Genomic DNA, 57671 nt, shown 5'->3' with positions numbered 1-57671 from the left:
CCTGCTTATATGGAGTCGCTTAAAATACCGGCAGGCACAGCCAACTCCGGCATGATGCGCGACTCGCTGGAGCAGCACCTGAACAAGACTTTCGGCAAAGGCCGTTGGGTAGAACGCTACACGAACCAGCAGGTATACCTGGACCATAAAACGATTGAAGGCAAAAAGCTGAAGAGAGCAGATGTGCAGGAAGCGGTGGCCAACTATGTAACGCGTTTTGAAGGAGTGGCAAGAGCCATTCCGGCTGAGGCGGTACAGGTGGGTGCGTCCGGAGGTCTGATGGCGCGCATCGAAAGCGGCTACAATGCCCAGCGCTCCGGCGATGTGATTGTAGTGCTGCAGCCAGGCTGGTTTGAAGGTTACGGCAGCGGTCCACAGAAAGGAACCACGCATGGCTCGCACAGCAACTACGATACGCACGTGCCACTGGTATGGTATGGCTGGAAAGTGAAGCCGGGCGAAAGCTCCGTTGAAACCGCTATAGCAGATATTGCCCCTACCATTGCCTCCTGGCTATACATACAGGAGCCAAATGGAAGTGTGGGGCGCCCCTTGCAAGAATTAATGAAGTAACAATACCTGTCGGGACAATTGGTTACGACGGCTTTTAAGAAAGATTATATGATGGAGAATTTAGAAAAGAATAACCCGTGGCATAGCGTGAGCTACGGTGAGGAGGCCCCGGCAGTCGTTACTGCTATCATTGAAATTCCAAAGGGTTCGAAAGCAAAGTACGAGTTGGACAAAGAAAGCGGCATGCTGAAACTGGACCGTGTACTTTTCTCTTCGGTGAACTACCCTGCCAACTATGGCTTTATACCTAAAACTTACTGCGACGATAAAGATCCGCTTGATATCCTGGTAATCTGTTCGCTGGATGTAGTGCCTATGTGCCTGATCGATGCGAAAGTAATCGGGGTGATGCGCATGATCGACAACAACGAAGAAGACGATAAGATCATCGCCGTGGCGAACAACGACATGTCGGTGCGTCACATCAACGATATCTCTGAATTGCCTCCGCATACTTTGCTGGAGATGCGCCGCTTCTTTGAAGACTACAAGAAACTGGAACACAAAGAAGTAATCGTAGAGCAGTTCCTGGGCCGTGAGCCGGCTTACGAGATCATCAAGGAAAGCATCAGACTATATGACGCTACCTTTGGCGAAGTTGAGCCAAAAAGCACCATCTAAAACTTTACTTTTCCTGTAAAGCCTGATGTGGGGTAAAACCTGTGTCAGGCTTTTTTATTTACAGCCGGACGGGGTTTGAAAGCCGTACCTGAATTGCGAACTTGCAGAGAAGGATGCTAGAAAAAGAACACAGCGAGATAAGGCGCCAGCAACCACTGGCAGATTGGCTTCGAACAGGTATAGAGGCCCTGCTCTACAGCAGTGTGTTCATTTCACTGTGCGCATTTGGGTTAACGGTAGAAACCTACTTGCTAACAGGGAACAAGGTGTCGCTGCCAATGGCGTGCTTTGTGTTTCTGGCAACACTGTTCACCTACAACACCAGCAGTTTGCAGCGCATGTGGCGAGGCTGGCGAGCTAAAAAAGGTGGACAGTCCTGGAGTATTCGTCATCAAAAGGAGCTGGCCGTGTTGGCTTTGCTTAGCCTGGCGGGGGCTGTTGTACTGTACTTTCTATTTGAACTTCGAATCAACCTGTGGTTTGTGCTGACCCTGGCGCTGATTTCCGTAGGCTATACCGTGCCGCTGGCGCGCAATCGTCTTAAGCCTTTCCGGAGTGTGCCCTTGCTGAAGGTGTTTCTGATTGCCCTGGTCTGGTCTGCCGTAACGGTGTTGTTTCCGCTGATCGATGCTTCGGTTGCGTTAGATAGCCCTGTGATGCTGATCTGGCTGCGGCGCTTTCTGTTTATTCTGGCGCTGGCCCTGCTATTCGACATCCGCGACTATACCTACGACCGCCACACCCGCACCCTTACCTTCCCCGGGCTGCTAGGCGAAAACTATACCCGTTTCCTGTCGCTGGGGCTGCTGGTGCTATACTTGTTGCTGGTGCTGCTGACGGAAGAGGGCGAGGTTCTGATCGGCTTGCTGAGCGCTGCCTTAGTGGCTGGTCTGATCGTGTGGAACGCTTCGGAAGAGAAGCCTCGCATCTATTATGCACTGCTCGCGGATGGCGCCATGCTGGTGCATTTTGCTTTCGTATACCTGGCTGTTAGTTAAGAACGACGCAGGTGCAGAAAAGCCTTCGGCAAATGCTCTATTACATCCGAGGCGATCAGTGCAATTTCTCCCACCGTTCCCTTGGCCAGATCGCCGGCAAGTCCGTGCAGGTATACGCCCAATAGGCAAGCCTCTTTCAAGGTATAGCCCTGGGCTACCAAAGCCGTCAGGATGCCGGTCAGTACATCACCGGTTCCGCCCGTAGCCATACCTGCATTCCCGGTCGTGTTAAAAAAAATGTCTCCTTCGGGCGTGGCGATGGCCGAGTGACTTCCTTTGAGCACCATGTGACACTGGTATACCCGGCAGAACTCCCGCAATTCCTCCAGCCGTTCGTATTCATTATTGCTTTTGCAGACGAGCCGTTCAAACTCTTTGGGGTGCGGTGAGAAGATGACCTTCCCTTTCGGGAGCTGTGCCTTGAGCTTGTCGCTGCTGGCGATCAGGTTGATGGCGTCCGCGTCGATGACGAGAGGGAGATCCGTAGTGGCCAATAGCTGGCCAAGCATCGTCTTGGTCATTCGCTCGGTGCCAATGCCCGGGCCTATACCGATGGCGTTAAATTTCTCCATGGACTTTGGTAGAGAGGATAAATGCCTGCGGTTGTTGTCAGGTAGAAGCATGGCCTCCGGCACAGCCGTTTGCAGCACATCGTAGCCGATGGCAGGCGCCTGCACCGTGAGCAGGCCTACGCCGCTGCACAAACAAGCCCTGGCCGCAAGCACTGCTGCCCCGATTTTACCGTAGCCTCCGCAAAGCAGCAACGCGTGCCCGTAGGTGCCCTTGTGTGAGAATTTGGTGCGCGGCTTTATCAGTTGCTGAATTTCTTTTTGGGTCACGTAGTGAAAGTTCGACTTCACCTCCGAAAGGTATGCCTGGCTCAAACCGATGGAGACAGTGTGCCATTCGCCCACGTACTGCTCATGCTGCGGCAGAAAAAAAGCAAGTTTGGGCAGTTCAAAACTCACCGTATGATCCGCCTGCACAATGGCTCCTTCGGCGGGCGTTTGCTTGTCGGTGTACAAACCCGAGGGTATATCGATGGCGACAGTGCAGTTACTGTGCTCGTTTAGCCAATCGATCACCTCGGCATAGAGCCCGGTGACGGGTCTGGAGAGGCCGGTGCCGAACAAGGCGTCGATCACGCAGGCTTTTTCAGGTATAGCAGGCAGGCCGTTTTTGCTCGTGATATGGTGTGGAGGCACCTCGTGTGGCAGGCGCTTCAGGTTGATCTGAAAATCCGGAGAGGTCTCTTGGGCGTCATTCACTATATATAGCTGCACATCGAAGAGGCGCTGGTGCAGCAACCGGGCTACTACCAGGCCATCCCCGCCGTTGTTGCCGGGACCGCAGAAGATACAGACAGGTTGCTCAGGCGTGAACTTGTTTTCAAACCAACCGGTAAAGGCCCTTGCCGCCCGCTCCATCAATTCTTCTGAAGCAATGCCTTCCTCCCTGATGGTTTGCGCATCAGCTTCCCGGGTTTGTTGAGCGGATAGGATTTTCATACGTTGTTTTTATACTTCTTAAGCCGGAGATAGTTGTACGCATTTTGATAGGCGCATACCTGATGACTCAACCTTTAGGAGAGGTATGGTGGTTGAGGCCTTCAGGTATAGATCCAGGTAAATGTCTTCGTCTAAGAATATTTTACAATCAAAAAGCCAGGGTCGCCGTCAGCTTGAACTTGAGGTTATCTTTAGCCCGTGGCAGTGCATAGGGGCCATAGCGGTAAAAGGCGCCCACCCCGACACCCGAGAAGGCAGAGCTGATGACGTTGTTGAGCATCAATCCGGATTCAAAGAATCCTTTGCGCATGTTGGCATACTCCAAGGGCTGCAGCTCAGGTATAGACTGCCGTAGATCGCCGATGCCCATGTTCTGCACCAGCACCAGGTCGGGCTTGAAGAGTTTGGTGTTGAGCAGGCGCTTGCCCAGGTCCTGGCGGAGGAACAAAGCTGCGTATCGATCCGAGAAGAACTCATAGGGCCGCATTGTTTCAAAGCCTTCGCCGGCATACACTTTGTAATTCGAACTATAACTGCCATAACCATTGTAGAGGCTGACGAAAGGAGCCTCGCCCTGTACCCAACCACTTGCCAGCACAAAGCTGGTTTCGCCAAGGCTGCGCTGCCGGAACGTTCCTTCAGCACGCAGGTCGAATTTGTTGTAGGTATAGCCGTCACTTTCCAGGACATCGATGCCCTTTGTGTACTGGAACCAGAGCACCGGATAGCGGCTTGGCATGGGCAGCATGCGGTTAAACAGTTGCATGTATTGCTCGCCATAGGCAAAGCGCAAGCCCGCTGTCGCTTCAGCCAGGTTATATGCGGGCATGCCTATACCTGGCTCATACGTGAAGAGCGGCAGCGTAGGGCGGCGCTGTTCCTGCCGTATACCTGCTTGCCACTGCACGTAGCGCAGCATGCGTCCACTCAGGCCGGCGCTTCGCTGGGTGGTATAGTCCAGGTTGGGCAAGAGGGCGGGGCGCAGGTCACGGAGCAAGGCACGCTCCTGGAAAGGCAGGCGACGGCCGCCCGGCTCTGCTACATCTTCAGCATAAGCTGCCGAAAGCGTGAGTTCAGACGGTTTGTGCAGTTTAACGGTAGCATCAGCACCGTATTTATGTTCCTTGTCGCGGAGGCCGTAGCCCCAATAGCCACCAACAGTAAACCGTTCCGAAAGCAGGTTGTTGGTATGAGCGCCTATACCTAAACGCATCCCTTCAAAACGACTCACCTTGAACAGCCGGTTGAGGTCCAGGCTGATGGGGCCGATGGGCAGCTGCTTCGCCATGAGGTACTCCATGGTGCGGATGGTGCGGTCGAGCTTTTGGGCCTGTCCCACACTGTCGAGGCGCTGGTAGGTAGTCTGCTCTTTGAGCGACAGGGAATCAGGGCGATACTGCTGCCAGAGTTGCTCCGGTTGTCGCCAGGCATCCGGGCGCTGCTCCAGTGCGATCACTCCAAAATCGCTTCGTCGGAGCGGTGGGTTCAGGTTGACGTTGGTGATGTAGGTACGGATGTGTCCGTAAGGCTGGTGCCCCCTCATGTAGATCTGCTGTACGGTTATCTCCACATCCAGCTCCGAAGGGAACCACTGCCGGTTGTCGACTTTCACGAACTGCTGCTGCAGCTTCAGGCCGCGCTTGTCATCGGCGTGCGACTCGGCTACCACGTTCTGCACCGCCCAACCGTCGCTGTTGATGTAGAGCAGCCCTTTCAGACCGTTGAAATTCTTGCCAGGCTGCGGCGCATAGGAGATAATAAAAACGGTGTCGGCTCCCACCACCGCCGTTTCCTGGAGCACGAAGTCATAGCGCCTGATGCTGCCATTGCTCAGTGGACTCAGGTAGCGCTTGCCAAAGAACACCGGCATGTCGTCATACACCGAAAAAACCCGTGCCTCAGCGGCCACTACCCCAAAGCTGGGTTGCCGAAGTCCTGACACGCGGGTCGCCAGGATGGTTTCTTTTGAGAGGTTATTGCCCAACTGTGCATAATCAGTGATGCTCTCCATCAGGAAAAGGTGCTGCTTGGCCAGCAGGTTGTGCATACGCAAGGTCGATGAGTCTTCCTCAGAAAGGCGCAGGGTGTCGCTCAGGTTGAGGTCATCGGGGGCGTTGGCCGTCAGGATGAATTTGTTGTAGGTACGGTAGGTATAGGCCTGAATATTGTCGAGGCGGTGGCGGTCGCGGTTCTGGTTGGCCAGCCGGATGATGCGGTGCGCCGGGTTGATCCCGGAGCGAATCACGACTTCCTGTAGTTGGGCCGCCGAAGGGCGCAGGGTAATATCGAGTTGTGAAACTGAATCAACGGGAATGGTTTGCGGGGTATAGCCCACGTAGCTGAAACGCAGACTGGTGATCGGGCGGTTATGCCGGAGCTGGTAGCGCCCCTCCAGGTTGGAAGTCGTGCCTGTTTCACCGTCGTTTACCACGATGCTCACGAAGGGGAGTTTTTCACGTGTGGTGGCGTCACGCACTGTGCCCTGCACCTGGTATACCTGTGCCGTGGCAAGGCTCACCTGCAGGTATAGGTATAAGCATAAAAGCAGGCGGTGTATAGGCATGTGGTAAAGATATAAAAAGAATCGGCGCCGCCTCACAGAGCTGAAAGCGCCAGGCTATACCTTGCGTGAAATTATTGGGTATTAAAAGGTAAGAGACATTGCCATACCCATCTGCCCGTTAGGCAATACAATAGGGTACATGGCCGTGTTCAAACCACCTCCCTGGGTGAGTTTAGCCTGTACCCAGTAAACAGTGTTCACGGATATTATACCTACGCCAGCGCCAGCTAGCACATCAGAAAGCCAGTGCGCATCGTTCAGCACACGCAGCACACCAGTGCCGCCGGCTATACCATAACTCACTACGCTCACCCAGGGGCTCTTGTGCCGGAACTCCTTGTCCATGAAAGTGGCAATGGTGAACGCATAGGCCGTGTGGCCTGATGGGAAGGCATAAGGTTTGCCATTCGGACGATCTCTGTCTGTCAGTTTCTTGGTAGGCCAAACGATAGCCGATGCAAGTGCGCCGGAGGAAAGGAGCAGTACCGTCTGACGCCCGAGTTCGTGCCTGTTCTGCGACGATATGATGTTGAATCCATACAACCCCACCAGCGGTGCCAGCATGGCAAAGTCATCGGCATTGGTAGCAAACTTAGGGAAGACTTTGTGTCTGTAGTTAAAGACATCGTCGCTGCTCAAAATACCGCGTCCTCCTATCGTATAGATTCCGGCACCAATAAGCACAGCAGCAGGTATAACCGCCCGCTTGAGATAGCGTTTGTTGTCGCCCTCTAGTCGCTGCGATTCTGTAAAAGGCCTTTTCTGGCCGGGAAGTATCGTGTCGGCGGGAAGTGCGAAGAAATCAGCACCCACAGTCCGGAGTGTGTCCGCCTTCTGTTTCGGGTGCTTCTGTACCTGCGCCATGGCTGTGGCAGGCCCGAATAGTATGCTAAGCCACAGAAAATGTATCGTTAACAGCTGGTTCAATCTTATATGCATGCTACAGGAAATTCGTCTGACTCTCAAAGTGCAACAAAAGGCACTTCAGTCATTTTTAACGATTACAATTGCCATGAGTTTTAAGAGGAAGCTACAATGTATTCCATAGTATAGGCACCAGTCAGAAGTCGCAGGTGCTTTACCTGTCCACCTCACCCAGCACAATATCCACAGAGCCCACAATGGCAATAAGGTCGGCCACCATGCAGCCACGGCTGATTTCGGGCAGTACGGACAGGTTCACAAAACTTGGGGCGCGGCCGTGGCAGCGGAAAGGCACGTCGCTGCGGTCGGTGGTGCGGAAGAAGTAACCCAGCTCGCCACGAGGTGTTTCGCCCCGGAAGTAGAGCTCCTGCGTGCCGGTCATGCGCAGCTTCTTGGGGCAGGCCGCCTGCGGATCGAAATCGGGGGTGCGCTTGTGCTCACCCAGCAGCCTGTCGAGGCACTGGCTGATGATCTTGACAGACTCCCGGCACTCGAGCGCCCGCACATAGTTACGGTCCCAGCAGTCGCCGGTGGTGCCCATGATGCCTTCGCCGATGGGCACGTCAAACTCCAGTTCAGGGTACACACTATATCCATCGACGCGGCGCAGGTCGTGGCGCAGGCCGGAGCCACGAAGCATCGGGCCGGAGCAGCCGTAGTTGATAGCCACATCTAGCGGCAGTACCCCCACGTTGGCGGTGCGGTCGATGAAGATCTTGTTGGTGAGCAGGATGGTGTCGAGCTCGTCGAGCTTAGGCTTTAGGTAGTGAATGAATTCCCGGCAGCGCTCCTCAAAGCCGATGGGCAGGTCGTAGTACAATCCACCCACCCAGATATAGTTATACAGCATGCGGGCGCCGGAAGTCCACTCGAGCAGGCGCTGGATGTGCTCCCTATCGCGCAGCAGCCACAGGAAAGGGGTGAAAGCCCCGATGTCGATGGCATAAGTGCCAATGGCCAGGAAGTGCGAGGCCAGTCGGTTGAGCTCCGTTACCAGCACCCGGATGTACTCTACCCGCTTGGGAATCTGGTCTGTTATACCTAATAACTTCTCCACGCCCATGCACCACACGTGCTCCGAGTTCATGGCGGCCAGGTAGTCCATGCGGTCCACGTAGGGGATGGTCTGGTTGTAGGCCATGCTCTCGGCATGCTTCTCGAAACAGCGGTGCAGGTACCCGATGTGTGGCGCCACCTCCTGCACGATCTCCCCGTCTGTCACCACCTCCAGGCGCAGTACACCGTGCGTACTCGGGTGCTGGGGCCCCATGTTCACGATCATCTCGCCCGCCCGCAGGTGTTCCAGGCTGAACTTGTTCGGCTCCGACTGCAGCAGGTATTCTTTGTGCGTGGTAGACAAGGGGGAGATTTAGTTGAGAGTTAAAAGTTATGAGTTGAGCAAAGTTCGGAAAAATGGGGGAATTATGGAGGGGTTTTGTTTTGAGGGCAGATTTTAGGAGAAAAGCAGGTATAGTTAGGTCGCTATATAGTATATTCGGTAATCCAGTTACAGTTATCTGCCAAAAACGATAAATAACGGGATGTTTATTCTGTTTATACATGAGTTAGGCTATACTTTAAGAAAGAATAGAAGAGTGCAAAAGACCATTCTCCTAATGCTGATATTACTATTCACCATTGGTGAGGTCTTAAGCCAATCAGTTGTGCATGGAACTGTCATTTCCAAACTTGACAAACTGCCATTGCCAGGTGCAAGTATTCAAGAAAAGGGAAGAGAGAACGGTACAGCAACCGCATCAGATGGAAGATTCTCTCTTGAAGTCGGCGACCCAAATGCGATTTTAATAGTCTCTTTCATTGGGTATATTCAACAGGAAGTACGCTTAAAAGGACGAGACAGTATTCAGGTAGAACTAAAATCTAGTTGTTTTAAAGACTTCTTCGACCATCAATTGGTGGGCATTCATTTGATGACTGGAATTATAAATAATCCTTTTGGTGCAGGAATAGATTTATCCCTCCCAGCATTTTATCGGGATTTGACTCTGAAAGGAGGAGTAGAGATTCAGTCAAACTTTGATAAAAATAAGGTTAGCAATGCTCAAATTGAGCTGAAACACATATTAGTAACCTGTAACTTTGACTTAGACGCAAAGTGGCATCATAGAAGAGTTGAACTGAAACAGGGTTTTAGCTCGGATGCAAACTCTTGGGAGGCAAGCTTTAACTTTAGCAGACCATTCCTGAATATAGGCGAACTAAGGTTAATTGCTGGGTACGGCAGGCTCAACTTTAATAAAAATGATATGGATGGCAGCCAATCCTCATCAGGGCCTTTAGTTGGTTTGGGAACATCAATAGGTGAACTTTTAAGACTTTCTGTAACTGGCAAAGCAGCTATATACAGGGATAAGGTAGAGTACCAAGGGGAGCTTAGCAGGCAATTCAACAAAATAAATACCTTCGCCAGATTTTATAGCTTTGACTCATTTACAGAGTTTAGCTTGGGAGCAGGGGTAAACTTTGGCTACAGGCTTAAGAAGTAGAAACAGCAAAGCACAACAAAACTTATACGGCAGCTACACAGCCGTATAGCCCAACACGTTCAACTTCATAGCTCAACCTAGTTACTACAAAGATTAGCTGCATGCATCTACAAGAACACTATGATCAACTTTATGAGGATTCTATCCGCAGGATTAAATCAGATGCTTATCAAGTAGACGAGTTAATTGATTCTGCAAGTGACAACAGATTTGGGATAACCCTTTTGTTACGGCCAGATGATGCGGTAAAAGCAGAGATCCAAAAGTTGCTTTCGAAACTGAAGCTGCTTGAGCCACACCAGTATTTTTACCGGGATTCGGATCTACATGTGACAGTAATGTCGATCATTTCATGCTATGATGGATTTAAGCTCAGCCAGATCCGGATTGAGGATTACATAGAAACGATTAAGGAAAGCATCAACGGCGTGGGGCCATTTAAGATTGAATTCAGAGGACTGACGGCGTCTCCATCTTGCTTGATGGTGCAAGGTTTTTTAGAAGACAATACGCTCAGCCAGCTTCGGGATAACTTGAGGGATAACTTCCAAAACTCAGGCTTGGAACAGTCCATTGACAAAAGATACGCCATACAAACAGCCCACGCGACGATAGTCAGACTAAGGGAAAAGCTCAGGAATAAGGATGAATTTCTAAGCTTAGTAGGAGCGTACAGAAACCACTGTTTTGGCACCTTCAAAGTCAATGCGCTCGTGTTGGTGTACAATGACTGGTACCAACGGAAGGAGCATGTGCAGACATTACACAAATTTGAATTGAAGTAAAGCGCAGCCTTTCATGGCCTGAAGTAAACACCCACCAACTCATGCTATACCTGAAAAGAACCGATTCGGACGACCCTGACTTTGTGGCCTTAGTAAAACTGCTCGATGCAGATCTTGCTATTCGGGACGGAGAAGAGCATGCCTTTTATGCGCAGTACAATAAGATCGACAAGATAAAGCATGTGGTGCTGGCGTACGAGAACGGAAAAGCGCTCGGCTGTGGTGCGATCAAAGAATACGAGCCGGGCACAGTGGAAGTGAAGCGCATGTATGTGCAGCCAGCCGGAAGAGGCCAAGGTATAGCCAGCCAGGTACTGGCTGAACTAGAAGCATGGGCATGCGAACTCTCTTTTGAAAAATGTATCCTGGAAACCGGGTTGAAGCAGCCCGAAGCCATCGGGCTCTATAAAAAGAACGGCTATCAGCTAATCCCGAATTATGGACAGTATGCTGGTGTGGAGAATAGTGTGTGCTTTGAGAAGGAGCTTCACTAAATCTCTTACGATACCTCTGGCTTCTCTCGTTTATCCGTAAACGGATCTTCCTGTGAGATTAGCTTGATAGGCTCACCCCGGAAACCGCTGTTTTCGTTGTGCTGGTCGTAGGGTACCTTGATGCCGTGGTAATAGTCCTGTAGTTGGTAGTCTTTGCGGAGCGGGTGACCTTCCCAGTCGGCGGCGCAGAGGATGCGGCGCATGTCGGGGTGGTCTTTGAAGAGGATGCCCACCAGGTCGAAGATCTCGCGCTCCTGCCAGTCAGCGGTGCGCCAGATATGGCTCACGGTCGGCACGACAGGTATAGGAGTCTTGGGTGTATTGTTGCGCGATACGATCACTTTGAGCATCAGGTGGTGGTCGTAAGGGATAGAGTAGAGGTTATACACCACTTCCATGGTGCCGGTTTCGCGACCATTGTCTATACCTGTCACGCTGGAGAGAAAGTCGAAATAAGTCGCTTCGTTGTCATGCAGCTCGAGGCACACCTCCGCCAGGCGCTCTGTCTGAAGCACCAGGTAGGGCTGTAGGTTGTCGGTGTGCTCGGCGGCAATCACCTGAGCACCAAACTGCGTTGCTATCAAATCTCTTAGCTCTCCGAAGGTCATGTTAATTTTTGATTGAGTGATGGAGTGGATGAGTGATTAATAATGATTAATGACGAATGAATTTTTAATGACCAATTGTTTTAAGCGACTGGGTTTTGCTGATCATCCGGCTTTGATGGATTATGACTCATTCCTGATTCTTCACTATTCATTTTCACCTCTTCATTAGTCTTTTCTGCCTCCTCATTATTCATTCTTAATTCGTCATTCTTCTTGCCATGATTTGTTGCACGGCTCTTGGGTCGCGGATGGTCTCCTGGCGGATGATCTCCTGCAGACGCAGGAAGCCACCGATCAGTGCCTCCGGTCTTGGCGGACAGCCGGGCACGTACACGTCTACCGGTATAATGCGGTCCACGCCCTTCACCACATGGTAGCCGTGCTCCCAGTAAGGGCCGCCGCAGTTGGAGCAGCTGCCCATCGAGATCACGTAGCGCGGTTCCGGCATCTGTTCGTAGAGACGGCGCACACGGTCGGCCATCTTAAAGGTCACGGTACCGGCCACGATCATTACATCCGACTGACGAGGCGAGGCACGGGGTATAATGCCGAAGCGGTCGAGGTCGTAGCCGGAAGCGTAAGCCCCCATCATCTCGATGGCGCAGCAGGCCAGACCGAAACCCATCGGGAACAGCGAGGTCAGTCGCGCCCAATTGAGCAGATCGTCCAGTTTGGTGATGATCACACCGCCTTCTCCCGTCTTGTCCTGTGGAATGTTCAATGGGTAATAATTAATGGTTAATGACTAGTGAATAATGATCAATGCGTGGTGAATTAAGCCCTATCACACATTAAGAATCACTGACAACTATTTACTGCTTGTTGTTAAGTGTTCTTCGCTGTTCGTTTACGCGCTGGTATACCTCCTTAGGTATACGGGAGCGGCTTTGCGGCACCACGGGCTTGGGTCTGATCCAGTCGAGGTGGCCTTTTACCCAGGCATAGGCCAGGCCCAGCGCCAGCACACCGATAAAGATGAACATCTCGATCAGGGCAAACCAACCCCATACGCCGTCAGTCGCTTCGATCAGGTCGCGGCGGCCGAACACCGTGGCCCACGGAAACAGGAAGGCGAGCTCCACATCAAAAATGATGAAGATAAGTGCCACCACATAAAACCGCGGGTTGAACTGCACCCATGAGTTGCCGATCGGCTCTTCGCCCGACTCGTAGGTGGTTAGCTTCTCGGGGTTGGGTCGGCTGGGGCGGATAAGCCGGGCGGCAAACAGACCGATCACCACGAAGATGGCTCCCCCGATCAGGAAGAGCAGGATGGTTCCGAAGTCTGAAAGGTAGGTTTCCTCCATAGCGCCGCAGCAGTTTTACACAAATTTACGATAAAATAACTTCTTGGCATAAGCGCTGTTTTGGCTGCAGGCAAAGGCCACGCGCAGGTATAGCAGGGCGGCTACAGCGCACATACCCAAAAGCTCCCTGCCCGCGTTATACAAACAACCTTTCCCGATCTATACCTGTACGAGATAATCCATACTAAACGAAATCGAAAATGCTCACCGGACGCGTCAACGCACCAGAGATCAACACCCCGCACGGCTGGCTCAACACCGACCGGAGCTGGTCTATCAAAGACTTTAGAGGCAAGATCGTGTTGCTGGACTTCTGGACACTAGGCTGCATCAACTGTCAGCACATCGTGCCGGACCTGAACCGGCTCGAGGAAGAATTTGCCGATGTGCTGGTGGTACTCGGTATACACTCTGCTAAGTTCGACGCAGAGAAGCAGACCGAAACCATCCGGCAGGCTATTCAGAAATTTGGGATAGAACATCCGGTAGTAAATGATGCCGACTACGCCATCTGGAACCAGTATGGTATAAAGGCCTGGCCAACGACAGTGCTGATAGATCCGAATGGGAAAGTAGTAGGGCAGCATGCCGGAGAAGGCGTATACGACACGGTGCGACCTTACATCCAGCGAATGAAAGAGGAATTTATAGACGAGCTCAACCAAACGCCTATACCTGTGCAGCCGGAGGAGCTATCCGAGACTAATGTCCTGTCCTTCCCCTCCAAGCTGATCAGCGACTCAGAAGGCAATTTATACCTGTCCGACAGCGGGCACAACCGCATCCTGAAGCTGAACCAACAGGGGCAGGTGCTGGAGGTAATCGGAAGTGGGGAGCGTGGATTCGACAATGGCGGCTATGCCGATACTACCTTCAACGAGCCGCACGGATTGGCCTTGCACGGTGATGTACTCTATGTGGCCGACACAAAAAATAACGCCATCCGCAAAGTAGACCTGCAGCACCGGATGGTCAGTACAGCCGCCGGCACCGGCGAACTGGAGTACTACTTCCACGACGACAAGCGCAGCGAACCCGTGAACCCCAACAGTCCCTGGGACCTGCTCATACACGGCAAAAGCATGTTCATCGCCAATGCCGGCAACCACCAGATTCTGCGCATGGACCTGGAAACCGAGCAGGTATACCGTTTTGCCGGAAGCGGTCGCGAAGCCCTCACTGACGGCCTGTTGGACGAAGCTGCCTTCAATCAGCCCAGCGGACTTTCCCTCCGGGGCGAGGTGCTCTACGTAGCCGACGCCGAAGCCAGCGCCATTCGTACCGTCAACCTCAAAACAGGCATGGTGCTCACCCCCCTCGGCCGCGGACTTTTTGATTTTGGGGACGTGGATGGCCATGTAGACGATGCCCTGCTGCAGCACTGCGTCGGGCTGGAGGTGATCGACAGTGACGTATACATCGCCGACACCTACAACGGCAAGATCAAAGTGCTCGACATGGAGCGCCACCGCGTGCGCACCCTCACGGCTGGCCTGCACGAACCCAACGACCTGCTATACCTGAACGGCCGCCTCTGGGTCACCAGCACCAACAGCCACCAGCTCTTCCAGATCGATCTGCACACGGGAGAGAAAGAAGAAGTGAAAGTGGTCTAAGTTAGAAAGTTTGGGAGTTAGAAAATTAGTGCTTGTAGCGACGTTACACTGTAACGTTGTTTCCTATTGGAGCATTTGCAGGGACAGGTAGAAGCTGTCCGAGTCTTGCACAGACAATACATTAGGCTATACCTTTACCCTAACTTCAGCCTCGATCAGGTTATTCCGCATTCGCTGGAAGAAGCGGAGCGTGACCTGGAAGATCGGGCTCATGATGAAGGTATAGAAGAAAGTGGCGATGAAGATCGGGCCGCCTAGCAAATAGCCTATACCCAGGATCACGCACTCCACCACAATGCGGGTGCGACTCACAGACGCGTTCAACCGCTCTGACAAAGCCAACATAAAACCGTCGCGCGGACCAGCGCCCACACCGCCTGCTACATAGAGTCCACCAGCAATACCTGCAATAATGACCGAAGCGGCCAGGTTCAGGTAGTCGAGCGAGGTGTTGGTTGCCGAAGGCAGGATGTCGAGCCAAAGGAACATGTCCATGAATGGTCCGACAAGCATGGCATTGAGAAAAGTGCCTATGTTGATATATTTACGGTTAATAAACCAAGAGATAGCCACAAAAAACAGTCCCACCATCACGCTCCAGGTACCTATCGTAAAGCCCAGGTGTTGAAAAAGGGCCACATTCAGCACCTCCCAGGGGTGCAGACCCAGGTATTTCACCTTCACGGCAATAGCATTGGCAAAGCCGAACAAAAGCAATCCAAGAAAGAAAAAACTATAGCTAACTACTTTTTCACGCATGGTCAGTCAGCCCTTTTCAAACCGGGGGCCGGGTTAGAACAAAATCGGGCGCAAGAAAGTTAAAATCGGCCGTATTTTACGCTTACTGTCTAAAAAATCAGCCCATAAGAGATATTGCCCGACAAGGGGTGCAATATTACATAATTGATAAAAAATGATTATATTCACCCATAAAACGCGTGTGTCCATGAACCTGAGAACAACTTTAAAGCTTACCTTTTTGGCATTCTTTATAAGCACTGCGGCAGCATCAGCACAGGGGCTTATGTCTGACTTTATGGGTCGTCCGGTTTTTGAGAAGCGCTACACCGATATCAAAGGCACGCCCTACCTCTTCGAAGATTGGGTTGAAGGCTCTGTGAAGCTGAAAAGCGGCAAGGCGTTTGATGGCGTGAAGCTGAAATACGATCAGGTAGCGGACGAACTGATGTTTTTGGACCAGGCCGGAAAAGAGATGCTCTTTGTAGAGCCGGTAGTAGAGTTTACTATGGATAAAAAGACATTCCGCATAGGCTATCCTGCCACGGACGGCGCCTCGCCTGAGTCTTACTACGAAGTGCTGGTAGAGGGCAAAACCGAACTGCTGAAGCGCACGAGCAAAAAGGTGATCGAGGAAGCCGCCTACAACGCAGCGACCAAAGTAAAGACGATCCGCTCAAATGAGTCTTACTACGTTACAGCCTCTAACCTGAGTCTTACCAAGGTAAAGAAAGACAAAAAATCACTACTGGCTGCTTTACCTGACAAAAGCGCTGAGCTGGAAGCTTACGTGAAATCAAATCGCCTGGACCTGAGGCAGGAACAGGACATGGCCAAACTGATAGCCTACTATAACAGCCTGTGATCTTATTTTTAACTTAAAACAAACGCCCTATGAAAGCTCTCGTCTTACGATTCGGTTTAATGATGCTGGTCGGTTGCTGCTTTAGCCTGCAGGCGAGCGCGCAGTTCACGCATACCAACGACATGGAGGCCCGTCCGGTGCATGAGTACAACACCATCACGATGATAGGCTCGCCATACGTGTACAAAGACTGGGCGAAAGGCTCGCTGACGCTTAAAAACGGCACGGTATACCAAGGCATCGATCTGATGTATGACCAGGTGAAGGACGCCATCATCTTCAAGACCAAGAACGGAGACGTGAAGGAGCTGCTGGAGCCGGTGCAGGAGTTTAAGATCGGGTACATTGAAAACAACCAGCCGGTGGAACGCACCTTCCGCTCAGGGTATAGCGGCGACGGGGTGCCTGCCAAGGCTTTTATGGAAGTGCTGGCCGACGGACAAGTCGTGCTCCTGAAGCGTACCTCCAAAAAGATTTTCGACCGCAAGCACTACAGCTCGGCCACCATCGACAGAGAGGTGCAGGAAAGCGATGACTACTACATTGCCGTGGGCGACAAGGCGGTGAAAGTGAAGAAATCGAAGAGCTCCCTGCTGGCTGCCATACCGGATAAGAAAGACTACCTGGAGACCTATATCAAGTCCAATGCGCTGAACCTGCGCGACGACAGCGACATGGCCAAACTGGTGGCTTACTATAACTCGCTGTAAGCCTTCATAAAGCTTGTTGACAATATTTTAAGCAACTGCCTGGTTAACGGGTAGCTGCTTTTTTACATTTAGGGCCTGCTGCAGATGCCGCTCCTGGTGCAGTGCCACAAACTCCAGCGTTTCCCCGATGTACAGCTTCAGCAGCTTGAAGAACTCCACAGGTATAGCCTTTTTGTTCAGGTTGGCACCTTTGGCTTTGTCGAGGAGTTGCAGCAGTTCGGTCTGATGATCCAGAAACTCCTCTAGTGCCTGCCGGCCCAACTGGCTATTATTGGGGTTCATGTGCTTCACGGTTTTGCTCTTTTTGCCATTTCCCGGTCGCACCATGTCCAGCGACTTTTTGCCCAGCCAGCTATACCTGATCGTTTGCTCAAGTTCGCCACCGGAATTAGCCGCGATGGCCTTTGCCAGAACCGAGTTGTAGTAACGGCTATACCTGTTCAAGTGCTCCAGGCACTCCAATATGCTCCAGCTATCCGGAGCAGGTTTGTAGTTGAGAAGAGAGAGCTCCAGCGGCACAAAAGCGGATATAGCGGTGTGCTTCTGGTTTTCGACGGTGCGGGAGATTTGGTTTAAGGTATTCATAGCGTTCATCGTTTTATAGTGTACGCATCAAAGGTATAGCATGGCCTATCTCCAATCCTTGACGGGCATCAAGATTTACGAAGCGGCTATTTGATCCGGCTCAGCGTTTCGGGCGACATGCGCAGGTATGAGGCAATGTACTTTTTGGGAATGTGCTGGAACAGGTGCGGGCTCCGCTGCATGACGCGCTGCAGTCGTTGCTCCGGTTCGGACAACAGCAAATCCACTTCCCGCTCTATCTTACCAACCAGCGCCTTTTCGAGTTGCTCGTACCAAAAGTGTTTGATATTCGGCCGCTCTTCCATCAGACGTATAAAATCGGCTTTGCTTATACCTAGCAGTTCACTTTTCCTGAGGGCCTGTATGTAGTAGTCGGAAGGTTTGCCATCGACAAAAGACGGAAATGACACCAGCAAGGTATGCGGATAACCGAAGCCCACACAGATCTCTTCGTCAGGTAGCGGGTAGTAAATGCGCAGCGCCCCGCTCGTTACCAGGTATAGCCCCTGCTCCACCTGCCCCTGCCGTATCAGGAAATCATACCGGTTCAGCTGCACCTTCTTCTTCCACAGCGGCAGGAAAGCAGCTATGTCTTCGGGGGAGAGGTAGGGGATTTGATTGAGGAGTGAGAGGAGCATGAGAGCTAGCTGCAATTCAAAGATTCTATATTTCCCTTAACCTGCTAGCCAATAGGCTCTATATCCTCTATATTTTCTTTGCTTTCTTCAAGTTGCTTTTTTAACTCTTTTATCTCTTCAAGTACATCGGTAAGCTTCTTAGGCTTAGGTTCAACATAGGCAAATTCTTCACCAAAAATATTGTGAAATTTATCTTTAAAAATTTCAGTTTTCCTAAACTCTTTAAATAAAGGCCATTCCCTGTATGAAGATTTTGTAATGTGGTCATTAGAAGGACCTATATTTAGCATTAGATTTCCAGCACGCTCATAATCCTCTTTTAATACTACTGTGGCTAACTTATATTTATCACTAGTAGCTGACCAATCATGTTTATCTATTACTTTTATAGCTTCAGCCTTTTTGCCAGATAAGTAAAATGCTAGTGATTTGTTAATTTGATAAATACATGTTGTTTCTTGGTCATGATGCTTTTTAAGCACATCGGTAGCAAAATTTAACAGATTAAGAGATAACTTATAATGCCCCTTTAGTAATAACTGATAACTTATATCAATAAGATGTTTATCTGCATTTTCGATATCATTCGGTTGCAGCTTCCTCCATAAGACATGACCAAGTTTGACTCCAATTTCGTATAAAATTTGGTAACATTTCACAAAATAACTCGGGTCAGCGGCTAATTTATCACCTACATTAATATTATCAACATTCTCAATTCCGTTTTCCTTACATGACTGTATATATTGTCTTGATACAACACCATTACAGTGAACAAAAAGATTTCTTCTCTCTGTTATCTCCATGAAATCTTTAAAGCTGGGAAGACCCTCCCTAAGTTTCATAGAAAGTTTCCCTTCTAACCACTTGAACTGTTTAAGGTGACTCTCTCTTAATACTGATTCTACTTCCTTTTCAATAACAAATTCTCTAGCGTCTTCTATTGAATCAAAGTTTAATAACTCTGAAAAGGTAAGATTCTTTTCAGAGGAGTTTAAAAGTTCAGGTTTTACTAAAAATATTGTTCTTATTAATCCACCTAAATAGGCATCATATTGACTTATGAAGGATACAATAAAATTTATGGGAAGGAATTTATAGGCTATCTCTGATGCTTCTAATTTCTCAGTTAAGCTAATGAACTTATTAAGCTCCTCTTCAGGAATTAATATGTTAGTTTCTTCCCCTTCAACACTATTTTCTTCCTCATTAAACTTTTGCTCTTTTAAGAACTGATCGATATGGCGTGACTCTTGAACTAGTTTAATTGAAACCAATTCCATTATCAATGGAACAATCTCAACAAGAGAATCCAGGTGTTTTATATAAATATCTATTTCGTTACCAAATGACGGTTTGATATTTACCGTTGTATCTTCTTTCTGATCAGTTTCCATAGGTATAAAAATATTAAGACTTTTAAATATACCTAATTGAAATGATGAAAAATGGTGATTTACATAAATTTTATCCTTTACCTCCTCTGCTCAAACCGCTCAAACCCTTTCAGCCCCTCCTTCTCCTCTACCTCCACTTTCTCGACCCGCGCACGGTCTGGTCCTTTATGGGCCCATTTCTCCAGTTCTTTCAGCGCTTCGGATTTTCCTTCGGCCTCTAAGTATACAGTGCCGTCAGGTTCGTTTCGCACGAAGCCGTATAGGCCTAGTTCGAGTGCTTTGCCTTGGGTGCTGGCTCTGAAAAATACGCCTTGCACCCGGCCATGTATGCGCATGGCCACACGCTTTATGTCTTTGTTTTCCATCAGGTATAGGTATAGCTCGTCTACTCAGAAAACGGACGTGTCAGGTATAGGTTAGGGTAAACAGCAGCGCTAGCCGGAACAGAACGTTTAGCCCCGGAAGCCGTGTTATCAAATGGAGCGGGAGTCTAGCTGATTCCTGAAATTTAGATTATCTTTAACACGCCCTGGCCTAAGGCGGCAGGGCAGGTATAAGCCATACAATATGTCATTACTATTCAACGATTTTAAGAGCTGGGAAGAGCATTGCGCTAATACCGGCGAACCACTATACCAGCCGGTGCTGGACTACGAAATAGAGCAGAAGGGCCGCACAGAGGAGTTTATCTGGGAGAATATCGCCAAAGCCTACGAGGTGATGAAGGATGCGGTGTATACCGGCCTGACCGAAGACATGACCTCCCGATCAGGTATGGTGAACAACAGCGCCAAGAAAGTGGCCAAGTCGCCGGTAACGGTGCTTTCGCCAGAGTTTCAGATGCTGGTGTCGCGTGCGCTGGGAGCCAAGGAGGTGAACTCCTGCATGGGCCGCGTAGTGGCCGCTCCAACAGCCGGTGCCTCCGGTATACTGCCTGGTACGCTTACTACGCTGCAGGAACTGCACGGACTCGATGACCGCAAAATCCATGAAGGTCTGCTGGTAGCAGCAGGTATAGCCCTGATCATCGAGCAGAATGCTTCGCTGGCCGGAGCCGTGGGCGGTTGTCAGGCTGAGACGGGCAGCGCGGCAGCCATGGCGGCAGGTGCCATTGTGTACTGCCTTGGCGGCAACGTGGAGCAGGTGTTCACGGCAGTAGCCATTACAATCCAGTGTATGCTCGGGCTGGTATGCGATCCGGTGGCGGGACTGGTAGAGGTGCCGTGCATTGTGCGCAACGCCAGCGCGGCCGCTATCGCCTATTCTTCTTCGCAGCTGGCCATTGCCGGTGTGAATGCCGTTATTCCGGTTGACCAGTGCGTGGCGGCCCTCGGCGAAGTAGGCGAGAGCATGGAGCGCAAGTACAAAGAAACTGCCCTCGGCGGACTGGCCAACACACCCCGAGCCCGTGAGATAGAAAAATTCGTGCTGGTGCAGGACGTGGAAATCCTTCCTGACGAAGACGAGAATAGCTAAGGAGTTTAGGAATTTGGGAGTTTAGGAGTTAAAAAGTAAGAAGTTAGCAAGGGGAATGTCCCAGCTAATAATTAGGTATAAGAAAGGCAGTGGCTGTTGAGGTCGCTGCCTTTTTTCGTTTGGGCGGCTGTTGTGGTTTCGCAGCAGTTCAAATGTGGTCTGATAGGTTGGATGAAGCAGCTGAACTGAAACAGGTGCTATCGCCGCCTAAGTGACGGTGTTCATCACATTTTACAGGCAGTTCGTCACATTTTAAAGAGTAAAAGTATTAAAGTCAGTAAGTTAGGCGTTGTTATTGCATGCTGCCTTTGCATCAGTTTTAACCTGTACAGGGAATATACATGAAGAAATTTTTTTGGTGGTGCGCCGGTGCCGACGACACTATTCTTGAAAAGTGCTCTAAGTCGGAGCATATAAAGTATGCCGGTGTCGGCGCGACCGTTCTATTTACAGGTGTGCTGGCCAGTTTATCGGGCGGCTATGCCCTCCACACAGTGTTTGATTCTGTGCCCATGGCCGTGGGCTTTGGTTTGCTGTGGGGAGCCGTCATCTTCAATCTCGACCGCTTTATCGTTTCCACCATCCGCAAAGAAGGCAAGTTTTGGAAAGAGCTGCTGATGGTGACGCCACGTATTTTGCTGGCATTAGTACTGGCCGTAGTTATTTCTAAGCCGTTGGAGCTGAAGATATTCGATAAAGAGATACAGGCCGTCCTGAAAGAAAAGCAGGCTGAGCTCGCTATTCAGCACAAATCATTGGTGAACAAGCAGTTTGCCGAGGTGGACTCTGTGAAATCCGAGATTGCAGGTATACGGGCGGAAATAGAAGCTAAAACACAGGAGCGCAACAAACTCTACGAACAGGTAGCAGCTGAAGCAGACGGAACAGGCGGCACCGGCAAAATAGGCCGAGGCCCTATCTACGAAGAGAAAAAGCGCCAGTACGACAAGGTAGACGAAGAACTCAAGCTGCTGCAAGCCAGTGCCGCTGACAGGATTCTGGTGAAAGAGCAGCGCATTGCCGACCTCATGAAGCAGTACGACAGCACTGTGGCAGAAGGGCAGGAAAGCTTTTCGAACTACGATGGCCTGATGGCCAGAATCGACGCCCTGAATCAGTTGCCGTGGCTACCGGTGTTCTTTATTACGCTGCTGTTCGTGTGCCTCGAAACGGCCCCGATCTTCACCAAGCTGATTACCAGCAAAGGCCCCTATGATGATATCCTGAAAGGGCTGGAGCACGAGCGCACGACGCAGGAAATGCATCGGGTGCAGGAGCGCCAGAAACAGTACGATACCCGCCATGCCGTGGCAGAAGCCAAGTTTGCAGCCCGACAAGAGTTCGAGATCGAAGCCAAGCGTGAAGAAGAGCGCCTGAAGTCTGATGCACACCTCGACGTAGTACGCGAATCAGCCGCTGTATGGCGCGAGCGCAAACTAGCCGATATCAGCCGCAGTCCTAATACCGCCGCCGACATCCTGAATGACGGTGAGGAGAGTAGTTATTACAAGTGGTAATTAAATTCAGAAGAATTCACGCTCTGAATCTAAGTCCTTCATTTAAAATATAATTCCTGTATTCGGAAGCGCCTGCGAGTTGTAGAAATCTTGCAGGCGTTTTTTGTGCCTTGTTTAGGTATAGGCTAGGTAAAAATGCCACATACTTAGTATCTTGTTGCGTACTAAATTACAGGCGCATGAACGTTTCAAAAATGGCCCAGAACCTCATCGGCTCCGAGATCATCAAACTCGCCGGTGAAGTAAACGCTATGATTGCCAAAGGCGAGCAAATCTGCAACCTTACCATCGGCGACTTCGATCCAAAGATCTTTCCTATACCTGGCGAACTGCGGGCTGGCATTGCCGAGGCTTACGCCGAAGGGCATACCAATTACCCACCTGCCAATGGAGTAGCCGTGCTCCGCAAAGCAGTAGCTGACTTCACCCGCGACCGGCTTGGCCTGACCTACTCCGAAAATGATATTCTGGTAGCTGGCGGTTCTCGTCCGCTTATCTATGCCACCTACCTGGCCCTTGTAGACCCAGGTGACAAAGTGGTATTCCCGACGCCGTCGTGGAACAACAACCACTACTGCCACCTCTCCAGCGCAACGCCTGTGATGGTGGAGACCAATCCGGACAACAACTTCATGCCGACTGCTGCCGATGTAGCCTCCAGCCTGAAGGGCGCGACCCTACTGGCGCTTTGCTCGCCGCTCAACCCGACGGGCACGATGTTCTCCAAAAAAGACCTCGAGGATATTTGCGATCTGGTAATAGCCGAGAACAAAAGCCGCGGTGCAGGCGAGAAGCCGCTTTATATTCTTTATGACCAGATTTACTGGATGCTGACCTTCGGTGATCACCAGCACTATGACCCGGTGAACCTGCGCCCCGAACTGCGTGACTATACTATTTACATCGACGGCACCTCCAAATGCTTCGCCGCGACCGGTGTGCGGGTTGGCTACGCTTTCGGTCCGACGGTGGTGATCGACAAAATGAAGGCGATACTGGGGCACGTAGGCGCCTGGGCACCGAAAGCCGAGCAAATGGCGACTGCCCGCTTCCTGCATCAGACCGATGCCGTGGATGTATTCCTGGACGAGTTCAAGCACAATGTGCGCGAGAGCCTGGACATGCTCTACCACGCTTTCAAAGACCTGAAAAACGAAGGGTATAACGTAGATGCCATCGAGCCGATGGGTGCCATTTACCTTTCCGCCAAACTCGACCTGGCCGGCAAAACCACACCATCAGGCCAGGTGCTGCAAACCAGTAAAGACATCAGCTTCTACATGCTCGAAGAAGCCAAACTAGCTGTTGTTCCCTTCTCTGCTTTCGGTTCCGATCCATCGCTAGGCTGGTTCCGCCTGTCGGTGGGCGGTGCTTCGCTGGAAAGTATCAAAGATTCGTTAGGCAGGTTGAGAGAAGCATTAAAGAAGTTGAGATAAGGTATAGCTGAATACAAGTGTAGCAAAACATAAAGCCCAGATAAACATAAAGCCGCTTCAGATCAGTTCGAAGCGGCTTTGCTATACCTACTCTACCCCCACCGAAATCTGCCGCGTAATACTTTCCTCCAGCGAGATAAACGTTTCGGTGCGGTGCACCCCCGCTATACCTTGCATTTTTTCGTTGAGCACTTCACGCAGGTGTTGCGTGTCGCGGCAGATGATCTTGACGAACATACTGTATTCGCCAGTAGTATAGTGCAGCTCGACAATCTCCGGTATAAGGCGCATCTTCTCTACTACCTCTTTGTAAGCAGAACCCTTCTCCAGAAACACCCCGATAAAGGCACAGATATCGTAGCCTATGGCCGCAGGGTTTATCAGCAACTGTGCGCCCTGCACAATGCCCATCTCCGTCATTTTCTTGAGGCGCACGTGTATTGTGCCGCCCGAAACGCCTAACTCTTTGGCAATATCCGTGTAGGCGCGGTTCACATTCTGCATCAGTAGGTGCAGAATCTGGCGGTCAAGTTTATCAATTTGTGAATCCATTCCCGATTTGTATCCTGTGTTTTAAAAATTAAGCAACAATAGGTGTCTTATATTGATTGTATTTCAACAAAAATAATTAAATGTTAAATAATTTTCAATATATATTGCTGATAATTAAGTTTGTAATACATCAATTTGTTAAAATATAAGATAGAATGGAATTGCAAACACTCACAGAACCGACGGTGCTGGAAGCTACTATGAAGCACCTGAGCCGCCCTTCCCTGCCCAAAGTGCTTAAGGTACAGCAGGGTATCATCCGTGCCACGCACGACTTTATGTTCAAAAAAGGCCTGACGCAGCTGATGCCGCTGATGCTTTCGCCTATCACCGATCCGCTCAACCACGGCGTTGTAGATGCCAGCATCGGATATGCTGACCAGCGCTGGAGCCTTACTAAGTCCATGATTTTCCATAAGCAGCTTGCTTTGGTAAACCCCGAACTGGACAGTCTGTACATCGTATCGCCCAACGTGCGCCTGGAGTTCTCCGACCGTGCCGACACAGGCCGTCACTTATTTGAGTTCACGCAGGTAGACTTCGAGTTCCGTGGCAAAGACCGTTTTTTTGTGATGGAATTTATGGAGGAACTGGTCAACTACATCTTCGCTAGTCTGAACAGAGATATTCCGGAACTTCTGACGGAACTGCGTGGTGAGTTGCTGCCACAGTACGAAAAATGGCCGGTATACCGCACCGAAAAGCTGGAAGCCGCCCTTGGCCCGGACTACGAAGCGATTAAATCGGAGGAGTCGACAGAGCCGTTCTGGCTGATCAACCACAAACGCGAGTTCTACGACAAAGAAGACCCAAGCCGCCGCGGCACTTACCTGAACTACGATGTGATCTGGCCGGAGGGCTTTGGTGAGGGTTTGTCTGGAGCCGAGCGCGAGCATGAGTACAAGCAGATACTGAAGCGGATGGAGGAAGTGGGGACCAGCAAGGAGACGTTCAGGCATTATCTGGAAGTTGCCAAAGCAGGCTTGCTGCCTAAGACAGCTGGTGCAGGTTTCGGTGTGGAGCGTCTGACGCGTTTCATCTGCCGCCTGAAAGATGTGAATGAAGCTACAGTCTTCTCTCGTAAACCATGCACTCCTGCTATTTTTTAAAGGTATAAGGTATGGACGAAGGTAATAATTGCCTGGGAGACCAGGCACACAATGGAACATAAAAGGCCTGCAATTTGATTTTGCAGGCCTTTTGCGTTTATATGGCAAATCCATAGCGCGAGCGTCTACGCTCGTGTCTACTATGATGGGGCCTCTGGCCCCGTTGCTAGGTATGGCTTCTAGGGACTGCTGTTACAGGTATAGTATCCTTTATTTTTTTATAGCTTGCCCTGGCCGGGCGGGCCTTACTTTTTTCCTTGATGAAAAAAGTAAGCAAAAAAATCAAGACGCTCCAAATCGAGGGCCCCTACCCCCACTCGCTGACCGCTCAAACAGTGGAGCGCCGCAAAGTGCACCTGGCTACAGCGATCTGCTTCGTAGCTCAAGGGGCAAGTTAGTCTTGCTATACCTACCAACACTCTTTGCTACAATGCTTATACCTTGCGGGCGGCAGTTACAGATTCCCCGCCTTGGATAAGGAGGGGTTAGGGGTGGTTGGACCCGGTACTTCAAAGGAACTGCTACAGCTACGAAACTTATACCTCCCAATTGGTAGCGGCTGAAATTCCCCTCTGGGGTAGGGGCCCTCTATAAGAGAGGGGTAGGGGTGTATTATAGCAAGGCTTAACCTCCTTTCCACCAAGATCCTTTCAGGATGACAGATGGAGAAGCAGTAGCCCATAGTCCCCCTTGGGGGTAGGGGCCCTCGGCAGAGAAGGGGGCAGGAGGATGACAATCTTATACGAGCATCCTGAAAATCCTGATTCAGATTACTTCCCCTCCCGCTCCTTCCAAAGCTGGTTAAACGACTTAGGTGCTACTTGTAATGGCTCTCTCCGCTTGCTCCATGTATCTTTCAGCACTTGCTTCAGCACAAAATTCTTTACCCCGGCCGGTGCCATATTCAACAGCTTGCGGCTTTTCATGGCTTTTAGCCAAAGCTTAAAGGTGGTACGCTCGCTCTTTTCAGTAAAGCCTTGCTCCACACTCTGGCGGCGGTTGAGCAGCAGCAGGTTGTGGATGTTAATCTTCACCGGGCAAACCGAGGTGCAGGCGCCACAAAGCGAACTGGCAAAGCTCAGGTGCTTGTTCTCGGCCATGCCGTTGTAGTGCGGCGTGATCACCGAACCGATCGGGCCGCTGTAGGTACTCTCGTAGGTATGGCCGCCGATGTTCTTGTATACTGGGCACACATTAAGGCAGGCGCCGCAGCGGATGCAGTTCAGTGCTTCCCGCTTTTCAGGCAGGGCAAGCAGTTCTGTGCGACCGTTGTCGAGCAGCACGACATACATCTCTTCCGGGCCGTCCTTCTCGTTTGGCTGGCGTGGGCCTGTGAAGATGGTATTATAAATCGTCACTTGCTGGCCAGTGCCGCTAGTGCTCAGCAATGGCCAGAATAGGTCCAGGTCCATCACGGAGGGCAATACCTTCTCTATACCTACAATCGCAATGTGCGTCTTCGGGAAAGCGGTGGACAAGCGGCCGTTGCCTTCGTTCTCCGTTACGGCTACACCGCCAATATCAGCCAGGAGGAAGTTACCCCCGGTTATACCTACTTCGGCCTCGGTATACTTGGCGCGAAGCAAGCGGCGGGCGGTAGCTACTAGTTCTTCGGCGCTGTCGGTTGGGGCGATATTTAGCTTCTTTACAAAGAGGTCGGCAATGTCTTTCTTGGACATGTGCATGGCAGGCGTGACGATGTGGTAAGGCCGCTGCTCAGCCAACTGCACAATGTACTCGCCCAAGTCCGTCTCTACGGTCTCAATGCCGTTCTTCTCTAGGAAGTTATTCAAATGAATCTCCTCCGTCGTCATCGATTTCGACTTCACTACCGAACGGGCACGCTTGCGTTTCATGATCTGGCCGATCTCCTTGAGCGCCTCTTCGGCGTTGCGGGCCCAGATCACTTTGCCGCCACGGGCCGTAAAGTTTGACTCAAACTCCATCAGGTACTTGTCCAGGTTGTTGATGGCGTTCGTTTTTATAAAAGAAGCCCTTTCGCGGGCGAGCTCGTGATCACTGTATTGGGTAAGGCCACGCTGCACAGCGGCATTGTACTTGCCGATGTTGAACTTAATGGTGGAGCGGTGGCCCAGATCAAATGATTTTGTTTCGGCGTCCTGCAGAAACTGTTTTAGTCTACTCATAAGTTAAACCCTATGGTCTTTCCTGAAAATGGCTGATTTCAGGAAGTGCTATTAAAAGAAAAACACCCTTAAAGTTAGGGTGTTTTCCTCAAAGCTAATAAAAGCGGATTGTTTTTATGATAAACGGCCGCTCGTGCGGGTTTAGTGTGTTACTTTTTATTGCTGTCCACTACAATGCGGTTGTCGCGGTTGGCCAGCTCCCAGGTCACGTGGAACGCCAGACGAGCAGCTTTCTCAGCTTTCTCGAAAAGAATCTTGTCTACCGTGTCAGTTGCTTTGTGGTAGTCAGCGTGCACACCGTTGAAGTAGAACACGATCGGAATACCGTTTTTGGCGAAGTTATAGTGGTCAGAGCGGTAGTAGAAGCGGTTCGGGTCGTTCTCGTCGTTGAACTTGTAGTCGAGGCGCAGGCCTACGTGCTTCTCGTTCATCTCTTCATTGATCTGGTGCAGTTCAGAAGAAAGCTTGTCGGCACCGATCACGTAAATGTAATTCTGGTCGTTGGTCTTTTCAGCGTCGAAATCCATGCGGCCGATCATGTCGATGTTGATGTTGGCTACTGTGTTCTCAAGCGGGAAAATCGGGTTGTTGGCGTAGTACTCAGAACCCAACAGGCCTTTTTCCTCGGCCGTAACGAGCATAAACAGAATGCTGCGACGTGGACCCATGCCATCTTTCTTCGCCTGCGCAAAAGCCTCAGCCAGTTCTACAACAGCTACTGTACCAGAACCATCGTCGTTAGCGCCGTTGAAGATTTCGCCATCTTCTATACCTACGTGGTCGTAATGAGCCGTAACCACGATCACTTCATCTTTCTTGTCAGTGCCCTCGATGTAGCCCAACACGTTATCAGATGGAAGCGCTGTGCTGTTACGCTCGGTCTTCACTTTTACGTCTTTCACGGCAGTGAACGTACCCGCAGTTGGTTTGCCCGCTTTAGCTACTTCATTGGCGTAGGCCAGCATTTTCTCAGGAGTCGTACCCAGCAAGGCCGCACCTACCTGTGGCGATACCATCATGGCAGCTGTAGCTCCTCCCTGTGTGCCGTTGCCCTTCAGACCGATTGACGGACGCGTCAGGAAATTGCGGTAGCGCTGTGTCATGGTCGTAAACTCACCGGCGTTAGTACCAGTTACTACCAGCACACTCTTGGCACCGCGCTTGGTGGCGGCGTTGCGCTTGGTACGGAAGTCATTGCCCCAGTCAGAAGCCTTTTCAGTACCGCTCACCAGGAACTTGCCGTCGGCGCTTTTCGGCTCACCACCCAGCACCACAACCATTTTGCCTGTCACGTCCAAGTTGGCGTAATCAGAGTAATTGTCAGCATCGATGCCGTAGCCCGCGAACACCACTTCAGCAGTCTGCTCCGTCTGGTATGGCGAAGCGCCCAGCACGAAGAAGTCCTGGCCCATCATGAACTTTTGCTTGCCCACCATCAGGTAGCCTTCGCCCCATTGGCTGCGCTCCAGATTAACCGGCTGATAGTATGGGTTGGCGTTGGTTTTCACTGGACCAACAAGGCCATCTTCTTTAAACTCGCGGGAGATGTACTCAGCCGCCATTTGCAGACCTTTAGAGCCTGTATCGCGCCCTTCGTACTCGTCTGAGGCGATGATGTTGAGGTGCTTGGACAAATCAGCGGCGGTGATAGTGGCCGCATACTTAGGAGCAGCTTCGCGGAGTCTGTCGGCGTCTGCAACAGGTGCCTCAGCGGTGGTGCTGGTTGTGGTAGTAGGCGTCGTAGCGCAACCTGTGGTCAGGAAGGCAGCCAGCGCATACACATAAAACTTGTTATACTTCATGTCTTTGTAAGGTGAAGAAAAGGGTTAGTGATTGTTATTGCTTATAGATGAGTACAGTTGCAAAAGCCGCCACACCTTCTTTTTTACCCACAAAGCCCAGGTGCTCAGTGGTGGTGGCCTTGATAGAAATGTCTTGCTCCGGTATACCCATCACTTTGGCCAGACAAGCTTTCATATCCGGTATATGCGGATTCACTTTCGGCTCCTGCAGGCAGATGGTCGAGTCAATGTTACCGATCTCGTAGCCTTCGCGGGAAAGCAGGTGCATGACTTCTTTGAGCAGGATCTTGCTATCAATGCCCTTATACTGTGGATCTTTGTCGGAGAAGTGGAAACCGATGTCGCGCATGTTGGCGGCACCCAGCAGGGCGTCGCAGATGACGTGTGTCAGCACATCGGCGTCGGAATGGCCTAGTGCGCCGTGCGTGTGCGGAATCTTGATGCCACCGAGCCAGAAATCCAGCCCTTCCTGCAGTTGGTGCACATCGTAGCCGAAGCCCGTTCGTATTTTAAATTTCATAGTGCGTGTTGAAGGTGTAGCGCCTGCCTTGTACGGCAGGTATAAAAAGTAAATATAGTTTCTTTTACGCTTTTGTCATGAATGGGCAGGCGCATTTTTCAAGGGTATAGACTGAAAGCAGAGAGAAAGGTTTAAAAAGCAAGCGCCAGCCACCGGTTAGGGTAGCTGGCGCTTGCCAAACTATATATGAAAAAGCGCCTTTGGCTTAGGCCTTTGCTTCCGCAAGGGAAGGGTAATCGATGTAGCCTTCGGCACCAGGAGAGTAAAATGTGTTTTTGTCGGCTTCCTGCAGTTTTTCATTTTGACGGAAACGCTCCGGAAGGTCTGGGTTGGCGATAAACGGCACTCCAAAAGCCACCATGTCAGCCTCACCCGCCTCAATAACGGCGTTGCCTTTCTCTTGCGTAAAGCCTGCATTGATAATTAGGTTGCCTTTGTAGATCGGACGGTAGCGCTTGGCAATGTTTTGCTCTGCGTAAGGTATAGCGCTTACGTCATTAAAAGGCTCCGACAGGTGCAGGTATGAGAGCTTATAGTTATTCAGCTTTTCGATGATGTAGTCGAACGTCGGGATGGTCTCCTCGTCCAGCGTCATTCCGAAAATGCCATGTAGACTCGGGTTCAGCCGCACACCCACGCGCTCTAGCGGCATCACCTCCTGAATCGCCTCGATCACTTCAAACAGAATGCGGGCTCTGTTTTCTTTGGAGCCACCATACTCATCGGTGCGGGTGTTGGAAGTACCGTTGAAGAACTGGTGCAGCAGGTAGCCGTTGGAGGAGTGAACCTCCACGCCGTCAAAACCGGCGTCTATTGCGTTTTTGGCTGCCGCTTTGTAGTCCTGCACGATCTGCTTGATCTCAGGTATAGTCAGCGCACGAGGTGTTTCTGTGTTCTTGAAGCCCTGAGGCGTGTAAGCCTGCGCATTCGGATTAATGGCAGAGGGTGCCACAGGCAATTCGCCATTATGGAAATCCGGGTGTGACATGCGGCCTACGTGCCACAGCTGCGCGAAGATCTTGCCACCCTTGGCATGCACGGCGTCAGTTACTTTTTTCCAGCCTGCTACCTGCTCTTTGCTGTAAATGCCGGGTGTGTTGATGTAGCCCACAGCCTGCTCCGAGATCTGAGTACCTTCCGAGATGATCAGTCCCGCGCTGGTCCGTTGGCTATAATAAGTTGCCATCAGGTCGTTGGCCACGTTACCTTCATTGGCAGCACGGCTACGCGTCATCGGCGCCATGATCACACGGTTGTTAAGTTCTAGATCCTGTAGTTTTATCGGTTTTAATAATGGTTGTGACATATGATTAATTGTTGATTGTTAAATTGTTGGGTTCATGATTTGGGTAAGTCAGGGATTCCCTAATCCCCGTGCCATGTAAAACGCGGGTTACAAATCCGCAACAGTTAGATTTCGGATTGAGAAATCCGAAATAGCATTCGGTACGATACCAGAGCACAAACACTAGCAGTCAGAGTCCGCCAGATAGCCCTTGCTCGCCTCTGGCGAGCAAGGGCTATAATTTTTAACTTTCTACCTTCCAAAATTTCTAACTTCCTAGTCCCAGTCCGGAGCGAAGGGCGGATTGACCACCCGTTGGTTGTCCTTTTTCAGTTGGTCGATCTGGGCGACGTCATCTGCTGACAGCTCAAAGTCGAAAATGTTCAGGTTGTCTTTCAGGCGCTCCACTTTGGAAGTTCTGGGTATAGCCATCACGCCGTCCTGCTGCACGAGCCAGCGCAGCGATACCTGCACCTCGCTCTTGCCGTACTTTTCGCCTATCTCTTTCAAGACAGGGTTGCCGATCACTTTGCCTTGCGCGATCGGGCTGTAGGCCGTCAGCGAAATGCCATGCTCGCGCAGATAGGTATAGAGCTTCGTTTGGTTGATTAGCGGATGGTACTCCACTTGATTGGTGATGATGTCGGCGCCGGTAGCCAGCACCTCGTCGAGGAGGGCGATAGGGTGGTTGCTCACACCGATGTGTTTGGTGTAGCCTTTTTGCTGGGCTTCCATTAGCTGGTCCATGTACTCAGCCACGGGCACGTTGCGGTTTGGCCAATGGATCAGCAAGAGGTCCACGTAGTCGGTTTTGAGCTTGCGCAGGCTTTCTTCAACAGAAGGCATGAAATCCTTCTTAGCTAGACTTTCCCGAAAAACTTTCGTGGTCAGGAAAATCTCGTTGCGGTCTATACCTGCGTCTTTGATGGCTGCTCCAACGCCTGCCTCGTTCTGGTAAATCTGGGCCGTGTCGATGTGGCGGTAGCCTTCTGAGATGGCAGCGGCTGTAATTTTGCGGGCCAGTTCATTTTGTAATTGAAAAGTGCCTAGCCCAAGAGCAGGTATAATAGCATTTTTTATGGTGATGTTCTTCATAGGTATAATTTCAGTTCGTACATTATTTGTGTATACAAATATTAGTATAAAAAAATAGCTCAGCCTCTGAGCTTGTCGAGTAGTTTGCTCACTAAAACGGCCTCCTCCTGCGTCAGGTTATGGAAGCGCTGAAAGAAGCTGGGCATTTGCTCGTCTATCTGATTTAGCAGATCCGTTCCCTTTGGAGTCAGTCTTAACTCGATCATGCGGCGGTTGGCCTGGCAGATGTCGCGTGTCACATAGCCTTTCTCGATCAGCTTGTCCACAAGGCGGGTTACATTGGAGTTGCGATCGACCATGCGTTCCTGCACTTCTCCAAAGCAAACGGGCTTCGGTTGCTGCCCACGCACAATGCTGAGCACATTATGCTGCTGCAGCGTGAGTCCAAACTGCTTAAAGAAAGGTATAAACTGCTGATTCAGCCAATTGTTTGTAAACAACAGATTCACCACCATCCGACGATGATCGTCTTTGAAGTCTTTCTGCTGTATTTCGTCTTCTATTCGCATAGGCTGATTGTAGGTGCAAAGTTAAACACGTTGTTTGTATATACAAATGTTGTGCCTGAAAAGTTGCAATGTATTAGTAGTATGCCTTTTGCTCAGAAAGTATGATGTGTATCAGTCCCAATGCGGTTGTTGTAGTTGCTGGCCATCTGCAGCGAAAACAACTTCAAGCTCTGCCGTTCTGCTTTTAAGTACGACCTGATAATAAATGGTATTGCTTTTTACGCACATCTCAACTCCCTCAATCCTATAATTTGGGTGGATTTTGGCGATAGAATTAGCAACAACTTCGGGCAGCTCTGCTAAAGGTATAGCCCGCTTGTATTGTGTCAGTTCTCCTGAATGCTGGAAAAGGGCGCTATGTTCAGCAGCATGCACCGTAAAGTCAGCCTCGAAGTCCTTACCGCTTTTCTCCCATTCAATATCGAAGGCAAGCGGGAATGTGGCAAGCAAGTTTTGACGCACTTCCAGCGGCACTTTCTCCGGCATTACGTCATCATCACAGGAAGTCAGAAGTCCTGCAGAGAGAATAATGGTGACGATCAGTTGCTGCTTCATAAGTAGGCTATAAAGGACAAGTAAGTGATGAAGGCCTAAGGTTACAAAGTAAATCTGAAGATAATTTGTAGAAAAGTTAACAAATTATAATTCTAATGGAAAGGATATGCGCTGCAATTAGTGAGGAAAAAATAAACGGACAGGCAGCAGCTGATTAGAAAAAAAAGCTGAAGCAATGTGCTCCAGCCTTTTAAATGCAATCTGCAAGTAATTAGTCCCAGTAAGCCTGGTCTATTTGCTGGCCATCGCTGGAGAAGACAAGTTTCTCGTCCGCGCTGGTGGTATGGTCAAGTTCTACCTGATACAGGGTGTCGCCGTTCTGTACCAGCACCTCCGGGTCGTCTATCTTATGCTCAGCGTAATTCTGACTGATAGTGGTTCGGATTGCTTCTGGAAGCTCGGTTTCAGGTATATCGTATTTATGTTTTATCATAGTGCCCGATGCATTGATCATAGCGTTGTAATCCACTCTATCTATATCAAAATCGGCTTCAAAGTCCTCTCCCTTTTTCTCCCAGTCTATACTTGTGGCGTTCGGAAAGCTGCTTAACAGAGCCTCTCGTACAGTGGCGGGCACGTCATCTACCTTCATGTCATCATCGTTGCTATCGCAAGATAACAAGGTCCCGGTCATCAATAGAAATGCAAAAGCGGTTGCTCTCATGGTATTAAGTTTTATGTTTAAAATAATTACTTATACCTAAAGTACAGGGCGATTTTGAAGGAAATCTGAAGGGATAGTGTTTTTTGCAAATTTACGGGAATAAAAAAGCGACTACCAGATGACCGGTAGTCGCTTTTTTAAATATCTCAAACCGGGGCTATACCTTGCCTAAGCTTCTTGCTCTGCCGGTTGCTCTTTCTTTTCGGCTTTATAAAGTAAGGTGGAGCAGTTGTTCGGGTCGAGCACCTGCTTGGCGCAGCGCAGGATGTCCTGCGGGGTGACGGCCTGTATCTTTTCGCCCTCGGTGTTCACGAAGTTCGCGTCGCCGAGCAGCTTGCCGTATGCCAGGTTCATGGCGCGGTTCAGGAGTTCGATCTCAGAGAACACCAGCGAGGTTTCAGCTTGGTTCTTTACTTTGTTCAGCTCTTCTTCGTCCACTAGCTGCTCCATCAGTTCTTTATTGATCGCCTCGATGGCGGCGTTGGCTTCCTGCAGGTCCACGCCCTCGTTGAGTTTGCCCTGGATGATGAGCAAGCCCGGCTCGATGGAACCCGTCACGGAGGCAGAGACGGAGTTGAACAGTTTCTGCTCTTTCACCAACTGCTCGTACAGGCGCGAGGATTTGCCACGGCCCAGTATGTCGCTAATCAGGTCGACGGCATAGTAGTCTTCGTGGTTGCGGTGCGGCATGTGGTAGGCCTTGTAGATGGCGCTTAGCGGTACATCAGCGCTGGTTTCGAGCACACGCGGAGCCTGCTGCTTCGGCTCATGAGGTATAGCGCGCTCATACTTCTCGCCGGCAGGTATAGGGCCGAACCATTTTTCGGTCAGCTCCTTCGCCTTGTCAAACGTCACGTTGCCGGCCACCACCAGTATGGCATTGCTCGGGGAGTAATGTTTCCTGTGGAACGCTTTCACGATGTCCATGGTAGCGTCTTCGATGTGCGCGATCTCTTTTCCAATGGTCGCCCACTTATAAGGATGCTGTTCATAGGCCAGCGGGCGAAGCTTCAGCCACACGTCGCCGTAAGGCTGGTTCAGGTAGTTCTGCTTGAATTCCTCTACGACTACCTTGCGCTGCACTTCCAAGCCGTGATCGCTGAAAGCCAGATCTAGCATGCGGTCCGACTCGAGCCAGAAACCGGTCTCTATGTTCTGGGCCGGCAGCGACAGGTAATAGTTGGTGATGTCGGGACTGGTGAAGGCGTTGTTTTCGCCGCCCACGCGCTGTAGGGGCTCGTCGTATACCGGTATGTTTTTGGAACCGCTGAACATCAGGTGCTCAAACAAGTGCGCAAAGCCGGTGTGCTGCTCTACCTCGTCACGGGAGCCCACGTCATAAAGCACGTTCAACACGGCCATGGGAGAGGTATGGTCTTCGTGCACGATCACACGCAGGCCGTTATCCAGCGTAAATTCCTCGAAATGTATCATAATCTTCTTCTCTTTAAAGGGCGGCAACCTGTGTTACCTTTGCCTGATTTCTTTCCTGTCATTTCTTTTTCAACAGGTATACCTTGTGCGCTGTTCAATCAAAACCGGCAAACATTTGCAGGCCTGACAGGTTTTCTGTAGCTTTTGCTTTCTTTACGGGCTTTCGGTTGCCGCTTGTTGCGTATGCTGGGGCCGGGAAGGCACGAAGTACCGAACAAATTTATAAATTAGCACCATAATGGGCAGCCAAAGCAAACGTTATGCTGCCATACCACAACGAATTTTCTTCTCAATAAGATGAATTATAACCGCAAAGAATATTCTGACGACGAACTGATCGCACTCTATAAAGGTATCCTGAAACCCCGCATGATCGAGGAGCGCATGCTCGTGCTGCTGCGCCAGGGCAAAGTGAGCAAGTGGTTTTCAGGTATAGGCCAGGAGGCTATTTCCGTAGGCTCGGCCATGGCGCTGGAGTCAGACGAGTACATTCTGCCGCTGCACCGCAACCTGGGCGTGTTCACCAGCCGTGAAGTACCGTTGGATAGACTCTTCGCGCAGTTTCAGGGCAAGAAGACCGGTTTTACGAAGGGCCGTGACCGCTCTTTCCACTTTGGCTCCAATGAGCACCACATCGTGGGCATGATCTCACACCTAGGTCCACAGTTGGCAGTAGCCGACGGTATAGCTCTGGCTGACTTGCTGGATAACAAAGAGAAAGTGGCGCTGGTGTTTAGCGGTGACGGTGGTGCCTCTGAGGGCGATTTCCACGAGGCCCTCAACGTGGCGGCTGTCTGGAATCTGCCGGTGATCTTCATGATCGAGAACAACGGCTACGGACTTTCCACGCCAAGCAACGAACAGTTTAAGTTCAAGCATTTTACTGACAAAGGTCCGGCCTATGGTATAGACGCCCTGCAGATCGACGGCAATAACATTGTAGAGGTATACGACACCGTGCGACAAGCTGCCTACAGCATGCGCAAGAACCCGCGTCCGATGCTGATCGAGGCGATTACCTTCCGCATGCGCGGGCACGAAGAGGCCAGCGGCACCAAGTATGTGCCGCAGGAACTGTTCGAGAAGTGGTCGAAGAAGGATCCGGTGGAAAACTTTGAAAAGTACCTGCTCGACGAAGTGATCCTGACGCCAAAAGCCATCGAGGGTATACGCGAAGAGATCAAAGCTGAGATCGAGGAAGGTCTGCAGACTGCCTTTGCGACACCGATGCCGGAAGCCAACCGCGAAGAGGAACTGGAGGACATGTACCGTCCTTTCGAGCAAGAGGTAATCAAACCTGCTTCGGATGCTAAAACCGAGCGGCGCTATGTAGACGCCATTTCAGACGGCCTGCGTCAGAGCATGGAGCGCTACCCGGAACTGGTGCTAATGGGACAGGACATTGCCGAGTACGGTGGTGTGTTCAAAATAACAGAAGGCTTCGTCGACCAGTTCGGCAAAGACCGCGTGCGCAACACCCCGCTTTGTGAATCGGCCATACTAGGTATAGGCTTGGGTATGTCGGTGAAGGGCAAGAAGAGCATGGTCGAGATGCAGTTTGCAGATTTTGTGAGTGCCGGCTTCAGCCAGATCGTGAACAACCTGGCCAAAAGCCATTACCGCTGGGGCCAGAATGCCGATGTGGTGGTGCGGATGCCAACAGGCGCCGGTACGGCAGCGGGTCCTTTTCACTCGCAGAGCAACGAGGCCTGGTTCTTCCATACACCGGGTCTGAAGATCGTGTATCCGTCTTCGCCATATGACGCCAAAGGTTTGCTGAACGCGGCCATCGAAGACCCGAACCCGGTGATGTACTTTGAGCACAAGCTGCTCTACCGTTCCATCTCGCAGGAGATTCCGGACGATTACTATACCGTCGAGATCGGCAAAGCCAGGCTGGTAGCTGAGGGCTCTGACATTTCGATCATCACCTACGGCATGGGTGTGCACTGGGCTAAGCAATTGCAACAGGAGATGACGGACATCAGCTTCGACATACTCGACCTGCGCTCGCTGCTGCCCTGGGACAAAGAAGCCGTGCGCCATACCGTGGCCCGCACCGGCCGCGTTATTGTATTGCACGAAGACACTATGACCGGCGGCATAGGCGGCGAGATAGCGGCCTGGATCGGCGAGCATTGCTTCGAGCTTTTGGACGGACCGGTAACACGGGTTGCCAGTCTGGATACAGCCGTGCCGTTTGCGCCACCGCTGGAGCAGGAGTTCCTGCCGAAGCAGCGCCTGCGCGAGAAGGTAGAGAGCATCATGGCGTTTTAAGGAAATTAGCTTAGATAAACTTATATTGCAGTGTGATGCAGAAAAGTAGATATTGGGTACTAGGCCTGCTGTGCATAGCACTGCTATTCGGAACGGGCTGCCAGCGCAAGGGAATACCTTGTCCAAAACCTGGAAAAACATCTAAGGTGTCAGGCAAGAATTCTTCCGGGCTTGAGGCAGTGCGGGTAAAAATGGACAAGAACGGACGTGTGAAGAAGAAGCGAATGGGAATTTTTTAGGGAGCAACCCCTATTCCCGAATTCAGTATAACAACTGTAGACGGAAAGCTGTTATGAAGAAGCTGGGATTTGATAAACAAACGAAACGTTTGGTGGTAATAACAGGTGTACTGCTTTTGGCAGTTAGTCCTGCGTTTGCTCAGATTACCTATACCATGACAGATAAGCACGGGCGCCTGATGCGTAAGGCACTGCGAGATGCGAACCAGGTAGAGGCAACGACTTACAAGGAGACCCACCTGAACATGGAGGCCTATACCTTAAAGAAGGGGGAGTCCGGCAAAGTGCGGCAGCGTCCGGTGTTGGGTTTGTTTAAGTCTAAGCACCAGAGTGCCAACGATGCTGTGCAGCAGGGCCCGGCTGACCGTGAGAAAAAGAAATTCAGGCTTTTCCGGAAGAAGGAGAAGTAAACCTAATCAGATAGCAATGAATTGGCATCCGCTTACAAGCGCAGAGCAGCTAGATACCATACTTGAAGAGTCGAAGCACACCCCGGTGGTGATATTTAAACACAGCACGGCCTGTTCCATCAGTTCCACTGCTAAAAGCAGGCTGGAGCGCCAGTGGGACGGTGCCAGTGTGGACCACATTAAGCCCTATTACCTCGACCTTTTGCGCTACCGCCCGGTTTCGAACGAGATTGCGGAAGTGTTTCAGGTACAGCACCAGTCGCCCCAGTTGTTGCTGATTCAGGACGGTATGTGCACGTATGATGCTTCGCATTTGGGCATCAGCATCGATTCTATGAAAAAGAGCCTGGCGGTCTGATGCGCAGCTGCGTAGACGGGCTACGCCAATAATCCGTAGTACTCCTTATTAGCAGCCCTATCTGCCTGGGTCTTTTGCCGGGCTGTATGGCTTCGAATGCCTGATACCTGCCTGCTTTTGGATCTGGCTTTTTGATAGAACATACCTAACCCAAACTGTATAAAGGTGGCAAAAAACCTGGTACTCACAATTGCTATGACGCTGCTGCTGGTAATGCCGGCAACCGCCCAGTCTGACGACGACTTTAGCAACGAACTTAGCTACGGCATTAACCTGAACTCGAACGGCGGTTTGCTGGGCGGTGTGTTTGCACGCAGCTCCTGGTTCATGAAAGAGCGGCTCTATCGTTTCGGCGGACTCGAGATCGTGGAGATCAAGCATCCGAAAGAGAATAGGCTGTATAACCCGGGCTCCGGCGACCATTTCATTGCAGGCAAGCAGAATCACTTCTTCTCGGTGCGCCCGCATTACGGTTTGGAGCACGTGCTGTTCCGCAAGGCCGCCGAAAGCGGGGTTCAAGTAAACGCCCTAGGAGCGGTTGGTCCCTCACTGGGCCTGCTTATACCTTACTACATCCGCTACGACTATGGGGGTGGCCTGGGCAGTGACATACGTACCGAGGCCTATGACCCGAACAAGCACCTCAGTTTTGAAAACACGCTAGGGAATGCCAACGTGCTGACCGGTTTGGGGGAGACCAACATCAACTTGGGCGTGCACGCCAAGGTAGGCATGAGCTTTGAGTACGGCCGCTACCGCGAGAGCATCACAGGGGTAGAGGTGGGTTTTATGGTAGAGAAGTTCTTCAAAGACATGATTATGATTCCGCAGACCGAAAACTACAGCACCTTTACCTCCGTGTACCTGAACATCTACTACGGCCGTCGCAAATAACAGGCGCCAAGAACATTTCCATGCAATCGTTTGTTGAAAGGAAAGTCCCCCGGACATAGGCCGTGCTGCCTTAATTTACTGGTGCATTTGCTGAAGTCTTAACGCATTATACCTATCTTTGCAGCATGGATGAAATGATGACACTTCCGGTAATACAACCCAACGCTAAGCCCGAGGGGCTCAATGCTTTGGGTCAGCCCCGCAAGCCAAACTGGCTGCGTGTAAAGCTGCCGGTAGGGAAAGAGTATGCGAAGGTAAGAAACATCGTAGACGAGTATAAGCTGCATACCATCTGTGAGAGCGGTAACTGCCCGAACATGGGCGAGTGCTGGGGAGCCGGCACAGCTACTTTCATGATTCTGGGCAATGTGTGTACGCGCAGCTGCTCTTTCTGTGCCGTGGCCACGGGCCGCCCTAATGAGTATGATGTAGACGAGCCGCGCCGCGTAGCTGAAGCCATTCAGCTGATGGGCGTGAAGCACGCCGTGATAACCTCTGTTAACCGCGACGAATTAAAAGACCGCGGTGCCGCCATTTGGCACGAAACCGTGCGCATGGTAAAAGAACTTTCTCCTGCCACCACGATTGAAACCCTTATACCTGATGTGAAAGCCAGCTGGGACGCGCTGATCACCATGATCTCGCCAGGCCAGGAAGTGGTGTCGCATAACGTGGAGACAGTGAAAGAGCTGTACCGCCGCGTACGTCCGCAGGCTAAGTACGAGCGCAGCATAGAACAGATCCGCCGCACCAAAGAGTATGGCAAGCGTACCAAGACAGGCATTATGCTGGGCTTAGGCGAAACACGCGAGCAGGTATACCAGGCGATGGATGACCTGGCTGCCAATGGCTGTGACATCCTAACGCTGGGGCAATACCTGCAGCCAACCAAGCTTCACATCGAGGTAGCCGAGTTTATTCACCCTGACCTTTTTGAGCATTACCGGGAGGAAGGCCTGAAACGAGGAATCAAATATGTCGAGTCTGGCCCGTTGGTGCGGTCATCGTACCACGCTGAGCGACATGTGAATGTGTAGAGAGAATCTTATATAAACTTTTAAAGAATTTTTAGAAAATTTTTCTTTAATACTTGAAGTGCCCTATTGGTATACAAAAATCAATAGGGCACTTTTTTATTGCACTGTTTCCCTTGCCTAAATTTCCCTATTTTAATTAAGATTTTTTCAGTTCCTTTGCCCGCCGATATAACAAAAGGTGTACAAAATAAGTATTTACGCAACCAAAGGGCACTAAATTAGTATATCCAAATATTCAAGTAGTAACAAAACCATATATGTCCCTTTCAAGATATTTGTACTGTAATTCTGCTTTTCTGAAAAAAAACTTTGTCTTATTTATATTGGAATAGTATTACGCAATTGCTGTTATAACATTTTATTCCTGCCTATATATTGTATTTTTTATATTGTACTAAACTTATCTGGAATATATAAGTATCAGGATATAGTAAAAGTTTATGGAAATACATTTATATTTATGCCTGATTTATTACGCTTTTTTTCATAACCCTTATGAGTAGAATTTTACTGCTTCTCACCCTTTTTCTGTTCGCCGCCACCACCCTTACTTTTGCGCAAACAGAAATCACCCTTGGCCGCGCCACTAAGTTCTCGGCCTTGGCAGACACTAAAATCCAAGCCAATGGTCCCGGTGTCACAACCGTCTATGGTTATTTGGGCACAAGCCCGGGTAAATCAATCGGCGAAGACCAATATCTTAATCTGCTGACAGGTAGGAAGGAAATAGCCAATGAAGTGGCAGAGGAAGGAATGCGTGATGCCAAATTAGCCTACCAGGCGTTGCGCGACTTGCCTGTAACACAGGTTCGCAACTCCACTTTAGGCGGTGGCAGCACCCTAGGCCCAGGCGTCTATAAAATTCCGGGTGACGCCACGCTAAGCGGCATACTTCAGCTTTCAGGGGGTGGAGATTTCAACTCGATGTTCGTTTTTATCATTGACGGCAATTTCAATTCAAATGCAGGCTCAGTGCAGTTATCTGCTATGGGGGCCTCACCGGAGAATGTTTACTGGGTTGTAGAGGGCGATGTGAACATCGGCGCACCAGGCTTTTTTCAAGGAAACATCATCGCTAAGAAGAGTGTCACCTTAGGCGATAATGTAACCTTGATTGGCAGAGCCATTTCTTTGCAGGAGACTGTGTACTTCAATACCAACATTCTGGCTTTGCAGAACGTGGTAGAAGCTGACCTCTCAGTAACAAAAGAAACAGACGCTACCGACGTGTCGGTAGGAGCTTATGTAACCTACACCATTAAGGCTGTAAACAGAGGGCCAGGCGTTGCTAAAAATGTAGCGGTGAGCGAGAGAATTCCTACAGGTCTTAAGTTTGTGCGGGCAGAATCCGCCACAGGGCAGACTTACTATGACGCTAGTACCCATCAATGGGTCATAGGGGACATGGAGCCTAACACACAGGAGTCAATCAAAATCGTGTTTGAAGTAACGGGTACGGGAAATATCCGAAATGAAGTGATCATTATTGGCGATAACCCAGACCCTGAACCGGATGATGATGAAGATGAGGTAGAAATAATTCTCCCAAATCTAAGCCTGACAAAAAGCATCATTGACCCGAAATCAAGCTATAGCTTAGGCGATGTAATTGCCTACGAGATCAAGGTCGACAACAAGTCATCGAAAACAGAAACGAATATTAATGTCAGTGAGCAACTGGCGAGCGGGTTGAAATATGTGCGACATGAGGAAACTCCCGGCACCAAATATAACCCTGAGACAGGCATTTATAACATCCCGACACTGGCAGGCAATGCGTCTGCTACACTGATCGTATATGCCGAGATTGTTGGCACGGGCAACATCCGCAACGTAGCCACGATCATCGACCGCCCCAATGACAAAGATCCGGATGACAACGAGGAAGAGGTGGAGATCATCCTGCCTGACCTGGGTGTAACCAAGAAGCTTATTGATCCAAAGAGCGAGTATAAGCTAAACGATGTGGTGGCCTTTGAGATTAAGGTGTCAAACAACGCCTCAATGCCTCAGACGAATATAAATGTAAGAGAGCAGTTGCCACAGGAACTTGAGTATGTAAAGCATACTGCTACCAGCGGAACGACTTACGACGCCTCGACAGGTATATTCAATATCCCTACACTGGCAGGAAACACTTCTGCCACACTGCTTGTGTATGCAAAGATCGTTCGCACGGGTGCCATCCGCAACGTGGCCACCATCATCGACCGCACGCCGGATAATGACAAGGATCCGGACAACAACGAAGAGGAAGTAGTGATCCTGCTGCCTGACCTGGGCGTAACGAAAGAATTGGTAAACGCCAAGGCAGAGTACATGGTCGGTGATATGGTGCAATACCGCATCGTGGTAACGAACCATGGCGCAGCATCAGAAAAAAATATCGTAGTAGGCGAAAAACTGCCGGAGAGCCTTCGGTTGGTGGACTTCAGTGTAAGCAGTGGCACTTCGTATGACCCAGTGACTGGGGCATTCAAGATTCCTTCGCTGGAGGCAAAAGCAACGGCTGAGCTTATTATTAACGCTCAGTTAGTAAAGGCAGGCCAGGTTCGCAACATTGCACGCATCATCAGCAAAGACCCTTCTAACCCTACTGATCCCAACAACCCAGAAGATCCGAATAACCCAGAAGATCCGAATAACCCAGGCGATCCGAATGACCCAAATAATCCGGGAGACCCTAACAACCCGGGTGATCCGGATGACTCTGACCCTGACAATAATGAAGATGTTGTGGTGATTCCGGATGTGAAGTGTAACCCGAACATCGAACTGTCATTTGTGGAGGCGCCAACTTCAGTATGCCGTGGAGGTGAACTCACTTTCAAAGCAACGTCGGATGTGATCGGTGGCACCTACACCTGGTTACTGCCAGCAGGCTGGAAAACGGTGAGCAAATCTGAAGACGGCAGCACCATAACCGTTACCGCAGGCACCACGCTAAACGCTCAGGTAATAAAAGTAACCGTGAAAACGCAGTGTAAGGATGTTAGTAAGACTGCTGAAACTACTGTCAATGTAATCGGCGAGCCAGAAAAAGTAGCGATTACAGGAGACGCCAGCATATGCTTCAACAGCACTACAGGTATAGCCCTGCGTGCGGCAGCTGTAGAAGGTCTTACTTATAAGTGGACACTGGACAGCAACCTCGAGTTTGTAGAAGGCACAAACGATGCGGGCACGAGCGTGAGTGTTCGTCCTAAGAACCAGAGCCTGCTAGGCGGCAAGGTATACCTAACGGTGACGAATGCCTGTGGCTTCAGCAGCACCATAGAGAAAGTGCTGATGGTTACGCCATCACCGGCAATACCGCTGTCCATCACGGGCAACCTGGACCTGTGCGAAGGCGAAGAGACAACCTTCAGCACACCAGTAGTAGCCGGTGCTACGAGCTATACCTGGGCCTTCCCGACAGCGGACTGGTCTATAGTAAGCGAAACGGAGAATGGCAGAGTAGTAAAAGTAAAAGTTGGTAAAGAAGGAGGCCCGATCACGGTGAAAGCTGGTAATGACTGTAACACAAGCGCAGCCCTCAGTGTGCCTGTGAAAGTGACCCTGAAACCAGTAGCACCTTCTATTGCGAGTACGGCAACTACAGGCTGTATCGGAGCAACACTCACGTTCAGCATCGCATCACCGGAGGCAGGCATGACCTATACCTGGGCAGTACCGCAGGGCTGGAGCGCCGACAAACTGACTGGTACTAGTATCAACGTAACAGTAGGTGAGACGAGCGGCGACATAGAGGTATACGCCACCAACACGGTGAAAAACTGTGGTGCAGGTGCTGTAGCCAAACTGGCCGTTTCACCGTCGCTGAAGCCGGCGACACCTGGAACAATCAACAGCAACATGAACGTGTGCCTCAATAGCACAGGCAACTCCTTCAGCATCGAAGCTATACCTGGCGCGACCGCTTACGAGTGGGAAACGACCGGTGGCCTGACGATCGAAGGCGCCAGCAACGGCACGAGCATTACGGTGGCTGCTGCCGAAACGGGCGGTACCGTGCGTGTGAGGGCCATTAATGGTTGCGGCATCAGCGACTGGGCTAGCCTGAACATCGACATCACCATGCCTCCTGCCCCTGTTACCCGCATCACGGATAACAGCAGCGTCTGCGAGGGACTGATCTATACCGCCGATCCGGTAGAAGGAGCGACATCTTATACCTGGACGGTAACAGAAGGCTTCACCATCGAGTCTGGTCAGGGCACGGCCACCATCAAAGTAAAAGCCAGCAGCCCAACGGCAACAGGCCGCGTGAGCGTGATTGCATACAACGGCAGCTGCGCAGGCTCAGCCGAATACAGCATCGATATGGACGCCAGAATGGCCGACGGACAACTGGAATTCCCGAAAGCCTTTAGCCCGAACGGTGACGGCAAGAACGATACCTGGCTGGTGAAGAACCTGGACAAGTTCCCGGACAACGAAATGGTGATGTTCAACCGCTGGGGATCTGAGGTATTTAAGCAGAAGAACTACAAGAACGATTGGGCTGCCAAGGGGCTGGAACAAGGTACTTACTTCTACAAGGTAAGGGTGAAGCTATGCGATGGTAAGTACCAGGACTACAGCGGCTATGTGACCATCTTCCGATAAGCGAGTGCATTCATTTGAAAATTTTATTACCATGAGAATACTTTATACCCTGCTGGCGCTGTTCTTGACCTTTGCAGCTAATGCCCAGCAAAACCCGCAGTACTCGCAGTACATCTTCAATAGTATGGCCATTAACCCGGCCTATACCGGGACCAAAGGTGTACTTAATATCAACGCATTTCACCGTTCGCAGTGGACAGGTATAGACGGGGCGCCTACGACGCAGGCGCTGAGCGTAGACGGCCTGACCAGCCACGAGCGCCTGGGCCTGGGCCCGAACTTCACCCGCGACAAGATTGGTGCCTATTCTACTACCTCGGCTTATGCCAACGCGGCGGCCCGTGTATCGGTGAGCGCACGCGGAACGCTGAGCTTAGGTATAGCAGCCGGTGTGGTGCAGAGTGTGATGGATGGTGCGGAGCTAGGTGTTCCGGATGATCCAAGTATACCTGCGGGCAGAGACGTGTTTTACAGACCTGATGTGAAGCTGGGTGTTTATTACAATACATCACGCTTCTACGCTGGCCTTTCCGCATCCGACCTGATCCAGTTCAAGGACGTTTTTCAGATCGAGCCGGTTCGCCACTACTACTTCACGACAGGCTATGTGTTTGACGTAAGCAGCTTTGTGAAGCTCAAGCCAAGCGTGCTGATCAAGGAAGACTTCCATGCCCCTGCCAACGTGGACCTGAATGGCTTTGTGCTGTTGGGCGACCGTCTGTGGCTGGGCAGCTCCTACCGCACGAGCATGAACCTGTTCAACAAAAATCCGGAGGCGGACCCCGTAAACAAGCGTACTGCCGTGGCTCTGATCGCTGAACTGCAGGTGACCAACGCCTTGCGCCTGGGTTACTCCTACGACCGCATGCTCAACGACCTGAACGGTTTTCAATCGCACGAGATCTCGGTAGGTTACTACTTCTTCAAGAAGCAGGACACGAAAATGCTGACGCCTCAATACTTTTAATATTAGCTCTTACCGCATATGAATTTCAGACATATACCCTTATACCTTACTGCTGCCCTGTTACTGGGCGTAGCACCTGTAGCCGAAGCGCAGCAGGAGCTCCGCAAGGCAAACAAGCACTACGAAAAGTTTGAATTTGCGCTGGCTTTAGAGCAGTACAAAAAGGCGTCGGAGAAGCGCAAGCCGGATGTGAAAACAGCTGAGCGCATAGCCGACTCTTACCGCCTGACACGCCAGACCGTAGAGGCAGAGCGCTGGTACGCGCAGGTGGTGGCCATGCCAGGCCGCGATCCGCAGAACATTTACCATTATGCAGAGGCGCTGCGCAGTAACGGCAAGTACGAGGAAGCCAAGCAGCAGTACATGCTGTGGGCCGAGGAAGTGCCGGATGTAGAGGAGCGTGCCCAGCACCTGATGGCCTCTTGCGACAAAGCCATGAACTGGATGAACCAGAAAATGCCACTGGCCGAAGTACAGCGCCTGAGCGGACTGAATGCCCAGGGTTTTTCTGACTTCAGCCCGATGAACTATGGCAAAGACGCGATCATCTTCACGTCGGACCGTGGCGTAAACCAGGAGGGAAAAACCGCTGGCACCTACGGCTGGACCGGTCGCCCATACCTGCAGCTCTTTATGGCCAGCCGCGATGGCAATGGCAACTGGGGTAAGCCTACGGCGCTGCACGAAATGATCAATGACCAGTATCACAATGCCACGGCATCGGCCACGGAAGACGGGCAGACACTATACTTCACCCGTACCCAACTGGTGCAGAAGCGCAAGGCGGGCAACGCCGACCCGACAAGCTGGGTAGACAAGTCGCAGGTGCAGGAATACATAAACCGACTGGAGATCTACTCTTCTCAAAGACGCGGTACTACCTGGACAGAGATTAAGCCTTTTACTTTTAACAATGTAGCAGAGTACTCTGTAGGGCATCCGGCCCTGTCGCCTGACGGCAAGATCATGTACTTTGTGTCGGATATGCCGGGCGGTGTGGGTGAGACGGACATCTACTATACCTTGCGTCAGCCGGATGGCAGCTGGGGAGAGCCTGTAAATGCAGGTATCCTGATCAATACGCCGGGCCGCGAGAGCTTCCCTTATGTAGATCAGAATGGCAAGCTGTACTTCTCGTCTGACGGACACATGGGAATGGGCGGTTTGGATATCTTCTCAGCCGAGGGCAAACACGCTGCCTGGACGGCGGTGAACAATATGGGCCATCCAATCAACTCGTCGAAGAACGACTATGGCATCATGTTCAACGAAGACGAAGAAACCGGCTTGCTATCTTCTAACCGCGAAAGCAGCAACGGCACGGATGATATCTACAGTTTCAAAGTGCTGCAAAAGCCTGTAGTACTGGCAGTGACCACAATGGAGCGCAAGCAGAACGAGCAGAAGAAAAATGTGCAGCTTCCACTTTCACAGGTACAGCTCGTTATATCGCAGCAGAACCTGAATGATACCAGTGTAGCAACCACGAACACAAAAGGCCAATACTTTATGGATGGCCGCAAAGGCAACATCTACGCTCTGAAGGGTTCCAAGCAAGGCTACCTAAACCAGAACGTACAGGTAGAGGTACCGAAAACCGCCACTGATACTGTGCAAGTAGCGATGGTCTTTGACCGGGACGAGAAGGATGTGGCTATTGTGTTGGAGAACATCTACTACGACCTGGACAAGTGGGATATTCGTTCGGATGCTGCCAAAGAATTGGATAAGCTGGCCGAAGTACTGGTGGCGAACCCAACGATCAAAATAGAGCTGAGCTCGCACACTGATAGCCGTGAAAGCCTGAAGTACAACCAGGTGCTCTCAGAGCGAAGAGCCCAGGCCGCCGTGGACTACCTGATCGAGAAAGGTATAGCCAAAGACAGACTAACTGCCAAAGGCTACGGTAAGACAAGGTTAGTAAATAAGTGTATAGACGGCGTTGCTTGTCCGGAGGAACTGCACCAGCAGAACAGAAGAACAGAGTTCCGAATCAAGTAAGACCTCTTTCAATAGATCTTTATTTCATTAGCTTTCATAGTTTGGAAAGGCTCCGCAGATTCTACGGAGCCTTTTTTCTTTTGTAGCTTATGGAAGATTTAACGTTTGTTGCGCTGTTGGTTGCCTGCAGCACTATGTGCTACACGGTATATGACGCCATTAGAATCATCGGTGATCAGCAGTGAGCCATCGGTATGGGTAGCCAGCCCAACCACGCGGCCAAACTGCGATTTGTTGTCGTCTACCAGAAAGCCTGTCACAAAATCTACAAACTCCTTTGGCTGGCCGTTTTCAAAACGAACGCGAGCCACTTTGTAGCCGGCAGGCTTGGATCGGTTCCAGGATCCGTGAAAGGCCACAAAGGCATCGCCCTGATATTCTTTCGGAAACTGGTTGCCTTTGTAGAAAATCATATCCAGACCCGAGGCATGGGCAGTGTAGGTGAGCAGCGGATACTTGGTCTTCTTCTTGTATTCCTCATAGCTCATATCTTTGGGCTGGTCGCCTGGGTTTTCCTTGCCTTCCCCATAGATGTAGGGCCAGCCGTAGTCCGCACCTTCTTCTATTTTGTTGAGCTCTTCGCGCTGTTCGTCATCGCCCAGCCAGTCAATTCCGTGATCCATGCCAAACATTTCGCCACTCTGTGGGTGCCAGTCGAAGCCAAGCGTGTTGCGCAGGCCTTTGGCGTATACCTTGCGGTTTTTGCCGTCGAGGTCAGCTTGCAGAATGGTGGCGTGCTCCTTGTTGGGCTCGTCGCAGGAGTTGCAGGTGCTGCCGATGGAAATGTAGAGCTTGTTGTCGCGGCCAATGCGCAGGGTACGGTTGGGGTGCTGACCACCATCGGGCAGATCATCCAGCAGCAGTTGGAGTTCAGATAACGAACCGTCTTTGTTGATGTTGGCTGTATAGAGCTCCTTCACGGTAGCCAGCCAGATTTTATTATCTTTTATGGCAATGCCGTGCATGTGCTCTTTCGTAGCAACCACTTTCTGCTCTTCGGCTTTTCCATCTTTGTTCGTGTCGCGGAGCATCATCACGGTTCCTTTGTCGCGGTCGGTCACGTACACCACCCCATCGTTGCTCACGGCAATCATGCGGGGCTTGTTCAGGTTCTCGGCAAATTTGGTGATCTGGAAGCCTGCCGGTACTTTGAGCTGCTTTACTCGGGCATCGGTCGCCTCTACGCGGGCAGGTTTAAAAATGTGGCCTTCTACGGATGCGCTGACTGGCTTCTCGTCTTCCTGAGCAAAGGCTGGCGAGCTGATGAACGCCAGTGCCAAGGCCAGTGAAGCAGTAGTTGTGAGTATTTTCTTCATAGTTTTGGTACAGTTAAGTTCACAGAGTTGATTTGTATTTTGATTTAACCGAATGCCAGCTGTGATTGTTACAATTAGGCAGACATAGCAAATCCTGCATAATTCTAACCCTTGCCTGGTATAACCCGTTTTGTTAGCAGCTAACTTGCATACATGAATCAATTATTACTCCTGCTCCAATCCCTTTTTCTGACTACCACTATGCTGCTGCCTTTGCTGGGTTACGCCCAGCAGCAGGTCGCTGGCCAGGTACTGCACGCCCATACTCACCAGGCGCTGGAAGGTGTGACCATCACAGCCAATAGCGGTGAGCAAACGCTGACTGAAGTTTCTGGACGCTTTGAGCTGTCTGTAGCAGACCAGGCGTCTTTCTTATTAATCTCACACATTGGCTATAAGCCAGATACGGTTTTACTGCAGCGCTTCCAGCCAGGTATAGCGGTGCGCGTATACCTGCAGCCATTGACGGCTAACCTTTCGGAGGTGGTTGTGACGGGTTATGAAAGCAACCGGCCTTTGCTGGAAACGGCTGGCGCTTTAAGTGTAATTGACCGGGAAGTAATCCAGCGCTTTGACGAAAGCTCTTTGGTACGGGCTGTAAACACAGTACCAGGAGTGCGCATGGAGGAGCGAGCTACGGCCAGTTACCGGCTTTCTATCAGGGGCAGCAGTTTACGGTCTCCTTATGGGATAAGGAATGTGAAGGTATATCTGGGGGAGATGCCGTTTACGGAGTCGAATGGCATTACGAACCTAAACCTGCTGGATGCGGCTAACTTCAACAGTTTGGAAATATTGAAAGGTCCGGCAGGAAGTATTTACGGAGCCGGTACTGGCGGCACGGTGCTATTCGAGCCACGCAGGGCAGCCCCCGGAGAGAAGGCTTTTCAGGTGGGAACGACCTTTGGCTCATTCGGCTTGCAGCGCTATACCGCCAGTGCCAGTGTGGGCAGCGAGAAGCAGAGCCTATACCTGCAGTACACCCGCCAGCAAATCGACGGCTATCGCGAGCAGTCGGGTATGGACCGCGAAACGCTGATGCTCACCTCTATTTTCAATCCATCTGAGAAGAGCACGATCCAGGCCAACCTGATTTACTCTGATCTTTTCTATCAGCTGCCCGGCGGACTAACCCGTGAGCAGTATGAGCAGGATCCGCGACAGGCACGCGGCGGGATGTTCGGGAGTGTTAACCAAAATGCCTCGATGAGCCAGCAAGGTATAAACATCGTCCTATCGCATGAGTACCGCTTTAGCGACAGCTGGAAAAACACGACGGCCCTGTATGGCTTGTTTAGGTATAGAGACCATCCGTTCAATACCGACTACGAGCGCAACACGAACCAGGAATATGGAGGCCGGAGCCGATTTGTGTATAACACCAACCTTGGTACAGTAGCTACAACAGTAACTTTCGGGGGAGAATACCAGCGGGGCTTCGAAGCGGCTCGCACTTATGACAACAACCAGGGGCGCACCGACTCATTGCGTACCGATGACGAAGTACTAGCTAAAACGGGATTGCTTTTCACACAAGCTGAGTTCGAGTTGCCCGGCAACTGGATCGCCACAGCTGCCCTCAGTTTGAACGATACCAGGTATGAGATCACGCGTCTGCACCAGGCACCGAGTGGTGGTGCGTACCAATACACCAGAGATTTCAGTGCGGTGCTCTCCCCCAGGGTATCATTACTTAATCGCTTATCAGATCAGGTGTCGGTGCACGGCAGTGTGAGTGCTGGTTTCTCGCCGCCTTCTGAAGAAGAGTTGCTCACCTCCGACGGCGCTCTCAACCAGGAACTGGAAGCGGAGAAAGGCATCAACTACGAAGCTGGTATACGCGGCTATACCTTGAACAGGAAATTGAGCTTTGATTTGGTAGCTTTTCACTTCAGGTTGCGGGAAACAATTGCAAGTCGACAGGATTTGTCCGGTATAGCTGTGTTCCGAAACGTGGGGGCCACTTCGCAAAGCGGACTCGAAGCGGCCCTAGGCTATACCTTACTCGAAGATGCGACGCAGCCGGTTACTTTACTCAAGGTATGGAGCAGCTATACCTACAGCCATTTCCGCTTCCGCGATTACCAGAAAGACGACACCGACCTGAGTGGCAATAAACTGACCGGCGTGGCTCCACACACCCTGACTGCCGGCCTAGACCTGGCTACCCGCTTCGGGCTATACCTATACCTGACAGCCAACTATGTGGATGAGATTCCGCTTACCGACGAGAACACGGTATATGCCGATACTTATTTGGTAGCGGGAGCGCGACTTGGGTTGAGAAGGGAATTGGGGAATCAGTTTGTGCTGGATGTATTTGCCGGCTCTGAAAACCTGACGGATGAGAAGTACAGCCTGGGCAACGACCTGAACGCCTTTGGCGGACGCTACTTCCAACCAGCTTCACCGCGCAACTACTATGGTGGTTTCAGCCTGTCTTATCGATTGTAAGTTATCGTGAACTTGGCCTGCTGGAAGCGGGTCTGTTAGGTGGATATTGTGATAGGATACTGATAATGGACCTTCTGATCCTGCTCTCGTCTGTCTGTGTCACATTAATATCGCCTTCTGCCGCGCCGCGCCACACTAACTCGTTGGTACTGGCCGATATCAGGTCGATCAGCATGGTTCCAGGTATATATTGTGCGACTGGTCTGTATCCCGGAAAATCGGCAGAGTTATAATTGAAACGATAGCCAAACCAGTAAGCGTATCCAAAATCAGGGGAAGCAGTAGCGGCATCCTGTGCTACTGACACATCATAAGCAACCAGCAGGTCTGGATTTTCGACGTCAAGCAGCATACCTTTCTTAACCAACTCAGCTGCGATTGCATCGCGCACCCGCCTGTCCAGCAGCGGCTCGTACAGGTTGGGGTCAGCGGAGGTATTGGCCATCTCGGGTTCAAGCAAAGCAAAAGTGCGGTATATCTGGAAATCCACGCTGCGGTCGTAAGTGCTGTCAGCTACTATAGAAGGTATGCAGCCGCTCAAACCGATCAGGAAGGCAGGGATCAGGTATAGCCAGTGTTTGAAGTGAGGTATAGCGTTTCGCATAGAGTTGTTGGATTAGGTACAGGACATTTCTAAAACAGGTATACGGTGCTGGATAACTAGTAGGTATAGCTGTGGAGATTGTTGCCAGGTGCACGCTAAAATGATGTTGTTAAATCAAGGCATGAAGAAGTACAGGCGAAGGCGATTTGCACGGCCCAAAATCAAAAAAGCCTGACCGAGGTGGCCAGGCTTTTCAGGTATAAGGGAATGGATAAGTTAGCCGATCGCTACCATCTCATTTTCATTCTCGTTGTAGGCTTCAATCGGAGCACAAGAGCAAACCAGGTTACGGTCGCCGTAAGCGCTGTCGATGCGGCTAACAGTTGGCCATACCTTGTTGTCGCGCAGGTATGCCATTGGGAATACCGCTTTCTCGCGAGAGTAAGGACGCTCCCAGTTCTCCACCATCACCACTTTCAGGGTATGCGGCGCGTTCTTCAGCACGTTGTTTTTCTGGTCAGCCTTGCCCGCTTCGATCTCACGAATCTCCTCACGGATTGAGATCATCACGTCGCAGAATCTATCCAGTTCTTCCTGTGCCTCCGATTCGGTTGGCTCCACCATCAACGTGCCCGCTACCGGGAACGATACGGTAGGCGCATGGAAACCGTAGTCCATCAGACGCTTCGCGATATCCTCTACTTCTACGCCGAACTTCTTAAACTCGCGGCAATCGAGAATCATCTCGTGTGCACAACGACCATTAGCGCCTACATACAGCACCGGGTAGTGCTTCTCCAGACGCGCCTTAATATAGTTAGCATTCAGGATGGCCATTTTGGTAGCTTCTGTCAGACCTTCGCCTCCCATCATCGCGATATATGCATATGAAATTGGCAGGATAGAAGCAGAACCCCAAGGAGCAGCCGAGATGGCGTTAATAGCCTCTTTGCGACCAAGGTCAACTACCGCATGACCCGGCAGGAACGGAGCCAGATCTTTTACCACACCGATCGGGCCCATGCCAGGACCACCGCCACCGTGAGGGATGCAAAACGTCTTGTGCAAGTTCAGGTGGCATACGTCAGCACCAATGTGCGCTGGCGACGTCAAACCTACCTGGGCGTTCATGTTGGCACCGTCCATGTACACACGGCCACCGTTGTCGTGTATTACCTGGCAAATCTCGATGATTGACTCCTCGTACACACCGTGTGTAGATGGATAAGTCACCATCAGGCAAGACAGCTCATTCTTATATTGCTCGGCTTTCGCACGCAGGTCAGCCACATCGATGTTGCCTTTCTCGTCGCACTTCACAATCACCACTTTCATGCCCGCCATTACAGCAGAGGCCGGGTTAGTGCCGTGAGCTGAAGAAGGGATTAGCGCTACGTTGCGGTGATAATCGCCGCGTGACTCGTGGTACGCACGAATCACCATCAGGCCAGCGTACTCGCCTTGCGCACCAGAGTTTGGCTGCAGCGACATCGCATCGAAACGGGTGATCTCACATAGCCAGGCTTCCAAATTCTTGAAAATCTCGGCATAGCCTTGTGTCTGGTCGGCAGGCGCGAATGGGTGCAGCTGCCCGATCTCTGGCCAGGTCACCGGAATCATCTCCGCTGTGGCGTTCAATTTCATGGTGCAAGAGCCCAAAGAGATCATGGAGTGAACCAACGAAATGTCTTTGTTCTCCAGGTGCTTCATGTAGCGCAGGATCTCGTGCTCGGAGTGGTGCTTGTTGAACACCTCGTGGGTGAGGTACTCGCTGGTGCGGATCAGTTTATCTGCCCAGGTGATTTCTGTCTCTTCCGGCAGTTCGTCTATATCGAGTACATCAGCCGACTTACCAGCCACTTTCGCAAACACCGCCAGGATGTCTTTCACATCTTCCAGCTCGGTGTTCTGGTGCAGGGAAATACCGATGAAGTTCTCTTCGAAATAACGGAAGTTGATACCCGCCGCTTCTGCCTCGGTGCGGATAGCGTTCTTCATGTCAGCACTCTCCACCGCAATTTTCAGCGTATCGAAGTATTGCTCGTTCAACTGCTCGAAGCCAAGTGCTTTCAGGCCTTGCTCCAGCTGTTGCGCTAAAGAGTGCGTGTTCAGACCGATGTACTTCAGGCGACGTGGGCCATGGTACACCGTATACATACCCGCGATTACCGCCAGTAGTACCTGTGCGGTACAGATGTTAGAAGTCGCTTTCTCGCGACGGATGTGCTGCTCGCGTGTCTGCAAAGCCATACGGTAGGCTCTATCACCAGCGGCGTCCACCGAAATACCGATGATACGGCCCGGAATCACACGCTTGAAAGCGTCTTTCGTAGCAAAGTAAGCTGCGTGCGGACCACCAAAGCCCATCGGTACACCGAAACGCTGGGTAGTACCTACCACTACGTCGGCTCCCATCTCACCTGGAGGTGTTAGCAACGTCAAAGAAAGAATGTCAGCAGCTACGGCAACCAGCATTTCCTGCTCGTGCGCTTTGCTAATGAAATCTGTATAATCGAAAATGGCACCGTCGGCAGCAGGATACTGCACCAGGGCACCAAACAAAGTCTCGTCATTGAAATCTACTTCACGGTGGTCACCGATTACCAGCTCAATGCCGATAGGTATAGCGCGTGAAGTGAGAATGTCAAGCGTCTGCGGCAGCACCAGGTTCGAAACGAAGAAGCGGTTCGCGTTCTTGCGTGCACCTTTGCGCTGGGCGTAGAACATACCCATGGCCTCGGCGGCGGCAGTACCTTCGTCCAGCAAAGATGCGTTGGCGATTTCCATACCGGTCAGGTCCATTACCATGGTCTGGTAGTTGATCAGCGCCTCCAGACGGCCCTGCGCAATTTCAGCCTGGTAAGGGGTATAAGCAGTATACCAACCCGGATTCTCCATGATGTTGCGGAGTATCACTGGAGGCATAATGGTGTCGTTGTAACCCAAACCGATATACGACTTGTATACCTTGTTCTTTCTGGCGATCTCACCGAATTGCTTCAGGAAGTTGGTTTCAGAAAGCGCCTTTGGCAGGTTCAGCGGCTTTTTAAGTCTAATGGCGGCCGGTACGGTCTCCTCAATCAGTTGATCCAGCGAGTCTACCCCGATGGTTTTAAGCATGTCCTGCATTTGTGCTTTGTCAGGGCCGTTGTGGCGCTCCTTGAAAGTATCAGCAGGTTTTGTTTTAAGTATCATAACGATGAAGTATTGATTGGGAATTTGGGATTTTCTATTGCGCTGGAAGACAAGCCAAAGGCGCTCTTTCAGTAATTTCTACAAAAGTAATAGTAATTGTTTATTATATTGAAGCATGAAAGCTAAATAGTTCGAGGTGTGGCGACTGGCCTTTTACACTATAATAGAAGGCGCACCTATATATAAGGTGTAGTCCTCCGCTTTTCCCAGACTTTCAAACACAATTTGCAGCAGAACAATTCACAAACACGCACCTATGAAAAAAGTTAAGATCGGCATCATCAAGGAAGGCAAAATACCAGTTGACAAGCGCGTGCCGCTCACCCCTAAAAAATGCGTGGAAGCCATGCAGGCGTTTCCAGGAGCAGAGGTGGTGGTGCAACCGAGTGACGTGCGCTGTTTTACCGACGAAGAATACGCTGAACTAGGTATAGCCCTGCAGCAGGACCTGAACGATTGCGATGTGCTGATGGGCGTGAAGGAAGTGCCCATCGACCAGTTGATACCGAACAAGACCTACTTTTTCTTCTCGCATACAATAAAGAAGCAGCCTCATAACGCTAAACTCCTGCGTGCCGTGCTCGACAAGAACATCACCTTAATAGATTACGAGCTCCTGACCAATGCGCAAGGGCAGCGTGTAGTGGCCTTTGGCCGGTATGCCGGTATAGTGGGGGCCTATAACGGTATCCTGACCTATGGCAAAAAGTGGAAGCTCTTCGACCTGAAGCCCGCTTACCTCTGCCACGAGATGGAAGACATGCAGGAAGAATACTTTAAGGTGAAGCTCCCACCAATAAAGATTGCCGTGACCGGTGGTGGCCGTGTGGCAGGAGGCGCCATGGAAGTGCTCGACAAGATGGGTATTAAAAAGGTGAGCGTGTTCGACTACTTGTATAAGCAGTTCAACGAGCCGGTATACGCCCAGCTGCACTCCGGCGACTATAACAACCGCCCCGATGTAGAGGTATGGGACTCTCCTGATTTCTACGCCCACCCGGAGCTATATCAGTCCACCTTCCGCAAATTCACTAAAGTAACCGACCTCCTGATGGCCTGTGCTTACTGGGATCCGAATGCCCCGAAACTGTTCTCGGAAGAAGACACCCGCCAGCCCGACTTCAAGATCGACACCATCGCCGATATCACCTGCGATGTGGATGGATCTATACCTACCACCAAACGAGCCACTACTATACCTGAACCCGCCTACGACTACAATCCAGAGACAGGCAAGCTAGAGCCAGCCTACAGCAGAAAAGACAATATTACTGTAATGGCCGTCGACAACCTGCCATGCGAACTGCCCCGCAATGCTTCCCGCGACTTCGGGCGCAATATTATAGACTACGTGTTCCCGCAGTTTTTAAACAATGATGAAGGGGGTATGCTGGAACGGGCAACGATAGCCAAGAGAGGAGAGCTGACAGAAAGGTATAAGTATTTGCAAGAATATGCAGAGACAGCTGTAGTATAAGAGCTAACAGCACCACTTTACACTATAGTAGCAAATAAAGTAGGATTAGGTGGAGGTACAGTCAGTAAAATGGCTGTACCTCTTATTATTTATAGAGAGACAAAGAGCTTGAAGAGAAGGAAAGTAGTCAAATAAGCTAAAGTGAAAAGAGTTGAGTAGAAAGCAGAAGAAACTTTTTAAAACTTTACAAAATTTTAATGGTGCAACTCAGATAGTTAAACGAAACCATCTCAAAACATAAGATAATGTTATAACATACTCCTTGCGGTTCCGGAAAATTTGTGGACCTTTGCACTCCCGACACGGTAACGCGGATAGGGGAAACGAAGTAGAGAGGGGCAGCCGGCAGGGCGGCC

Annotated in this window: 48 protein-coding genes (1 of these 48 running past the window's edge); 23 read left to right on the top strand and 25 right to left on the bottom strand. The window is 50.9% G+C overall.

Features of this window, described 5'->3' with window-relative positions; all coding sequences use genetic code 11:
- The 3 genes from pafA to C8E01_RS13865 form a co-directional block, all read left to right on the top strand.
- A protein-coding gene (gene pafA, locus C8E01_RS13875; protein WP_243409580.1) for an alkaline phosphatase PafA crosses the window boundary here: on the top strand, positions 1-573 show its 3' portion. Its footprint begins 1191 nt before the window's first position; only the last 573 of its 1764 coding nucleotides appear in the window; its start codon lies beyond the left edge, outside the window; its stop codon occupies positions 571-573.
- A 48-nt stretch (positions 574-621) separates the two neighbouring features.
- Positions 622-1194 carry an inorganic diphosphatase gene (locus C8E01_RS13870; protein ID WP_116544130.1) on the top strand — a complete coding sequence of 191 codons (573 nt, stop codon included), beginning with the start codon at positions 622-624 and terminating at the stop codon, positions 1192-1194.
- 113 nt (positions 1195-1307) lie between these two features.
- Complete coding sequence (locus tag C8E01_RS13865; RefSeq protein ID WP_116544049.1) at positions 1308-2192, top strand: UbiA prenyltransferase family protein; 885 nt, start codon at positions 1308-1310, stop codon at positions 2190-2192.
- Here C8E01_RS13865 and C8E01_RS13860 read toward each other — a convergent pair.
- From C8E01_RS13860 to C8E01_RS13845, 4 genes are all read right to left on the bottom strand, one after another.
- Entirely contained in the window at positions 2189-3700 is a 1512-nt protein-coding gene (locus tag C8E01_RS13860; RefSeq protein ID WP_116544048.1) for an NAD(P)H-hydrate dehydratase, read from the bottom strand. The two genes, C8E01_RS13865 and C8E01_RS13860, sit on opposite strands and share 4 nt — an antisense overlap.
- Before the next feature lie 148 nt (positions 3701-3848).
- Positions 3849-6263 carry a DUF5686 and carboxypeptidase-like regulatory domain-containing protein gene (locus C8E01_RS13855; RefSeq protein ID WP_116544047.1) on the bottom strand — a complete coding sequence of 805 codons (2415 nt, stop codon included), beginning with the start codon at positions 6261-6263 and terminating at the stop codon, positions 3849-3851.
- A gap of 81 nt (positions 6264-6344) precedes the next feature.
- A complete protein-coding gene (locus tag C8E01_RS13850; protein ID WP_243409579.1) occupies positions 6345-7190 on the bottom strand; it encodes a phosphatase PAP2 family protein in 846 nt (281 codons plus the stop codon).
- 151 nt (positions 7191-7341) lie between these two features.
- Entirely contained in the window at positions 7342-8547 is a 1206-nt protein-coding gene (locus tag C8E01_RS13845) for an NADH-quinone oxidoreductase subunit D (RefSeq protein WP_116544046.1), read from the bottom strand.
- 256 nt (positions 8548-8803) lie between these two features.
- Here C8E01_RS13845 and C8E01_RS13840 point away from each other — a divergent pair, with 256 nt between their 5' ends.
- From C8E01_RS13840 to C8E01_RS13830, 3 genes are all read left to right on the top strand, one after another.
- Positions 8804-9694 (top strand): carboxypeptidase-like regulatory domain-containing protein, encoded by an 891-nt coding sequence (locus C8E01_RS13840; RefSeq protein ID WP_243409578.1) that lies wholly within the window; start codon positions 8804-8806, stop codon positions 9692-9694.
- Between the two features lie 101 nt (positions 9695-9795).
- Positions 9796-10479, top strand: a complete 684-nt coding sequence (locus tag C8E01_RS13835) for a 2'-5' RNA ligase family protein (protein ID WP_116544044.1) — start codon at positions 9796-9798, stop codon at positions 10477-10479.
- 41 nt (positions 10480-10520) lie between these two features.
- A complete protein-coding gene (locus C8E01_RS13830) occupies positions 10521-10973 on the top strand; it encodes a GNAT family N-acetyltransferase (RefSeq protein WP_116544043.1) in 453 nt (150 codons plus the stop codon).
- A 5-nt stretch (positions 10974-10978) separates the two neighbouring features.
- Here C8E01_RS13830 and C8E01_RS13825 read toward each other — a convergent pair whose 3' ends face one another.
- The 3 genes from C8E01_RS13825 to C8E01_RS13815 all read right to left on the bottom strand — a co-directional run bounded on the left by C8E01_RS13825 (position 10979) and on the right by C8E01_RS13815 (position 12888).
- The gene (locus C8E01_RS13825; protein WP_116544042.1) at positions 10979-11581 is read right to left on the bottom strand and encodes an NADH-quinone oxidoreductase subunit C; all 603 of its coding nucleotides are present in this window, start codon (positions 11579-11581) and stop codon (positions 10979-10981) included.
- A 196-nt stretch (positions 11582-11777) separates the two neighbouring features.
- Entirely contained in the window at positions 11778-12302 is a 525-nt protein-coding gene (gene nuoB, locus C8E01_RS13820) for an NADH-quinone oxidoreductase subunit NuoB (RefSeq protein WP_116544041.1), read from the bottom strand.
- A 91-nt stretch (positions 12303-12393) separates the two neighbouring features.
- Positions 12394-12888 (bottom strand): NADH-quinone oxidoreductase subunit A, encoded by a 495-nt coding sequence (locus C8E01_RS13815; RefSeq protein ID WP_116544040.1) that lies wholly within the window; start codon positions 12886-12888, stop codon positions 12394-12396.
- Positions 12889-13088: 200 nt separating this feature from the next.
- Between C8E01_RS13815 and C8E01_RS13810 the strand changes: the two genes are divergently transcribed.
- Positions 13089-14504 (top strand): thioredoxin-like domain-containing protein, encoded by a 1416-nt coding sequence (locus C8E01_RS13810; protein WP_116544039.1) that lies wholly within the window; start codon positions 13089-13091, stop codon positions 14502-14504.
- Positions 14505-14630: 126 nt separating this feature from the next.
- Here the strand turns inward: C8E01_RS13810 and C8E01_RS13805 are convergent, their stop codons facing one another.
- The gene (locus C8E01_RS13805; protein WP_116544038.1) at positions 14631-15263 is read right to left on the bottom strand and encodes a YczE/YyaS/YitT family protein; all 633 of its coding nucleotides are present in this window, start codon (positions 15261-15263) and stop codon (positions 14631-14633) included.
- A 187-nt stretch (positions 15264-15450) separates the two neighbouring features.
- On the opposite strand from C8E01_RS13805, the gene C8E01_RS13800 reads away from it, so the two are divergent.
- On the top strand, positions 15451-16107 hold the full coding sequence (locus C8E01_RS13800; protein ID WP_116544037.1) for a hypothetical protein: 657 nt from the start codon (positions 15451-15453) through the stop codon (positions 16105-16107).
- 29 nt (positions 16108-16136) lie between these two features.
- On the top strand, positions 16137-16817 hold the full coding sequence (locus tag C8E01_RS13795) for a hypothetical protein (protein ID WP_116544036.1): 681 nt from the start codon (positions 16137-16139) through the stop codon (positions 16815-16817).
- A gap of 27 nt (positions 16818-16844) precedes the next feature.
- Here C8E01_RS13795 and C8E01_RS13790 read toward each other — a convergent pair whose 3' ends face one another.
- The 4 genes from C8E01_RS13790 to C8E01_RS13775 form a co-directional block, all read right to left on the bottom strand.
- Positions 16845-17402 (bottom strand): DinB family protein, encoded by a 558-nt coding sequence (locus C8E01_RS13790; protein WP_243409577.1) that lies wholly within the window; start codon positions 17400-17402, stop codon positions 16845-16847.
- 86 nt (positions 17403-17488) lie between these two features.
- On the bottom strand, positions 17489-18040 hold the full coding sequence (locus tag C8E01_RS13785; RefSeq protein WP_116544034.1) for a Crp/Fnr family transcriptional regulator: 552 nt from the start codon (positions 18038-18040) through the stop codon (positions 17489-17491).
- Between the two features lie 44 nt (positions 18041-18084).
- Positions 18085-19437, bottom strand: a complete 1353-nt coding sequence (locus tag C8E01_RS13780) for a hypothetical protein (protein ID WP_116544033.1) — start codon at positions 19435-19437, stop codon at positions 18085-18087.
- A gap of 77 nt (positions 19438-19514) precedes the next feature.
- Positions 19515-19802: an acylphosphatase gene (locus C8E01_RS13775; protein WP_116544032.1), complete on the bottom strand. Its 288-nt coding sequence runs from the start codon at positions 19800-19802 to the stop codon at positions 19515-19517.
- Positions 19803-20004: 202 nt separating this feature from the next.
- Between C8E01_RS13775 and sdaAA the strand changes: the two genes are divergently transcribed.
- The 3 genes from sdaAA (at position 20005) to C8E01_RS13760 (ending at position 23866) form a co-directional block, all read left to right on the top strand.
- Positions 20005-20913 carry an L-serine ammonia-lyase, iron-sulfur-dependent, subunit alpha gene (gene sdaAA / locus C8E01_RS13770; RefSeq protein ID WP_116544031.1) on the top strand — a complete coding sequence of 303 codons (909 nt, stop codon included), beginning with the start codon at positions 20005-20007 and terminating at the stop codon, positions 20911-20913.
- 341 nt (positions 20914-21254) lie between these two features.
- Positions 21255-22430 (top strand): DUF4407 domain-containing protein, encoded by a 1176-nt coding sequence (locus C8E01_RS13765; RefSeq protein WP_116544030.1) that lies wholly within the window; start codon positions 21255-21257, stop codon positions 22428-22430.
- Between the two features lie 179 nt (positions 22431-22609).
- The gene (locus tag C8E01_RS13760; protein ID WP_165820643.1) at positions 22610-23866 is read left to right on the top strand and encodes a pyridoxal phosphate-dependent aminotransferase; all 1257 of its coding nucleotides are present in this window, start codon (positions 22610-22612) and stop codon (positions 23864-23866) included.
- Between the two features lie 87 nt (positions 23867-23953).
- Here C8E01_RS13760 and C8E01_RS13755 read toward each other — a convergent pair whose 3' ends face one another.
- Positions 23954-24418, bottom strand: coding sequence for an Lrp/AsnC ligand binding domain-containing protein (locus C8E01_RS13755; RefSeq protein ID WP_116544028.1), 465 nt, complete (start codon positions 24416-24418; stop codon positions 23954-23956).
- Positions 24419-24573: 155 nt separating this feature from the next.
- Here C8E01_RS13755 and C8E01_RS13750 point away from each other — a divergent pair, with 155 nt between their 5' ends.
- Positions 24574-25527 carry an asparagine synthetase A gene (locus C8E01_RS13750; RefSeq protein WP_116544027.1) on the top strand — a complete coding sequence of 318 codons (954 nt, stop codon included), beginning with the start codon at positions 24574-24576 and terminating at the stop codon, positions 25525-25527.
- A gap of 770 nt (positions 25528-26297) precedes the next feature.
- Here the strand turns inward: C8E01_RS13750 and C8E01_RS13745 are convergent.
- The 9 genes from C8E01_RS13745 to C8E01_RS13705 form a co-directional block, all read right to left on the bottom strand.
- Complete coding sequence (locus C8E01_RS13745) at positions 26298-27674, bottom strand: LutB/LldF family L-lactate oxidation iron-sulfur protein (RefSeq protein ID WP_116544026.1); 1377 nt, start codon at positions 27672-27674, stop codon at positions 26298-26300.
- 149 nt (positions 27675-27823) lie between these two features.
- Positions 27824-29476, bottom strand: a complete 1653-nt coding sequence (locus C8E01_RS13740; protein ID WP_116544025.1) for a M28 family peptidase — start codon at positions 29474-29476, stop codon at positions 27824-27826.
- Between the two features lie 34 nt (positions 29477-29510).
- On the bottom strand, positions 29511-29996 hold the full coding sequence (gene ispF, locus C8E01_RS13735) for a 2-C-methyl-D-erythritol 2,4-cyclodiphosphate synthase (protein ID WP_116544024.1): 486 nt from the start codon (positions 29994-29996) through the stop codon (positions 29511-29513).
- Between the two features lie 205 nt (positions 29997-30201).
- Entirely contained in the window at positions 30202-31302 is a 1101-nt protein-coding gene (locus tag C8E01_RS13730; RefSeq protein ID WP_116544023.1) for an alkene reductase, read from the bottom strand.
- A 255-nt stretch (positions 31303-31557) separates the two neighbouring features.
- On the bottom strand, positions 31558-32376 hold the full coding sequence (locus tag C8E01_RS13725; RefSeq protein ID WP_116544022.1) for an aldo/keto reductase: 819 nt from the start codon (positions 32374-32376) through the stop codon (positions 31558-31560).
- A gap of 59 nt (positions 32377-32435) precedes the next feature.
- Positions 32436-32885, bottom strand: coding sequence for a MarR family winged helix-turn-helix transcriptional regulator (locus tag C8E01_RS13720; RefSeq protein WP_116544021.1), 450 nt, complete (start codon positions 32883-32885; stop codon positions 32436-32438).
- Between the two features lie 111 nt (positions 32886-32996).
- On the bottom strand, positions 32997-33440 hold the full coding sequence (locus C8E01_RS13715) for a hypothetical protein (RefSeq protein ID WP_116544020.1): 444 nt from the start codon (positions 33438-33440) through the stop codon (positions 32997-32999).
- A 211-nt stretch (positions 33441-33651) separates the two neighbouring features.
- On the bottom strand, positions 33652-34104 hold the full coding sequence (locus tag C8E01_RS13710; RefSeq protein ID WP_243409576.1) for a PepSY-like domain-containing protein: 453 nt from the start codon (positions 34102-34104) through the stop codon (positions 33652-33654).
- Positions 34105-34272: 168 nt separating this feature from the next.
- A complete protein-coding gene (locus C8E01_RS13705) occupies positions 34273-35538 on the bottom strand; it encodes a M16 family metallopeptidase (protein ID WP_116544019.1) in 1266 nt (421 codons plus the stop codon).
- 297 nt (positions 35539-35835) lie between these two features.
- Between C8E01_RS13705 and C8E01_RS13700 the strand changes: the two genes are divergently transcribed.
- The 8 genes from C8E01_RS13700 (at position 35836) to C8E01_RS13660 (ending at position 48329) form a co-directional block, all read left to right on the top strand.
- Complete coding sequence (locus C8E01_RS13700; RefSeq protein WP_116544018.1) at positions 35836-37815, top strand: alpha-ketoacid dehydrogenase subunit alpha/beta; 1980 nt, start codon at positions 35836-35838, stop codon at positions 37813-37815.
- Between the two features lie 292 nt (positions 37816-38107).
- The gene (locus tag C8E01_RS13690; protein ID WP_116544016.1) at positions 38108-38464 is read left to right on the top strand and encodes a hypothetical protein; all 357 of its coding nucleotides are present in this window, start codon (positions 38108-38110) and stop codon (positions 38462-38464) included.
- A gap of 16 nt (positions 38465-38480) precedes the next feature.
- Entirely contained in the window at positions 38481-38822 is a 342-nt protein-coding gene (gene ytxJ, locus C8E01_RS13685; protein ID WP_116544015.1) for a bacillithiol system redox-active protein YtxJ, read from the top strand.
- Between the two features lie 165 nt (positions 38823-38987).
- Positions 38988-39716 carry a hypothetical protein gene (locus tag C8E01_RS13680; protein ID WP_243409575.1) on the top strand — a complete coding sequence of 243 codons (729 nt, stop codon included), beginning with the start codon at positions 38988-38990 and terminating at the stop codon, positions 39714-39716.
- A 134-nt stretch (positions 39717-39850) separates the two neighbouring features.
- Positions 39851-40753 carry a lipoyl synthase gene (gene lipA, locus C8E01_RS13675; RefSeq protein WP_229733858.1) on the top strand — a complete coding sequence of 301 codons (903 nt, stop codon included), beginning with the start codon at positions 39851-39853 and terminating at the stop codon, positions 40751-40753.
- 495 nt (positions 40754-41248) lie between these two features.
- Complete coding sequence (locus C8E01_RS13670) at positions 41249-45361, top strand: ice-binding family protein (RefSeq protein WP_116544014.1); 4113 nt, start codon at positions 41249-41251, stop codon at positions 45359-45361.
- Positions 45362-45392: 31 nt separating this feature from the next.
- Complete coding sequence (locus tag C8E01_RS13665) at positions 45393-46328, top strand: PorP/SprF family type IX secretion system membrane protein (protein ID WP_116544013.1); 936 nt, start codon at positions 45393-45395, stop codon at positions 46326-46328.
- 18 nt (positions 46329-46346) lie between these two features.
- Positions 46347-48329, top strand: a complete 1983-nt coding sequence (locus C8E01_RS13660) for an OmpA family protein (protein ID WP_116544012.1) — start codon at positions 46347-46349, stop codon at positions 48327-48329.
- Positions 48330-48427: 98 nt separating this feature from the next.
- On the opposite strand, the gene C8E01_RS13655 is transcribed toward C8E01_RS13660, so the two are convergent.
- Positions 48428-49645 (bottom strand): PQQ-dependent sugar dehydrogenase, encoded by a 1218-nt coding sequence (locus C8E01_RS13655; RefSeq protein WP_116544011.1) that lies wholly within the window; start codon positions 49643-49645, stop codon positions 48428-48430.
- A gap of 153 nt (positions 49646-49798) precedes the next feature.
- Here C8E01_RS13655 and C8E01_RS13650 point away from each other — a divergent pair, with 153 nt between their 5' ends.
- On the top strand, positions 49799-52099 hold the full coding sequence (locus tag C8E01_RS13650) for a TonB-dependent receptor domain-containing protein (RefSeq protein ID WP_243409574.1): 2301 nt from the start codon (positions 49799-49801) through the stop codon (positions 52097-52099).
- Position 52100: 1 nt separating this feature from the next.
- On the opposite strand, the gene C8E01_RS13645 is transcribed toward C8E01_RS13650, so the two are convergent.
- Positions 52101-52703 carry a DUF4136 domain-containing protein gene (locus C8E01_RS13645; protein WP_116544010.1) on the bottom strand — a complete coding sequence of 201 codons (603 nt, stop codon included), beginning with the start codon at positions 52701-52703 and terminating at the stop codon, positions 52101-52103.
- A gap of 216 nt (positions 52704-52919) precedes the next feature.
- Positions 52920-55838: an aminomethyl-transferring glycine dehydrogenase gene (gene gcvP, locus C8E01_RS13640; protein ID WP_116544009.1), complete on the bottom strand. Its 2919-nt coding sequence runs from the start codon at positions 55836-55838 to the stop codon at positions 52920-52922.
- A gap of 256 nt (positions 55839-56094) precedes the next feature.
- On the opposite strand from gcvP, the gene C8E01_RS13635 reads away from it, so the two are divergent.
- Positions 56095-57315 carry an NAD(P)-dependent oxidoreductase gene (locus C8E01_RS13635; protein ID WP_116544008.1) on the top strand — a complete coding sequence of 407 codons (1221 nt, stop codon included), beginning with the start codon at positions 56095-56097 and terminating at the stop codon, positions 57313-57315.
- Positions 57316-57671: the final 356 nt, after the last annotated feature.

Source organism: Pontibacter virosus, from assembly GCF_003096355.1.
In the GTDB taxonomy this organism is placed as follows: Bacteria; Bacteroidota; Bacteroidia; order Cytophagales; family Hymenobacteraceae; genus Pontibacter; species Pontibacter virosus.
Note: the sequence above shows the minus strand (reverse complement) of the source record. Positions and strands in the feature narration are given on the sequence as shown.

What these genes read in the sequence shown, in the direction of transcription:
- C8E01_RS13870 (WP_116544130.1), top strand. Translation starts at nt 622, where the DNA reads ATGATGGAGAATTTAGAAAAGAATAACCCGTGGCATAGCGTGAGCTAC.
- C8E01_RS13865 (WP_116544049.1), top strand. Translation starts at nt 1,308, where the DNA reads ATGCTAGAAAAAGAACACAGCGAGATAAGGCGCCAGCAACCACTGGCA.
- C8E01_RS13860 (WP_116544048.1), bottom strand. Translation starts at nt 3,700, where the DNA reads ATGAAAATCCTATCCGCTCAACAAACCCGGGAAGCTGATGCGCAAACC.
- C8E01_RS13855 (WP_116544047.1), bottom strand. Translation starts at nt 6,263, where the DNA reads ATGCCTATACACCGCCTGCTTTTATGCTTATACCTATACCTGCAGGTG.
- C8E01_RS13840 (WP_243409578.1), top strand. Translation starts at nt 8,804, where the DNA reads ATGCTGATATTACTATTCACCATTGGTGAGGTCTTAAGCCAATCAGTT.
- C8E01_RS13835 (WP_116544044.1), top strand. Translation starts at nt 9,796, where the DNA reads ATGCATCTACAAGAACACTATGATCAACTTTATGAGGATTCTATCCGC.
- C8E01_RS13830 (WP_116544043.1), top strand. Translation starts at nt 10,521, where the DNA reads ATGCTATACCTGAAAAGAACCGATTCGGACGACCCTGACTTTGTGGCC.
- C8E01_RS13825 (WP_116544042.1), bottom strand. Translation starts at nt 11,581, where the DNA reads ATGACCTTCGGAGAGCTAAGAGATTTGATAGCAACGCAGTTTGGTGCT.
- C8E01_RS13815 (WP_116544040.1), bottom strand. Translation starts at nt 12,888, where the DNA reads ATGGAGGAAACCTACCTTTCAGACTTCGGAACCATCCTGCTCTTCCTG.
- C8E01_RS13810 (WP_116544039.1), top strand. Translation starts at nt 13,089, where the DNA reads ATGCTCACCGGACGCGTCAACGCACCAGAGATCAACACCCCGCACGGC.
- C8E01_RS13805 (WP_116544038.1), bottom strand. Translation starts at nt 15,263, where the DNA reads ATGCGTGAAAAAGTAGTTAGCTATAGTTTTTTCTTTCTTGGATTGCTT.
- C8E01_RS13800 (WP_116544037.1), top strand. Translation starts at nt 15,451, where the DNA reads ATGAACCTGAGAACAACTTTAAAGCTTACCTTTTTGGCATTCTTTATA.
- C8E01_RS13795 (WP_116544036.1), top strand. Translation starts at nt 16,137, where the DNA reads ATGAAAGCTCTCGTCTTACGATTCGGTTTAATGATGCTGGTCGGTTGC.
- C8E01_RS13790 (WP_243409577.1), bottom strand. Translation starts at nt 17,402, where the DNA reads ATGAATACCTTAAACCAAATCTCCCGCACCGTCGAAAACCAGAAGCAC.
- C8E01_RS13785 (WP_116544034.1), bottom strand. Translation starts at nt 18,040, where the DNA reads ATGCTCCTCTCACTCCTCAATCAAATCCCCTACCTCTCCCCCGAAGAC.
- C8E01_RS13780 (WP_116544033.1), bottom strand. Translation starts at nt 19,437, where the DNA reads ATGGAAACTGATCAGAAAGAAGATACAACGGTAAATATCAAACCGTCA.
- C8E01_RS13775 (WP_116544032.1), bottom strand. Translation starts at nt 19,802, where the DNA reads ATGGAAAACAAAGACATAAAGCGTGTGGCCATGCGCATACATGGCCGG.
- sdaAA (WP_116544031.1), top strand. Translation starts at nt 20,005, where the DNA reads ATGTCATTACTATTCAACGATTTTAAGAGCTGGGAAGAGCATTGCGCT.
- C8E01_RS13765 (WP_116544030.1), top strand. Translation starts at nt 21,255, where the DNA reads ATGAAGAAATTTTTTTGGTGGTGCGCCGGTGCCGACGACACTATTCTT.
- C8E01_RS13760 (WP_165820643.1), top strand. Translation starts at nt 22,610, where the DNA reads ATGAACGTTTCAAAAATGGCCCAGAACCTCATCGGCTCCGAGATCATC.
- C8E01_RS13755 (WP_116544028.1), bottom strand. Translation starts at nt 24,418, where the DNA reads ATGGATTCACAAATTGATAAACTTGACCGCCAGATTCTGCACCTACTG.
- C8E01_RS13750 (WP_116544027.1), top strand. Translation starts at nt 24,574, where the DNA reads ATGGAATTGCAAACACTCACAGAACCGACGGTGCTGGAAGCTACTATG.
- C8E01_RS13745 (WP_116544026.1), bottom strand. Translation starts at nt 27,674, where the DNA reads ATGAGTAGACTAAAACAGTTTCTGCAGGACGCCGAAACAAAATCATTT.
- C8E01_RS13740 (WP_116544025.1), bottom strand. Translation starts at nt 29,476, where the DNA reads ATGAAGTATAACAAGTTTTATGTGTATGCGCTGGCTGCCTTCCTGACC.
- ispF (WP_116544024.1), bottom strand. Translation starts at nt 29,996, where the DNA reads ATGAAATTTAAAATACGAACGGGCTTCGGCTACGATGTGCACCAACTG.
- C8E01_RS13730 (WP_116544023.1), bottom strand. Translation starts at nt 31,302, where the DNA reads ATGTCACAACCATTATTAAAACCGATAAAACTACAGGATCTAGAACTT.
- C8E01_RS13725 (WP_116544022.1), bottom strand. Translation starts at nt 32,376, where the DNA reads ATGAAGAACATCACCATAAAAAATGCTATTATACCTGCTCTTGGGCTA.
- C8E01_RS13720 (WP_116544021.1), bottom strand. Translation starts at nt 32,885, where the DNA reads ATGCGAATAGAAGACGAAATACAGCAGAAAGACTTCAAAGACGATCAT.
- C8E01_RS13715 (WP_116544020.1), bottom strand. Translation starts at nt 33,440, where the DNA reads ATGAAGCAGCAACTGATCGTCACCATTATTCTCTCTGCAGGACTTCTG.
- C8E01_RS13710 (WP_243409576.1), bottom strand. Translation starts at nt 34,104, where the DNA reads ATGAGAGCAACCGCTTTTGCATTTCTATTGATGACCGGGACCTTGTTA.
- C8E01_RS13705 (WP_116544019.1), bottom strand. Translation starts at nt 35,538, where the DNA reads ATGATACATTTCGAGGAATTTACGCTGGATAACGGCCTGCGTGTGATC.
- C8E01_RS13700 (WP_116544018.1), top strand. Translation starts at nt 35,836, where the DNA reads ATGAATTATAACCGCAAAGAATATTCTGACGACGAACTGATCGCACTC.
- C8E01_RS13690 (WP_116544016.1), top strand. Translation starts at nt 38,108, where the DNA reads ATGAAGAAGCTGGGATTTGATAAACAAACGAAACGTTTGGTGGTAATA.
- ytxJ (WP_116544015.1), top strand. Translation starts at nt 38,481, where the DNA reads ATGAATTGGCATCCGCTTACAAGCGCAGAGCAGCTAGATACCATACTT.
- lipA (WP_229733858.1), top strand. Translation starts at nt 39,851, where the DNA reads ATGATGACACTTCCGGTAATACAACCCAACGCTAAGCCCGAGGGGCTC.
- C8E01_RS13670 (WP_116544014.1), top strand. Translation starts at nt 41,249, where the DNA reads ATGAGTAGAATTTTACTGCTTCTCACCCTTTTTCTGTTCGCCGCCACC.
- C8E01_RS13665 (WP_116544013.1), top strand. Translation starts at nt 45,393, where the DNA reads ATGAGAATACTTTATACCCTGCTGGCGCTGTTCTTGACCTTTGCAGCT.
- C8E01_RS13660 (WP_116544012.1), top strand. Translation starts at nt 46,347, where the DNA reads ATGAATTTCAGACATATACCCTTATACCTTACTGCTGCCCTGTTACTG.
- C8E01_RS13655 (WP_116544011.1), bottom strand. Translation starts at nt 49,645, where the DNA reads ATGAAGAAAATACTCACAACTACTGCTTCACTGGCCTTGGCACTGGCG.
- C8E01_RS13650 (WP_243409574.1), top strand. Translation starts at nt 49,799, where the DNA reads ATGAATCAATTATTACTCCTGCTCCAATCCCTTTTTCTGACTACCACT.
- C8E01_RS13645 (WP_116544010.1), bottom strand. Translation starts at nt 52,703, where the DNA reads ATGCGAAACGCTATACCTCACTTCAAACACTGGCTATACCTGATCCCT.
- gcvP (WP_116544009.1), bottom strand. Translation starts at nt 55,838, where the DNA reads ATGATACTTAAAACAAAACCTGCTGATACTTTCAAGGAGCGCCACAAC.
- C8E01_RS13635 (WP_116544008.1), top strand. Translation starts at nt 56,095, where the DNA reads ATGAAAAAAGTTAAGATCGGCATCATCAAGGAAGGCAAAATACCAGTT.